Source organism: Caulobacter segnis (genome assembly GCF_003243465.1).
Classification (GTDB): Bacteria; Pseudomonadota; Alphaproteobacteria; order Caulobacterales; family Caulobacteraceae; genus Caulobacter; species Caulobacter segnis_A.
The window spans coordinates 57672-114436 of sequence record NZ_QFQZ01000003.1 but is presented as its reverse complement, the minus strand read 5'-3'; the positions used below and the strand labels follow the sequence as shown (position 1 = coordinate 114436).

General features: G+C 68.9%; 52 protein-coding genes (2 of these 52 cut by a window edge). 33 read left to right on the top strand and 19 right to left on the bottom strand.

The window, feature by feature from the left end; genetic code table 11:
• Positions 1-505, bottom strand: the 5' portion of a protein-coding gene (locus DI526_RS02140; RefSeq protein ID WP_304273566.1) for a class II aldolase/adducin family protein. The gene continues 269 nt to the left of window position 1, outside the view; 505 of the gene's 774 nt are visible here — the first part of the coding sequence; its start codon is at positions 503-505; its stop codon lies off the left edge, out of view.
• Between the two features lie 134 nt (positions 506-639).
• Here DI526_RS02140 and DI526_RS02135 point away from each other — a divergent pair, with 134 nt between their 5' ends.
• Positions 640-1635, top strand: coding sequence for a DUF2891 domain-containing protein (locus tag DI526_RS02135; protein ID WP_304273564.1), 996 nt, complete (start codon positions 640-642; stop codon positions 1633-1635).
• 385 nt (positions 1636-2020) lie between these two features.
• On the opposite strand, the gene smpB is transcribed toward DI526_RS02135, so the two are convergent.
• Positions 2021-2479, bottom strand: a complete 459-nt coding sequence (gene smpB, locus DI526_RS02130; RefSeq protein ID WP_304273562.1) for an SsrA-binding protein SmpB — start codon at positions 2477-2479, stop codon at positions 2021-2023.
• Between the two features lie 2 nt (positions 2480-2481).
• Positions 2482-3363, bottom strand: a complete 882-nt coding sequence (gene dapA, locus DI526_RS02125; protein ID WP_304273560.1) for a 4-hydroxy-tetrahydrodipicolinate synthase — start codon at positions 3361-3363, stop codon at positions 2482-2484.
• 285 nt (positions 3364-3648) lie between these two features.
• Between dapA and DI526_RS02120 the strand changes: the two genes are divergently transcribed.
• Positions 3649-5724, top strand: coding sequence for a lytic transglycosylase domain-containing protein (locus DI526_RS02120; RefSeq protein ID WP_304273558.1), 2076 nt, complete (start codon positions 3649-3651; stop codon positions 5722-5724).
• On the opposite strand, the gene DI526_RS02115 is transcribed toward DI526_RS02120, so the two are convergent.
• The 4 genes from DI526_RS02115 to DI526_RS02100 are packed head-to-tail and all read right to left on the bottom strand — an operon-like array spanning position 5721 to position 8902.
• The gene (locus DI526_RS02115) at positions 5721-6476 is read right to left on the bottom strand and encodes an ABC transporter ATP-binding protein (RefSeq protein ID WP_304273556.1); all 756 of its coding nucleotides are present in this window, start codon (positions 6474-6476) and stop codon (positions 5721-5723) included. The genes DI526_RS02120 and DI526_RS02115 overlap by 4 nt on opposite strands.
• On the bottom strand, positions 6473-7459 hold the full coding sequence (locus DI526_RS02110) for an iron ABC transporter permease (RefSeq protein ID WP_304273554.1): 987 nt from the start codon (positions 7457-7459) through the stop codon (positions 6473-6475). Before DI526_RS02110 ends, DI526_RS02115 begins: the two co-directional genes overlap by 4 nt.
• Positions 7456-8262: an ABC transporter substrate-binding protein gene (locus DI526_RS02105; RefSeq protein WP_304273552.1), complete on the bottom strand. Its 807-nt coding sequence runs from the start codon at positions 8260-8262 to the stop codon at positions 7456-7458. Before DI526_RS02105 ends, DI526_RS02110 begins: the two co-directional genes overlap by 4 nt.
• Before the next feature lie 4 nt (positions 8263-8266).
• The gene (locus DI526_RS02100) at positions 8267-8902 is read right to left on the bottom strand and encodes a TetR/AcrR family transcriptional regulator (protein WP_304273550.1); all 636 of its coding nucleotides are present in this window, start codon (positions 8900-8902) and stop codon (positions 8267-8269) included.
• A 210-nt stretch (positions 8903-9112) separates the two neighbouring features.
• Between DI526_RS02100 and DI526_RS02095 the strand changes: the two genes are divergently transcribed.
• Genes DI526_RS02095 through DI526_RS02085 form a run of 3 tightly spaced genes read left to right on the top strand, consistent with a single transcriptional unit; the run spans position 9113 to position 12297 of the window.
• Positions 9113-10573: a glycosyltransferase gene (locus tag DI526_RS02095; protein WP_304273548.1), complete on the top strand. Its 1461-nt coding sequence runs from the start codon at positions 9113-9115 to the stop codon at positions 10571-10573.
• A gap of 17 nt (positions 10574-10590) precedes the next feature.
• Positions 10591-11502 carry a class I SAM-dependent methyltransferase gene (locus tag DI526_RS02090; protein ID WP_304273546.1) on the top strand — a complete coding sequence of 304 codons (912 nt, stop codon included), beginning with the start codon at positions 10591-10593 and terminating at the stop codon, positions 11500-11502.
• Between the two features lie 3 nt (positions 11503-11505).
• Positions 11506-12297, top strand: coding sequence for an RNA methyltransferase (locus DI526_RS02085; RefSeq protein ID WP_304273544.1), 792 nt, complete (start codon positions 11506-11508; stop codon positions 12295-12297).
• A 140-nt stretch (positions 12298-12437) separates the two neighbouring features.
• Here DI526_RS02085 and hrpB read toward each other — a convergent pair whose 3' ends face one another.
• Complete coding sequence (gene hrpB, locus DI526_RS02080) at positions 12438-14879, bottom strand: ATP-dependent helicase HrpB (RefSeq protein WP_304273542.1); 2442 nt, start codon at positions 14877-14879, stop codon at positions 12438-12440.
• A gap of 179 nt (positions 14880-15058) precedes the next feature.
• On the opposite strand from hrpB, the gene DI526_RS02075 reads away from it, so the two are divergent.
• The 5 genes from DI526_RS02075 (at position 15059) to DI526_RS02055 (ending at position 20676) form a co-directional block, all read left to right on the top strand.
• Complete coding sequence (locus DI526_RS02075) at positions 15059-16675, top strand: amino acid permease (protein WP_304273541.1); 1617 nt, start codon at positions 15059-15061, stop codon at positions 16673-16675.
• A gap of 88 nt (positions 16676-16763) precedes the next feature.
• A complete protein-coding gene (locus DI526_RS02070; protein ID WP_304273539.1) occupies positions 16764-17480 on the top strand; it encodes an MBL fold metallo-hydrolase in 717 nt (238 codons plus the stop codon).
• 170 nt (positions 17481-17650) lie between these two features.
• The gene (locus DI526_RS02065) at positions 17651-18415 is read left to right on the top strand and encodes a response regulator (protein ID WP_304273537.1); all 765 of its coding nucleotides are present in this window, start codon (positions 17651-17653) and stop codon (positions 18413-18415) included.
• Positions 18412-19833: an ATP-binding protein gene (locus tag DI526_RS02060; RefSeq protein ID WP_304273535.1), complete on the top strand. Its 1422-nt coding sequence runs from the start codon at positions 18412-18414 to the stop codon at positions 19831-19833. Before DI526_RS02065 ends, DI526_RS02060 begins: the two co-directional genes overlap by 4 nt.
• A gap of 108 nt (positions 19834-19941) precedes the next feature.
• On the top strand, positions 19942-20676 hold the full coding sequence (locus tag DI526_RS02055) for a hypothetical protein (protein WP_304273534.1): 735 nt from the start codon (positions 19942-19944) through the stop codon (positions 20674-20676).
• A gap of 15 nt (positions 20677-20691) precedes the next feature.
• On the opposite strand, the gene DI526_RS02050 is transcribed toward DI526_RS02055, so the two are convergent.
• The gene (locus tag DI526_RS02050; RefSeq protein WP_304273532.1) at positions 20692-21360 is read right to left on the bottom strand and encodes a DUF1345 domain-containing protein; all 669 of its coding nucleotides are present in this window, start codon (positions 21358-21360) and stop codon (positions 20692-20694) included.
• A 120-nt stretch (positions 21361-21480) separates the two neighbouring features.
• Between DI526_RS02050 and DI526_RS02045 the strand changes: the two genes are divergently transcribed.
• Positions 21481-21648, top strand: a complete 168-nt coding sequence (locus tag DI526_RS02045) for a hypothetical protein (protein WP_304273530.1) — start codon at positions 21481-21483, stop codon at positions 21646-21648.
• A gap of 9 nt (positions 21649-21657) precedes the next feature.
• Positions 21658-21864 carry a general stress protein gene (locus DI526_RS02040; RefSeq protein ID WP_013079804.1) on the top strand — a complete coding sequence of 69 codons (207 nt, stop codon included), beginning with the start codon at positions 21658-21660 and terminating at the stop codon, positions 21862-21864.
• 83 nt (positions 21865-21947) lie between these two features.
• Here the strand turns inward: DI526_RS02040 and egtB are convergent, their stop codons facing one another.
• Together egtB and DI526_RS02030 are read right to left on the bottom strand one after the other, a co-directional pair.
• Complete coding sequence (gene egtB, locus DI526_RS02035; RefSeq protein ID WP_304273528.1) at positions 21948-24122, bottom strand: ergothioneine biosynthesis protein EgtB; 2175 nt, start codon at positions 24120-24122, stop codon at positions 21948-21950.
• Positions 24123-24428: 306 nt separating this feature from the next.
• Complete coding sequence (locus DI526_RS02030) at positions 24429-25052, bottom strand: TetR/AcrR family transcriptional regulator (protein WP_304273525.1); 624 nt, start codon at positions 25050-25052, stop codon at positions 24429-24431.
• 137 nt (positions 25053-25189) lie between these two features.
• On the opposite strand from DI526_RS02030, the gene DI526_RS02025 reads away from it, so the two are divergent.
• Positions 25190-26110 carry a haloalkane dehalogenase gene (locus tag DI526_RS02025; protein WP_304273523.1) on the top strand — a complete coding sequence of 307 codons (921 nt, stop codon included), beginning with the start codon at positions 25190-25192 and terminating at the stop codon, positions 26108-26110.
• Positions 26107-26523: a DUF1330 domain-containing protein gene (locus DI526_RS02020; RefSeq protein WP_304273521.1), complete on the top strand. Its 417-nt coding sequence runs from the start codon at positions 26107-26109 to the stop codon at positions 26521-26523. The genes DI526_RS02025 and DI526_RS02020 overlap by 4 nt, the downstream gene beginning before the upstream one ends.
• Here DI526_RS02020 and DI526_RS02015 read toward each other — a convergent pair.
• Together DI526_RS02015 and DI526_RS02010 are read right to left on the bottom strand one after the other, a co-directional pair.
• On the bottom strand, positions 26520-27539 hold the full coding sequence (locus DI526_RS02015) for a lipoprotein (RefSeq protein ID WP_304273519.1): 1020 nt from the start codon (positions 27537-27539) through the stop codon (positions 26520-26522). The two genes, DI526_RS02020 and DI526_RS02015, sit on opposite strands and share 4 nt — an antisense overlap.
• The gene (locus DI526_RS02010; protein ID WP_304273517.1) at positions 27536-29188 is read right to left on the bottom strand and encodes a sulfatase-like hydrolase/transferase; all 1653 of its coding nucleotides are present in this window, start codon (positions 29186-29188) and stop codon (positions 27536-27538) included. Before DI526_RS02010 ends, DI526_RS02015 begins: the two co-directional genes overlap by 4 nt.
• 165 nt (positions 29189-29353) lie before the next feature.
• Between DI526_RS02010 and lptC the strand changes: the two genes are divergently transcribed.
• The 7 genes from lptC (at position 29354) to spt (ending at position 36654) form a co-directional block, all read left to right on the top strand.
• On the top strand, positions 29354-29983 hold the full coding sequence (lptC, locus tag DI526_RS02005) for an LPS export ABC transporter periplasmic protein LptC (RefSeq protein WP_304273515.1): 630 nt from the start codon (positions 29354-29356) through the stop codon (positions 29981-29983).
• 1 nt (position 29984) lies between these two features.
• A complete protein-coding gene (locus DI526_RS02000) occupies positions 29985-31109 on the top strand; it encodes a glycerophosphotransferase (protein WP_304273513.1) in 1125 nt (374 codons plus the stop codon).
• The gene (locus DI526_RS01995; RefSeq protein ID WP_304273496.1) at positions 31106-32485 is read left to right on the top strand and encodes a lipopolysaccharide biosynthesis protein; all 1380 of its coding nucleotides are present in this window, start codon (positions 31106-31108) and stop codon (positions 32483-32485) included. The genes DI526_RS02000 and DI526_RS01995 overlap by 4 nt, the downstream gene beginning before the upstream one ends.
• Positions 32448-34166 (top strand): fatty acyl-AMP ligase, encoded by a 1719-nt coding sequence (locus tag DI526_RS01990; RefSeq protein ID WP_304273494.1) that lies wholly within the window; start codon positions 32448-32450, stop codon positions 34164-34166. The genes DI526_RS01995 and DI526_RS01990 overlap by 38 nt, the downstream gene beginning before the upstream one ends.
• Positions 34166-35092 (top strand): ceramide reductase, encoded by a 927-nt coding sequence (gene cerR, locus DI526_RS01985; protein ID WP_304273492.1) that lies wholly within the window; start codon positions 34166-34168, stop codon positions 35090-35092. Before DI526_RS01990 ends, cerR begins: the two co-directional genes overlap by 1 nt.
• A 92-nt stretch (positions 35093-35184) precedes the next feature.
• Positions 35185-35436 (top strand): acyl carrier protein, encoded by a 252-nt coding sequence (locus DI526_RS01980; protein ID WP_013079816.1) that lies wholly within the window; start codon positions 35185-35187, stop codon positions 35434-35436.
• Positions 35437-35439: 3 nt separating this feature from the next.
• A complete protein-coding gene (gene spt / locus DI526_RS01975) occupies positions 35440-36654 on the top strand; it encodes a serine palmitoyltransferase (protein ID WP_304273485.1) in 1215 nt (404 codons plus the stop codon).
• A gap of 63 nt (positions 36655-36717) precedes the next feature.
• Here spt and DI526_RS01970 read toward each other — a convergent pair whose 3' ends face one another.
• The 3 genes from DI526_RS01970 to DI526_RS01960 are packed head-to-tail and all read right to left on the bottom strand — an operon-like array spanning position 36718 to position 39649.
• The gene (locus tag DI526_RS01970) at positions 36718-37599 is read right to left on the bottom strand and encodes a hypothetical protein (protein WP_304273482.1); all 882 of its coding nucleotides are present in this window, start codon (positions 37597-37599) and stop codon (positions 36718-36720) included.
• Complete coding sequence (locus DI526_RS01965) at positions 37596-38591, bottom strand: diacylglycerol kinase family protein (RefSeq protein WP_304273479.1); 996 nt, start codon at positions 38589-38591, stop codon at positions 37596-37598. The genes DI526_RS01970 and DI526_RS01965 overlap by 4 nt, the downstream gene beginning before the upstream one ends.
• The gene (locus tag DI526_RS01960; protein ID WP_304273477.1) at positions 38510-39649 is read right to left on the bottom strand and encodes a CDP-alcohol phosphatidyltransferase family protein; all 1140 of its coding nucleotides are present in this window, start codon (positions 39647-39649) and stop codon (positions 38510-38512) included. Before DI526_RS01960 ends, DI526_RS01965 begins: the two co-directional genes overlap by 82 nt.
• Before the next feature lie 77 nt (positions 39650-39726).
• Between DI526_RS01960 and DI526_RS01955 the strand changes: the two genes are divergently transcribed.
• Entirely contained in the window at positions 39727-40638 is a 912-nt protein-coding gene (locus tag DI526_RS01955; RefSeq protein ID WP_304273475.1) for a metallophosphoesterase, read from the top strand.
• On the opposite strand, the gene DI526_RS01950 is transcribed toward DI526_RS01955, so the two are convergent.
• The gene (locus DI526_RS01950) at positions 40626-41117 is read right to left on the bottom strand and encodes a DUF2141 domain-containing protein (RefSeq protein WP_304273472.1); all 492 of its coding nucleotides are present in this window, start codon (positions 41115-41117) and stop codon (positions 40626-40628) included. The genes DI526_RS01955 and DI526_RS01950 overlap by 13 nt on opposite strands.
• Positions 41118-41180: 63 nt before the next feature.
• On the opposite strand from DI526_RS01950, the gene DI526_RS01945 reads away from it, so the two are divergent.
• The 5 genes from DI526_RS01945 to DI526_RS01925 are packed head-to-tail and all read left to right on the top strand — an operon-like array spanning position 41181 to position 45808.
• Complete coding sequence (locus tag DI526_RS01945) at positions 41181-41618, top strand: HIT family protein (protein ID WP_304273471.1); 438 nt, start codon at positions 41181-41183, stop codon at positions 41616-41618.
• Entirely contained in the window at positions 41615-42832 is a 1218-nt protein-coding gene (locus DI526_RS01940; protein WP_304273469.1) for an LptF/LptG family permease, read from the top strand. The genes DI526_RS01945 and DI526_RS01940 overlap by 4 nt, the downstream gene beginning before the upstream one ends.
• Positions 42829-43890 carry an LptF/LptG family permease gene (locus tag DI526_RS01935; protein WP_304273467.1) on the top strand — a complete coding sequence of 354 codons (1062 nt, stop codon included), beginning with the start codon at positions 42829-42831 and terminating at the stop codon, positions 43888-43890. The genes DI526_RS01940 and DI526_RS01935 overlap by 4 nt, the downstream gene beginning before the upstream one ends.
• Positions 43890-45044, top strand: a complete 1155-nt coding sequence (gene bcerS, locus DI526_RS01930) for a ceramide synthase (RefSeq protein ID WP_304273465.1) — start codon at positions 43890-43892, stop codon at positions 45042-45044. The genes DI526_RS01935 and bcerS overlap by 1 nt, the downstream gene beginning before the upstream one ends.
• Entirely contained in the window at positions 44948-45808 is an 861-nt protein-coding gene (locus DI526_RS01925; RefSeq protein ID WP_304273462.1) for a nucleotidyltransferase family protein, read from the top strand. The genes bcerS and DI526_RS01925 overlap by 97 nt, the downstream gene beginning before the upstream one ends.
• Here DI526_RS01925 and DI526_RS01920 read toward each other — a convergent pair whose 3' ends face one another.
• A complete protein-coding gene (locus tag DI526_RS01920) occupies positions 45809-46570 on the bottom strand; it encodes an NTP transferase domain-containing protein (RefSeq protein WP_304273460.1) in 762 nt (253 codons plus the stop codon).
• Between the two features lie 377 nt (positions 46571-46947).
• On the opposite strand from DI526_RS01920, the gene DI526_RS01915 reads away from it, so the two are divergent.
• The 6 genes from DI526_RS01915 to DI526_RS01890 all read left to right on the top strand — a co-directional run bounded on the left by DI526_RS01915 (position 46948) and on the right by DI526_RS01890 (position 53491).
• Positions 46948-48150, top strand: coding sequence for a glycosyltransferase family 1 protein (locus tag DI526_RS01915; protein ID WP_304273457.1), 1203 nt, complete (start codon positions 46948-46950; stop codon positions 48148-48150).
• Positions 48147-49148, top strand: a complete 1002-nt coding sequence (locus DI526_RS01910; protein WP_304273454.1) for a flippase-like domain-containing protein — start codon at positions 48147-48149, stop codon at positions 49146-49148. The genes DI526_RS01915 and DI526_RS01910 overlap by 4 nt, the downstream gene beginning before the upstream one ends.
• Positions 49149-49322: 174 nt before the next feature.
• Positions 49323-50468, top strand: a complete 1146-nt coding sequence (locus DI526_RS01905; RefSeq protein ID WP_304273451.1) for a rhamnogalacturonan acetylesterase — start codon at positions 49323-49325, stop codon at positions 50466-50468.
• Complete coding sequence (locus DI526_RS01900; protein WP_304273449.1) at positions 50458-51426, top strand: alpha/beta hydrolase; 969 nt, start codon at positions 50458-50460, stop codon at positions 51424-51426. The genes DI526_RS01905 and DI526_RS01900 overlap by 11 nt, the downstream gene beginning before the upstream one ends.
• Entirely contained in the window at positions 51423-52823 is a 1401-nt protein-coding gene (locus DI526_RS01895) for a glycoside hydrolase family 28 protein (protein WP_304273446.1), read from the top strand. The genes DI526_RS01900 and DI526_RS01895 overlap by 4 nt, the downstream gene beginning before the upstream one ends.
• Positions 52823-53491 carry a DUF6250 domain-containing protein gene (locus DI526_RS01890; protein WP_304273443.1) on the top strand — a complete coding sequence of 223 codons (669 nt, stop codon included), beginning with the start codon at positions 52823-52825 and terminating at the stop codon, positions 53489-53491. The genes DI526_RS01895 and DI526_RS01890 overlap by 1 nt, the downstream gene beginning before the upstream one ends.
• Before the next feature lie 112 nt (positions 53492-53603).
• Here DI526_RS01890 and DI526_RS01885 read toward each other — a convergent pair whose 3' ends face one another.
• Positions 53604-56765: the 3' portion of a TonB-dependent receptor gene (locus DI526_RS01885; RefSeq protein ID WP_304273441.1), read on the bottom strand. Its footprint extends 474 nt past the window's final position; 3162 of the gene's 3636 nt are visible here — the last part of the coding sequence; the start codon falls outside the window, past its right edge — the gene reads right to left on this strand; it ends in the stop codon at positions 53604-53606.

The window sequence follows — 56765 nt, the reverse complement described above, 5'->3', positions numbered from 1 at the left end:
TGTCGCCGAGGTCGGACACGATCCGCTCCCGCTCGCCCAAGTTGAGCGCAATACCTTCATAATCGTGATAGGCGAGTTGAGGCAAGACGATTAGCGCGTGCTGCGTCAGCGGAAGCAGGCCTTCGCGATGCGCGGAGACCGCGACGCCCTGGTCCGAATGCAGGTGCATCACGAAATGGGCGTCCTCGCGCGCGGCGTGCACCGCCGAGTGGATCGTGAAGCCCGCGGGATTGATGAAGTACGGCGTCTTGTCGACGACATTGCCGTCCAGATCGACCTTCACCAAGCACGAGGCGGTCATCTCGCCGAAGAACATGCCGTAGGGATTGATCAGGAAGTGGTGCTCGGGTCCCGGGATGCGGGCCGAGATGTGGGTGAAGATCATGTCGTCCCACCCGTGCAGGGCCACTAGGCGGTAAAGCGCCGCCAGGTCCACGCGCGCCTGCCACTCGGCGTCGCTGACCTTGCCCTTCAGGGATGTAATCGGCAGAGAGCCGTCGGCCATGGGAGCCTCCCGTAAGTTATCATTGTTGAGTTGAGCCTCGCGCCAGGGCGCCGACGCGTCAAGAGGCGGCCGGGACTTGCGCGCCGCCTCCGCCTGACGTTGATGAGCCCGATGATCGCCCTCGCCCGCCTGTCATGACTCTGGCTCGTTCGACCGCTTCACGATTTGCGAGGATCGCGCTGGGGCACCTGACCCGCGAGTATCCGAACCATCCCGACCACGTCGTCGCCGGCCCGGAACACCTGCGCTCGCCGCGGGACCTGCATCCGATCTTCTTCGGAAGCTTCGACTGGCACTCCTGCGTGCACGGCTACTGGCTGCTGGCGACCCTGCTGCGACTGCGCCCCGACATGCCGGAGGCGCCGGCCATCGCCGCGCTGTTCGACGACAGCTTCACGGCGCGGAAGGTCGCCGGCGAGACGGCCTATCTGGACCGCCCCGAGAGCCGCACCTTCGAACGCCCTTACGGCTGGGCGTGGAGCCTGATGCTACAGGCCGAGCTGCTGCGCCACGAGCGGCCGTGGGCGAGCATCCATGCGCCCCTGGCCGCCGCCTTCGCCCGGCGTCTCGAAGACTTCCTTCCGCAGGCGGACTATCCGATCCGCTCGGGGTCCCACGCCAACACCGCCTTCGCGCTGATCCTCGCCAGCGAATACGCGGACATGACCGCGGACCCGGCCCTGCGCGAGCTGCTGCTCAACCGCGCGCTCGTCTGGTACGGCCAGGACGCGGCCTGCCAGGCCTGGGAGCCGTCCGGCGACGATTTCCTGTCGCCCGCCCTTATCGAGGCCGAAGCCATGCGCCGGCTGCTGCCCCGGGAGAGCTTCGAGCTGTGGTTTCCGCGCTTCCTGCCCGACCTTGGCCGCAAGCAGCCGGCGACGCTGTTCACGCCCGCGCGGGTCAGCGACCGCACCGACGGCAAGATCGCCCATCTCGACGGCCTCAACCTGTCGCGCGCCTGGTGTTGGCGGACCCTGGCCGGCGCAATGTCTGAAGCCGACCCCGCGAAACCTCATGCGATCAACGCCGCGGTGAATCACCTGGCGGCGGCGATCCCGCATATATCCGGCGACTATATGGGCGAACATTGGCTTGCCACGTTCGCCCTGCTGGCCATGGAGAACGGATGACAGATAACCGCAGTATTTGTGACTTGGCGATCATTTGATCACCGCGGGTAAGTCAGTGTTCGCCAGCACCAGCCGGATCAAGGCTGCTGCGAAATCAGCCTTTGCGGCCCGCGAGCCGCGAACAATTGTCGCGGCCGCGGATTCGACGACCTTGTTCCGGCGCAATTAACGCTACGACTGAATCAGGGATTGATTCGTGACGTCCCAGATAGCGTGCGTGGAGCGAAACTTCAGATGGCTCAGACGAGAACCGACGTCCGTGGGGATGTCCGCCGGTATCTTTTCGCCAGCGTCGCTGGCTTTTGCCTGGGCTTGACCTTGGGGTTCCTGATGATGTTCGGGCTGGCCTGAGCAGAACAGCGCTTTCGGGCCCACGGGCGAGACCTTAGTCGCCGCGATCGCCCTTCATCAGGCGCGCCTTGTCGCGTTGCCAATCGCGATTGGCCTCGGTCTCGCGCTTGTCGTGCAGCTTCTTGCCCTTGGCCAGGCCCACCTCGAGCTTGGCCAGCCCCTTGTCGTTCCAATAGAGCTTGATCGGGATCAGCGTGCGGCCTTCGCGCTGCACCGCGCCAATCAGCTTGTCGATCTGCTTGCGATGCAGCAGCAGCTTCCGGTGGCGGCGCGGCTCGTGGTTGAAGCGGTTGGCGTGGCCGTAGGGCGGGATGTCGGCGTTGATCAGCACGATCTCGCGTCCTTCCACCGAAGCGTAGGACTCGGCGATGTTCGCCCGCCCGGTCCGCAGGCTCTTCACCTCGGTGCCGGTCAGCATGATGCCCGCCTCGAACGTCTTTTCGATGAAGTAGTCGTAGCGCGCGCGCCGATTTTCCGCGATCGGCTTGACCATGCTCAGAGACCAGCCTCGCGCATCGCGTCCAGGATCGCCGAACGCACAGCCTCGGCGCAGGCCGTGATCGGCAGACGGACGTCTTCCGTGCACAGACCCAGGTGCGACAGGGCGAACTTGGTCGGGGCCGGCGAGGAATCCAGGAACAGCGCCTTGTGCAGGCGCACCAGGCGGTCCTGCCAGTAGAGGCCCGTCTCCCACTGGCCCTGCATGCAGGCGTTCATGAAGGCCGCGCAGGCGTCCGGCGCGACATTGGCGGTGACCGAGATCACGCCGTGGCCGCCGTGCGCCATGTAGCCCAGCGCGGTCGGATCATCGCCCGACAGCATGACCCAGTCCTCGCCGCACATCAGGCGCTGGAAGCTGATCCGGGTCAGGTCGCCGGTGGCGTCCTTGATACCGACGATGTTCGGCAGCTTCGACAGGCGCTCCAGCGTCTCGTTGCTGATGTCGACGCCCGTGCGGCCCGGCACGTTGTAGACGAAGATCGGCAGCTGCACGGCGTTGTTGAGCGCCTCGTAGTGGCGATAGAGGCCTTCCTGGCTCGGACGATTGTAGTACGGGGTCACCACCAGGCAGGCGTCCGCCCCGATCGCCTTGGCGTGCTGGGCCAGTTCGATGGCTTCGTCGGTCGAATTGCTGCCGGCGCCGGCGATCACCGGCACCCGGCCGGCGGCGGTCTTCACGCACAGCTCGACGACGCGGCGGTGCTCCTTGTGCGACAGGGTCGAGGTCTCGCCCGTGGTGCCGACCGGCACCAGGCCGTGGACCCCGCCCGCGATCTGGCGCTCGACCAGGGCCACGAACGCTTTCTCATCGACCTCCCCGTCCTTGAACGGCGTGACGAGGGCCGGAATGACGCCCTTGAACGGGGAATGGACCATGACTTGCAAATTGCCGTGAGGATGGCGCCGCGTCGGTTGCGGCAGGACGAGGGTGGCGGACAATATGTCGCTGCCTCGCCGTCCCGCAACCGGGGCGTCAAGGCTGGAGCGGTTTGATAGGATGAGGCTCTCGGGTCAAGTCCCGCCAACCCTCGTTTAAACATAATCCGGCCTGATATGGTTTCAGACCCTGATTTACGATTCGAGGACGGCTCTTTCACTGGCGCTTAGCGGCCGGCGAAGGGCTCGAAGGCTCTGGATCAGGGCCTGGCTTAGGAGTGCGTTTTGGCTTCAGTTCTGCGCCGCATCATGCTCGGGGGAGCCTGCATCGTCGCCGTGTGCGGGGTGGCCGACGCCCAGACCGCCGCGCCCGACCTCGTCAGCTCGTCGATCAGCGCCGGCGCGGCCTCGGTGTCGGACACCGACGCATCGACGCTTCGCGCCGCGCTGGCCGCCGCCAAGCGCGGCGACGTCTCCGGCGCGCGCGCGGCCATGGCCGGCCTGAACGATCCCGTCGCCCGCAAGATCGCCCTGTGGGCGCTGGTCGACAGCAACGCCGAGGCGCTGGGCTTCTACGACCTCGACTCGGCCCGCCGCGAACTGGCCGGCTGGCCCCGCGGCGCGCGGCGCGACACCGCCACTGAAAAGGCGCTCGCCACCTCGGGCCTCGATCCAGCTCGCATCGTCGCCTGGTTCGGCGGCGCGCAGCCCATCACGGCCGAGGGCGCCATGACCCTGGCCTCCGCCCTCCAGGCCACCGGCCGCCAGCAGGAGGCGACGGACCTGATCCGCCGCACCTTCCGCGACAAGGTGTTCGAAGCCGACGCCCAGCGCGCGATGATCGCTCGCTTCGGCGCCATGCTGACGCCGGACGACTATGTCCGCCGCGCCGACATCCTTCTCTACGGCCAGCAAGGCCCCGCCGCGCGCGACATCGTCGCCATGCTCTCCGACACCCAACAGGCGGCGGCGCGCACGCGCATGGCCTATCGGCAGAACGCGGCCAACGCCAATGACCTTTACAACGGCCTGACGCCCGACCTGCAGGAGGCGCCCGGAGTCGTCTTCGAGCGCGCCGCCTATCTGCGCCGCAAGGGCATGGAGACCCTGGCCCTGCCGATGGTGGCCAACTTCCCGGCCCCGCCGACCGAGGAAGCCTCGACCACCATCTGGAAGGAGCGCAAGCAGCTGGTCGTGGCCGCGCTCCAGGCCGGCGACAACCTCGGCGCCTACGCCGCCGCCAGCAACACCCGCGCCCTGACGCCGACCGAGATCGCCGAGTCGGAGTTCTTCGCCGGCTGGATCGCCCTCTCGCGCCTGCGCAATCCCGACGCGGCGGCCGCCCACTTTGCCCAGATCGCCGCCGTCGGCGCCTCGCCGATCACGAAGGGCCGCGCCCTCTACTGGCAAGGCCGCGCCGCCGAGGCGCAAGGCGACCCGATCGCCGCCCAGGCCTTCTACTTCGAGGGCTCGCGCTACATCACCACCTTCTACGGCCAGCTGGCGGCCGAGAAGGCGGGCCTGCGGGAGCTGCGGCTCGAGGGCGATCCCACGATCACGGCCGCCGACCGCGCCCGCTTCTACAGCCGCGAGACGGTCCGGGCGGCGCGGATCCTGGCCGACATCGGCGCGCGCGACCAGTTCCGCAGCCTGATGCTCTATATCGACGACGTCCTGCCGAACGCCCAGGAGACGGCCCTGCTGGTCGACATGGCGCGCGGCTATGGCGACCAGGATCTGGCCATGCGCGCCGTCCGCGCCGCCGCCCAGCGCGGCATCATCCTGCCCGAGCGCGGCTATCCGCTGCTGGACCACCACTTCACGCCGGTGGCGGGCGCGGTCGAGACGGCGTTCGTCTATTCGATCTCGCGCCAGGAAAGTAACTTCGACCCCGAGGCCCGCTCCGGCGTCGGGGCGCGCGGCATGATGCAGCTGATGCCGGCCACGGCCTCGCTGGTGGCCCGCAAGCTGGGCGAGGACCACTCGGTCGATCGCCTGTCGGACGCGTCCTACAACATGCGCCTGGGCTCGGTGTACCTGGGCCAGATGGTCAACAACTTCAGCGGCTCGTACATCATGGCCGCGGCCGCCTACAACGCCGGCCCCGGCCGCCCCGCCCGCTGGGTCAGCCAGTGCGGCGACCCGCGCGGCGCGACCACCGACCCGCTCGACTTCATCGAGTGCATCCCGTTCTCCGAGACCCGCAACTACGTGATGCGCACCCTGGAGACGACCATGGTCTATCGTGCGCGGCTGAACGGCGGCGTCACGCCGCTGACGCTGTCCAGCGACCTGAAGCGCGGCGGCTATAGCTACAGCGCCTCGGTGGCGTCAGCCGACACGGTGGCGGCGCAGCCCTAGAACCGTCTCGCCGCCAGCATCAAGCCTGCAGGCGTATCGACCAGTTCGCCGGCGAGGCCGAACACGGTCGCCAGCACCTCCCGCGACAGCGCCTGACGCGGCGGTCCTTCGGCGACGATGCGCCCGCCCGAGATCACAACCACCCGATCGCAGGCCCGCGCCGCGAGGCCCAGGTCGTGCAGCGTCACCACCACCGCAGCCCCACCCGCCGCCTCGGCGCGCAGCAGATCCAGGGTCAAAAGCTGGGCGTCAGGATCCAGGCCGGCCACGGGCTCGTCGGCCACCAGCAGCGGCGCGCGGGTCGCCAGCAGGCGCGCCAGCAGCACCCGCGCCCGCTCGCCGCCGGACATGTCGAGCACGCCCCGGTCGGCCAGATCACCGGCGCCGACCCGGGTCAGGCAGGCCTGGGCCAAGGCGTCGGCCTCAGGCTCCGGCAGATCGCTCGCCCCAAGCGCCGCGATCATGCGAGCCGGCAGGTTCCAGGCCGCCCGGCGCTCCTGCGGCAGGTAGCCGACCAGCCGCGCCCGCTCGTCTGGCTTCAGCGCGGCCACCGCCCTGCCCGACAACTGCGCCTGGCCGCTCGCCAGGGGCAGCAGACCAAGACCCGCGCCCAGAAGACTGGTCTTGCCCGCGCCGTTCGGACCCACGACGCCGACCACCTCGCCCGCTGCGATGCTCAGGCTCGCGGCCTCCAGCACGGTCTTTCGTCCCTGACGCGCGGTGACGGCGTCCAGTGTCCAGACCGCGCTCATGACCGCCAGCTCCGGGTGGCGCGCCAGGCCAGCAGGGCGAAGGCCGGCGCGCCGAACAGGGCCGTGACGACACCCAGCTTCAGTTCCTGCTCGGTGGGGATCAGCCGGGCGGCGAGGTCCGCCAGGACCAGCAGCAAGGCCCCCGCCAACGCCGACGGCCAAAGGATCCTCTTGGGATCGTCGCGCACCAGAGCCCGCACCAGGTGCGGCGCCGCCAGGCCGACAAAGCCGATCACGCCCGCCGCCGCCACCGCCGCGCCGGTCAGCAGGGCCGCCCCGGCGACCGCGTAGATCCGCAGGCGCGCCATCGGCAGGGCCGACATCCGCGCAGCCTCCTCCCCCAGGGTCAGCATCCGCAAGCCGTCGCCGGCGCGCAGGCACAGCATCGCGCCGATCGCCATCGGGACCAGGGCGCGCAAAGCGTCCAGGGCGTCGCGGTTCTGCACCGAGCCCATCAGCCAGGCCAGGATCTCGGCCGTGGCCACCGGCGACGGCGACAGGTTGAAGACGAGCGCGGTCAGCGCCCCGCCGAAGGCCGAAAGCGCCACGCCGAACAGGATCAGCGCCTCGGGCTCGCGGAACCGCGCGGCGAGCGCCACGACGGCGGCACCGGCCGCCAACGCCCCGACCAGCGCCGACAGCTCGATGGCGCCAGGAACGACGGCGAGCCCCGCCGATATGGCGAGCGCCGCGCCCAGTCCGGAGACCGCCGACACGCCCAGCACGCCCGGATCGGCCAGCGGATTGCGCAATAGGCCCTGCATGGTCGCGCCGGCCAGGCCCAGGGCCGCGCCGACCAGGGCCGCGACGGCGACGCGCGGGGCCCGGATGGTCCACAGCACCTCGCCGGGCGGCGAGCCGGGCCTTGTCAGGGCCTGGGCGTACTGGCTCCAGCTCAGCGGCGTTTCGCCCAGTGCGACGGCGGCGATCGCGGCCAGCGCCAGGACCAGCAGCATCAAGAGACAGAGTCGGACCAGGCTCATCGCGCCGCCTCCGCCAGCATCCGGGCGCCGTCCGCCGCGAACCAGCCGGGGCAGCCGACGACCGAAGCCGGCAGGGATGCGGTCGTGCGTGTGGCGACCACGTGCTGGAGAGCCGCGTGGCGTCCGGGCCCCCAGCGGTCTGCGCCCGCCCGCGCCATGTCGAAAAGGCCGAGCACCACCGCCGCCGGCGGCGTCATAACCAGTCCCTCGAGCGACACGGGCGAGAAGTACGGCGCCTTGGAGGCGTTGGCGTAGCCGGCGGCCTTCAGCGTGGCGTCGACCAGCGTTCCCGAGCCGGCGGTGAAGCCTCCCGGCGTCAGATAGAGCGCCGGACGCCCCTTCCCCGCTCCCGCCGCCCTGGCGAGCTCCGCGTCCATCCGCGCGATGATCCCCTCGCCCTCGGCCCGGCGGTCCAACGCCGCGGCGACCTTGCGGACATTGGCGCGGACGCCGTCGAAGTCGGCCGCATCGTCGAGCGTTACGGTGGCGACGCCCTTTTTCTCCAGCGCCTTGGAGAGGCGCGCATCACCGCCCCACAGTCGCACCACCACGTCGGGACGCGCGGCGACCAGGCTCTCGAAGGTCGCTCGCCGCAGCGGCAGCCCGGCGGCGGCGTTGCGCATGTAGCTGTCCCTGGAGACGGCGCGATACGACAGGCCGACGATGCTCTCCCTCGGGGCCAGGGCCAGCACGTACTGGTCGGCGCAGGAGTCGAGCGACATCACGCGCGGCGCCGCGCAGGCCAAGCCGGGGGCGAGCGCCAGCGCCGCCACGAGGGCGCACAAGGCCTTGGCGGCGCGCATGAAATCAGTCCGTGACCAGGCCGTGCAGCAGCCCGTCCAGCATCACCTTCATCAGCCCCTCGGACGACGACCAGCCGCGCGAGGGCTTGGTGATCAGCAGCGACACCAGGCCATGGCAGCCGGCCCACAGCACCTCGGCCGCCTCGACCGCCGAGCCCGAGCGCAGCCGCCCTTGCGCGGCGATCTGGTGCACCGGTTCGCTGAACTTCTCGAAGCAGCGGTCGCCCAGCGACAGGAGGTCCGAGATCTTGTCCTGCGAGATGTGATCGCCGGTGCTGCAGAACACCAGCTGGTAGGTGTTGGGATTGTCGAGGGCGAACGTCATGTACGCCTCCAGCATCAGGCGCACCCGGGCCACCGGGTCGACCGGCTGGGCGGCGATCTGGGTGTTCAGAGCCAGCAGACGCTCGATCGCGTCGTTGCTGATCTCCATCAGGATCTGGTCCTTGTCGCGGAAGTGCATATAGAGCGCCGTCGACGACACGCCGACCGCGTCGGCGATCTTGCGGATCGTGGCGCCCGAATAGCCTTCGGCGATGAAGATCTTCTCGGCCGCCTCGAGGATCTCGCCCCGGCGCAAGTGCCCGTCGCCCTTGGGCTTTCGAGCGGACTTTTGAGGCTTCTTCAGAACGACCGTCACGGAACTGGCTTCCCCTGGATTTCCCCCGTCCGACACTAAACGGGAATCACCCACGCGTCGCAAGAACGTGCGCGACGAGCGCATTTTACGGCCAGCTCGCCTCGCGCGCGCAAGGACACCGCCTAGAACGTGCATTTTTTCATTTGACTAACCTTTAGTTGAGCTCGCGTTATCCACGGCGTTGAGGCGATCTGGCGTCTTGGGGCGAGCATGGCGCGTGAAGAAGGACGGTTGGACCCGGTGCTTGCGCCGGTGGGCGGACTTGCGCCTGGATTTCAGACTTTCACGAGCGAGGCGGGGCGCGATCAACCGATCCCCGCGCAAGAGCAGGCCTCGCCGTCCCCGCGCGACGGCGCGCACCTCACCCTGTCGCCAGGCCAGGCCGCCCTTATAGGCCTTGTGGGCCTGGCCGTCGCAATCGGCCTCGCCCTGTCGCCCAAGATCGGCCTGGCCGGCGTGCATCACCTGTTCTTCGCGGTCTTTCTGCTGGGCGCGATGACGCGGCTGGCCGCCGCCTGCACGCCCCTGGCGAAGAGCCCGCCGCCGCCCTTGGCCGACGAAGCCCTGCCCGCGTACACGATCATCGCGCCGCTCTATCGCGAGGCCGAGGTGATCGGCGAACTGCTGCAGAACCTGATCGCGATCGACTATCCGCGCGATCGGCTGCAGGCCCTGATCGTGCTGGAGGCCGACGACGCTCAGACCCTGGCGGCCGCCCGGACCCTGGACCTCCCGGCCTTCGTTCAGGTGCTGGTCGTCCCGCCCGGCGCGCCCAAGACCAAGCCGCGGGCCTGCAACCACGCCCTGGCGAGGGCGCGGGGCGAGCTCCTGGTGATCTACGACGCCGAGGACATGCCCGACCCAGGGCAACTGCGCGAGGCGGCCGCGCGCTTCGCGGCCTGCGATCCGCGCGTGGCCTGCCTGCAGGCGCCGCTGCGGATCGAGGACCCAGGTTTTTCGCTTTTCCTGCCGTCCCAGTTTCGCCTGGAGTACGCCGCCCACTTCGAAGTGCTGCTGCCGGCCCTGGCCAAATGGGGACTGACCTTCCCGCTGGGCGGGACCAGCAATCATTTCAAGGTCTCGGCCTTGCGGGAGATCGGCGCCTGGGACGCCTACAATGTCACCGAGGATGCGGACATCGGCTTCCGGCTGGCTGCGGCGGGCTATGCGTTGGACGTCCTCGGCAAGCCGACGTGGGAGACCGCGCCGACCACCTTGCGACAGTGGCTCCCGCAGCGCGCGCGGTGGATCAAGGGGCACATGCAGACGCTCGCGGTCCATTCGCGCGGTCAGGTGGTCCGGCAGGCGCGCCACGCGATGGCCCTGGCCTTGACCCTGGCCCAGTCGGTGGCGTCCTCGCACCTGCATGGGCCGGTCATGACCGTCGCGATCGCGGCGGCGGCGATCGACTACTGGCCGGACTCCCGGTTCGACATCCCCATCGCCGATCTTGCGCTTTACGTCCTTGGCTGGGGCTCGGCGGCCATAGCCGGCGCGCGCGGCGTGATGCGCGCGGGCGGCCGCCCCAAGACCCTGCACCTGCTTGGCATGCCCCTCTATTGGCTGCTGCAGAGCGTGGCGGCGGCCAAGGCGCTCGGTCAATTCGTCACCGCGCCCCACCGCTGGGACAAGACGCGACACGCCCCGCGCTCTGGACGGGTCCGGCTGTAAGAAGGTATGGGCGGGCGATGGCTCCGAAGATCGCTCCCGCCCCCATCGTCATGCGCACCACCGGCTGGGCGGACTACGCCCTGCTGGACAGCGGCCACGGCAAGAAGCTGGAGCGCTACGGCCGCTACACGGTCGTGCGACCCGAGCCGCAGTGCTTCTGGGCGCCGCGCCTGGACCCGAAGGTCTGGGACAACGCCGACGCCGTCTTCGACCCCACCGACGAGGACGAGGCCGGGCGCTGGCGCTTCAAGGGCAAGCCGATCGAGAAGTTCCCGCTGGCCTGGGGCGACGCCAAGTTCCACGGCCAGTTCACGCCCTTCCGCCACCTGGCCTTCTTCCCGGAGCAGGCGGCCAACTGGGCCTGGCAGGACGAGCGCGTCCGGGCCTTCGCAAAGACCTCAGGCCGCCAGCCCAAGATCCTGAATCTGTTCGGCTATACCGGCGTGGCCTCGCTGGTCTGCGCCGCCGCCGGCGCGGCCGTCACCCATGTCGACGCCTCCAAGAAATCGGTCGGTTTCGCGCGCGAAAACGCCGCCTTCGCCGGCCTCGCCGACAAGCCCATTCGCTGGATCGTCGAGGACGCCCGCAAGTTCGTGGCCCGCGAAGTCCGGCGCGGCAATGTCTATGACGGCATCATCCTGGACCCGCCGAAGTTCGGCCGCGGCGCCGACGGCGAGGTCTGGCGCCTGTTCGAGGACCTGGCGGGCCTGACCCGCGACGTCGCGGCCCTGCTCAGCGAGGACGCTTCGTTCCTGCTGATGAACGCCTACGCCGCCCGCGTCTCGGGCGCGGCGCTGTCGGGCCTGCTGGCCCAGGAGCTGCAAGGACGTGGCGGCGTCATCGACTGGGGCGAGCTTTCGCTGGTCGAGGACAAGGGCGACCGCCAGATCGGCCTGTCGTTCTTCGCCCGCTGGTCCTCGGAGGGCTAGTCCATGAGCACCAAGACCGTCACCTCCTTGACCAACAATACGGTGAAGGCCGTCCGCGCCCTGCACATGCGCAAGGAGCGCGAGGAGAGCGGCCTGTTCCTGGCCGAGGGCCTGAAGATCGTCATCGAGGCGATCGACTGCGGCCGCGCGCCCAAGATCGTCATGTACGGCCCCGACGCGGCCGACCACCCGATGCTGAAAAAGGCCGTCGCCGCGTGCCTGAAGGCCGGCGGCGAAGTCATTGAGGTCAATCGCGAAATCCTCGAGAAGGTCTCGCGCCGGGACAATCCCCAGGCCGTGGTGGCGGTGTTCAAGCAGGTGTTCACGCCGCTGGCGGCTATCATGCCGGAAAGCGCGCCCTGCTGGGTGGCCATGCAGGCCGTCCGCGATCCTGGCAACCTCGGCACCGTCATCCGCACCGCCGACGCGGCCGGCTGCGGCGGGGTGATCCTGGTCGGCGACTGCGTGGATCCCTATTCGGTCGAGGGCGTGCGCGCGACCATGGGCTCGATCTTCGCCGTGAAGATCGCCAAGGCCACCATCCCCGAGTTCCTGGCCTGGCGCGCCACCTGGCCCGGCAGCGTGGTCGGTACGCTGCTGACTGCCACCGTCGACCACAAGTCCGCCGACTATGTGAAGCCGTCACTGATCCTGATGGGAAACGAGCAACAGGGCCTCCCCCCCGAGCTGGCGGCGGCCTGCGACGTCAACGTCAAGATTCCGATGCGCGGCCGCGCCGACAGCCTGAACCTGTCGGTGGCGACGGGGATCATGATCTACACGGTGACGGGGTAGGCCTTCTCCAATCCTCCCGCTAGCGGGGGAGGCGGCGCGAAGCGCCGGTGGGGGAAGTCCTGCGCCCCTGCCTCTTCCCCCTCCGTCGTCTCTTCGAGCCGACACCTCCCCCGCGAGGGGGAGGATTTCTCATGCAGACCTCACGTCCCCCGGGGCTTCGCCCGCGTCACCGGCGCGGCGCTGGCCGGATCATCCGGCCAAACGTGCCTCGGATAGCGCCCTTTCATCTCGACCTTCACCTCGCGCCAGGAGCCTTTCCAGAAGCCCGGCAGGTCCTTGGTGATCTGGATCGGGCGGTGGGCGGGCGACAACAAGGCCAGGGTCAGCGGGACCTTGCCGCCGGCGACGCTGGGATGCTCGGCCAGGCCATAGAGCTCGCCGACCCGCACCTCGACGCGCGGCCCGCCTTCGGCGGCGTAGTCGATGGCGAAGGTGTTGCCGGTCGGCGCCTCGAAGCGGGCCGGCAGCATCGCGTCCATCTTGCGCTGCAGCTCCCATGGCACGAGCGTCTTCAGCGCGTCGTGCAGCGTCCCCTCGTCCAGGCTGGACAGCGAGGAGCGACCGGCCAGCAACGGCTCCAGCCACTCGTCGAGGCGCCCGATCAGGGCGGCTTCGGACAGGTCCGGCCAGTCCTCGCCGTCGACTTCTCGCAGGAAGGCCACGCGGTCCAGCAGCGCCCTGCCCCGCTCGCCCAGGCGCAGAGCCGACAGCCCCTCGGCGCGGACCTGGTCCAGCAGCGCGCCGGCGATCATCGCCGGGTCGGGGTTCTCGACCAGCCGCTCTTCAAGGACCAGCTTGCCCAGGCGCAGCAGCCGCTTGGCGCGCACCTTGCCGCCGGAAGTCTCCAGGCGATCCTCGGCGACCAGGCGATCGGCGAAGGTCTCGCGCAGATCCGCCTCCTCGACGGCGGCGGCCAGCAGGATGCGGTCGCGACTGTCGCCGCCGCCCAGTTCGCCCACGGCCAGCCAGGCCTCTCGGGCAAGCGGATCGGTCGGCTCCAGATAGACCCCGCGCCCGCCAGCCAGTTGGAACTCGCCGGGCTTGCCGCGCGCCTTGGTCACCCGTTCGGGATAGGCCTCGGCCAGCATCAGGCCGACCTCAAGCGCCTTCGCACCGGACCGCTTGCCCGCCGCACGCGACCAGCGCTCGACCAGGGCCATGGCGTCGCGCGCTCTCGGCGAGCGGTCGCGGTGCAGGTTTTCCAGCCGCCGGCGCAGATCGACATCCTTGCCGCCCAGGCCCTGTTCGGTCAGCACGGCGGCGACCTCGGCGGCCTCGCGCGCCTGGCCGGAGGCGGCGCCGCGCACGACCATGTGCGCCAGACGCGGCGGCAGCGGCATGTCCGCCAGGGCCTTGCCATGGGCGGTGAGATCGCCGTGGGCGTCGAGCGCCTGGATGCGGGTCAGCAGGCCTCGCGCCTCCGCGAACGCGGCGGCCGGCGGCGGATCGAGGAAGGTCAGGCCGCGCGCGTCCCTCGCGCCCCAGCGGGCCAGATCCAGCGCCAGGCGCGAAAGGTCGGCTTCCAAAATCTCCGGTCGCGCGAAGGCCGGCAGCGAGCGGGTCTCGGGCTCGTCCCACAGGCGGTAGCAGACGCCGGGCTCGGTCCGGCCGGCGCGGCCCCTGCGCTGGTCGGCGGCGGCGCGGCTGACGCGCACGGTCTCCAGCCGCGTGATGCCGGAGGCGGGATCATAGCGCGGCACGCGGGCGAGGCCGGCGTCGATGACCACGCGCACGCCCTCGATGGTCAGGCTGGTCTCGGCGATCGAGGTGGCCAGCACCACCTTGCGGCGGCCGGGCGGCGAAGGCGAAATGGCGCGGTCCTGGGCGGCCGGCTCCAACGCGCCATAGAGCGGCGCGACGTCCACGTCGGAACGGCGCAAACGCTCGTTCAGCCAGCTCTCGGCCCGGCGAATCTCGCCCTGCCCCGGCAGGAAGACCAGGACCGAGCCGCTTTCCTCGGCCAAGGCCCGTTCGACCGCGCGGCCGACGCGCTCCTCCAGGCGCTGGCGTTCGTCGCGGCCGAGATAGCGCGTGTCGACGGGGAACATCCGGCCCTGGCTCTCGACGACCGGCGCATCGCCCAGCAAGGCCGAGATCCGCGCGCCGTCCAGGGTGGCGGACATGACCAGCAGGCGAAGATCATCGCGCAACACGCTCTGGACGTCGCGCGCGAACGCCAGCCCCAGGTCGGCGTCCAGGCTGCGCTCGTGGAACTCGTCGAACAGCACCGCCGCGACCCCATCAAGGCCCGGGTCGTCGAGAATCATCCGCGTGAAGACGCCCTCGGTCACCACCTCGATCCGCGTCCGCGCCGAGACCTTCGACTGCAGACGCACGCGAAAGCCCACCGTCTCGCCGACGGATTCGCCGAGATTGGCGGCCATGCGCGAGGCGGCGGCGCGCGCGGCCAGCCGGCGCGGCTCCAGGACGATCAGCTTGCGGCCTTGGACCCACGACTCTTCCAGGAGCGCCAAGGGAACGGCCGTGGTCTTGCCCGCGCCGGGCGGGGCGACGAGAACGGCGGTCTCCCGCGCGGACAGGGCGCCTTTCAGCGCCGGAAGGGCCTCGAAAATGGGCAACATCGCGCCGGCTTTACCGGCCGGGCCGCTTCACGCCAAGCATCTCTAGACTAGTCAGGCGGGCGGAGAACATTTACGCGCTTTAACCGCCTGGCCTTGACCCCATGCTCATAAAAGGGTCACGGTCCGCAAAATTTTCCAAAGGCGACCCCCGGGGGAGTCTTGCCTATCCAGGAGGAACTATGTGGCGCGTAAAATCGCTTGATGCGATCCTAGCGACGGCCGAGAAAAAATCGCTGCACCGCTCGCTGGGTCCCGTGCAGCTGACGCTGCTGGGGGTTGGCGCGATCATCGGCACCGGCATCTTCGTTCTGACCGCCGCCGCGGCTCAGAAAGCCGGTCCCGGCATGATGTGGAGCTTCGTGATCGCCGGCGCCGTCTGCGCCTTCGCCGCGCTCTGCTATTCTGAACTGGCTTCGATGGTGCCCGTCTCGGGCTCGGCCTACACCTACTCCTACGCCGTCATGGGCGAACTGCTGGCCTGGATGGTCGGCTGGGCGCTAATCCTGGAATATGCGGTCGCCGCCAGCGCCGTGTCGGTCGGCTGGTCCGGCTACTTCCTAGGCCTGATCGAGCACGCGCTCGGATTCCACTGGCCCGACGCCATTCGGCATGGCCCGGCCTGGTCGATGAACGGCTGGATGCCGGTCGCCGACTTCAGCGCCGGCATCGTCAACGTCCCGGCCATCGTCGTGGCCCTGGCCGTCACCGCCCTGCTGGTCGTCGGCACCACCGAAAGCGCCACCGTCAACGCGTTCCTGGTGGCCATCAAGGTCACCGCCCTGAGCGTGTTCATCGTCCTGGCCCTGCCGGTTCTGAAGTCCGGCAACTTCTCGCCGTTCACCCCGAACGGCTGGTTTGGTCCCGCGGGCACCACCGGCATGGGCGTGGTCGGCGCCGCCGCCTCGATCTTCTTCGCCTATGTCGGCTTCGACGCGGTCTCGACCGCCGCCGAGGAAACCAAGAACCCGCAGCGCAACGTCCCGATCGGCCTGATCGGTTCGCTGGCGCTGTGCACCATCTTCTATCTGCTGGTCGCGGCGGGCGCGATCGGCGCGGTTGGCGCCCAGCCGGTCGTCGGCGCCGACGGCTCGGCCGTCCAGCCGGGTTCGGCCGCCTTCACCGCCGCCTGCAACCTGGCCGCCAACAAGGACGCCCTGGTCTGCTCGAACGAGGCCCTGGCCCACGTCCTGCGCCAGATCAACTTCCCGCTGGTCGGCAACCTGCTGGGCCTGGCGGCGAACCTGGCCCTGCCCTCGGTCATCCTGATGATGATCTACGGCCAGACCCGGATCTTCTTCGTGATGGCGCGCGACGGCCTGCTGCCGGAGAAGCTCGCAACCATCCACCCGAAGTTCAAGACGCCGCATATCGTGACCATCGTCACGGGCCTGTTCGTCGCCCTGGCCGGCGCGTTCTTCCCGGTCGGTCAGCTGGCCGACATCTCGAACTCGGGCACGCTGTTCGCCTTCTTCATGGTGTCGATCGCCGTGATGGTTCTGCGCGTGAAGGATCCGAACCGCCACCGCCCGTTCCGCACGCCGCTGGTTTGGGTGATCGCCCCGATCTCGCTGGTCGGCTGCGCGGTGCTGTATTTCAACCTGCCGCTCGAAGCCATGGCCGTGCTGCCCGTCTGGGGCGCGATCGGCCTGGTGATCTACTTCGCCTACGGCTACCGCAAGAGCCACGTCGGCCGCGGCCTCACCGAGGTCCCGGAACTGGCCGCCGACGCGCCGGCCGGCCCGGTTCCGCCGATGCCAGGCGCCCCCGCGCCGGGCTCGAAGGAAGAGCGCGACTGACAAGGTTGGCTTGATCTCTGGCCGATAGGCTTTAGGTCAGAAGGGCGGGCGCTTCGGCTCCCGCCCTTTTCCTTTGGAGCTCGCCTGGATGAGTGACGCCATGCCCATCGCGGCCGTGATCGCGCCGGTCACGCCGCTGCAGCAGAACTGCACGATCGTCTGGTGCACGAGGACGATGAAGGCCGCGATCATCGATCCCGGCGGCGAGGTCGACCGGTTGCTGAAGGCCTTGGCCGACAAGGGCCTGACGCTGGAGAAGATCTGGATCACCCACGGCCACATGGACCACGCCGGCGGCGCGGCCGAGCTGAAGGCGCGCACCGGCGTTCCGATCGAGGGCCCGCACGAGGCCGACCAGTTCTGGATCGACCGCATCCAGCAGAGCGGCGAGATGTATGGCATGCCCGAGGCCCGGATCTTCGTGACCGACCGCTGGCTGCACGACGGCGACAAGGTCACCCTGGGCGAGACCGAGTTCGAGGTCCTGCACTGCCCCGGCCACACGCCGGGCCACGTGGTGTTCTTCCACCGCGCCACCAAGTTCGCCCAGGTGGGCGACGTGCTGTTCCAGGGCTCGATCGGACGAACCGACTTCCCGATGGGCAATCACCAGGACCTGATCGACGCCATCACTCAGAAGCTGTGGCCGCTGGGCGACGACGTGCGGTTCGTGCCGGGCCACGGCCCGATGTCCAGCTTCGGCGCCGAGCGCCGCGGCAATCCGTTCGTCGGCGATCGCGCCGTGGCGGCGATGAAGGCCCAGGGCGCGCACTACGCCGCGCCGGAAAGCCACTCGCCGGGCTGAGGCAGGAACCCGACCCGCTAAACAGGGGGAAGCGGATCGGGTCCACGCGCCGGCCGACCGCAGGGTGGGGGGAGCGGCCGTCGACGCACCCTGGCGATGCCATGCCGGGGTTGCATGGCTGTTGCAGAGATGAAATCTGAGCGTGACAGGGCCGTGACAGGAAGATCCCCATGGAAAACGCCCCAAACACGCTCCAAGGCGATCCCGACGCGTCACGTGGCGCCGCGTCCCGCATCCTGATCGTCGATGACGACCCCGGCATCCGCGACGTGGTCTCCGACTTCCTCGCCCGCCACGGCTACGCCGTCGAGACCGCCCAGGACGCCCGCACCATGGAGCAGGTCCTGGCCAGGGGCCCGGTCGACCTGGTGGTCCTGGACGTGATGCTGCCCGGCGAGGACGGACTGGCGATCTGCCGTCGCCTGTCCGCCGCCGCCGATGGCCCGGCGATCATCATGCTGTCGGCGATGGGCGAAGAGACCGACCGGATCGTGGGCCTGGAGCTCGGCGCCGACGACTACCTGCCCAAGCCCTGCAATCCGCGCGAGCTTCTCGCCCGCGTCCGGGCCGTGCTGCGTCGTCGGCAGGAACCCCGCGTGGCCGACGACGTGATCGGCGCGGCGTGCGAGTTCGCCGGCTGGCGCCTGGATCTGGTGCGTCGCGAATTGCGCTCGCCGCAGTCGGTGGTGGTCAACCTCTCCAGCGGCGAATTCTCGCTGCTTCGCGCCTTCGTCGAGCGTCCGCAGCGCGTCCTGACGCGCGACCAACTGCTGGATCTGGCCCGGGGCCGCGACAGCGACGCCTATGACCGCGCGATCGACGTCCAGATCAGCCGTCTGCGGCGCAAGCTGGACGACGGCGGCGGCGGCGAGCTGATCCGCACGATCCGCAGCGAAGGCTACATGTTCACCGCCAAGGTCGTGCGCACCCCATGACGATGTTTCGGCGCGGCGCGCCGCTGTTCGTGCAGGCTCTCGGGCTGGTGATCGTCACGCTGGTGGCCGCCCAGTTGATCGCCATCGCGGTCATCTTCAACCTGCCGCCGCCGCCGCCCGAATTCTATCGCTCGGCCGAGATCGTCCGCGCGCTCAAGACCGGCCAGCCCGTCCAGCCGCGCGACGGCCGCCTCTTGGTCGTCAAGGAACGGAGCTCGCTGCGCTCCAACGGACAGGACAGCATCCGACGCGCCGACTTCAAGGCCGGCATCGCCCGCGCGATCGGCGTGCCGGTGAACCGGGTCGAGCTGCAGATCGACAATGGCCCGCGGTTCTTCGTGCGGCGCACGCCGGTCAACCCGCCGAAGACCTCAGACGACGGCCCCGCCCGACCCAACGCGCATCAGCCCCGCGAGCCTTTCGCCCGGGAGCCCGGATCCGGTGGCCCGCCCGGCTCGCGGAGCCAGGGCCGGGACGAGCCGCTGATCTTCGGCGACTTCAAGTTCGGCGTGCGCCAGAGCGACGGCCATTGGCTGGTCGTCGAGCCCAAGCCCACCTTCCGGCTGGACAGCTGGCAGCAGCGGATCCTGCTGATCCTGCTGCTGTCGGTCATCGCCGTGACGCCCCTGGCCTGGCTGTTCGCCCGCCGCCTCTCCCAGCCGATCACCGCCTTCGCCGACGCCGCAGAGCGGTTGGGCAAGGACCCGCGCACCCCGCCGCTCAATCTCTCGGGCTCGACCGAGGTCGTCGCCGCGGTGTCGGCCTTCAACATGATGCAGGAGCGGCTGCGCCGGTATGTCGAGGACCGCACGGCCATGGTCGGGGCGATCGCCCACGACCTGCGCACGCCCCTTACCCGCCTGAAGTTCCGGATCGAGGCCGCGCCCGACGACATCCGCCCCAAGCTGGCCGCCGACATCGACCAGATGGAGGCCATGATCGCCGCCACCCTGGGCTTCGTCCGAGACACCAACCGGCCCGCCGAGCGGACAAAGCTGGAGCTGGCCTCGCTGCTGGAAAGCGTGATGGACGAAGCCGCCGAGACCGGCGGCGACACCACGGTGGAGCGCGCCGAAAAGACGGTGATCGAGGGGGATCCCGTCGCGCTGAAGCGCCTCGTGCAGAACCTCGTCGAGAACGCCCTGAAATACGGCGGGGCGGCCCGGGGCCGGGTCTACGCCGAAGACGGCATGGCGATCATCGAGATCGACGACGACGGCCCCGGCGTGCCGCCCGCGGAGCTGGAGCGGGTGTTCGAACCCTTCTATCGCGGCGAGCCTTCGCGCAATCGCGAGACCGGCGGGATCGGCCTGGGGCTTGCGGTCGTCCGCTCGCTGGCCCGCACCCACGGCGGCGACGTCGTCCTGGTCAATCGCCCGGAGGGCGGCCTGCGCGCCTGCGTGCGCCTGCCCGCTTAAGGCCACAAAGCCTCGTCAATTGTTGCGCCGCCGTAAGCTCTGCCGCCGCGTCAGACATTGCGCGGCAATGCGAGCGGTCTTCAAAGCTTGGCTATGGAGACCCGGTCTATGACGCTTCGCGCCCTCGCCCTCACCGCCATCCTGGGCGCAACCCTGTCGGCCTGCGCCAGCAGCCCGCCCCAGACGCCCCCTGGCGGTCCAGGCCGTCCCGGCGGTGAGAGCGGCGGACCGGGGGCGATGGGCGGGCGGCAGTTGTTCATCAGTCCGGCCGGCGAGCCGTTCCGCGCTCCCGTCGGCCAGCCCTACCCCGTCGCCGCCTGGTTCGCGGGCGCCGACGCCAATCACGACGGCGCGCTGAGCCAGAGCGAGTTCGTCGCCGACTCGCTGCGGTTCTTCGCCGTGGTCGACGCCGACCATGACGGGGTGATCGACGGCTTCGAGGTGTCGGCCTACGAGACCCGCATCGCGCCGGAGATCGTCGGCGGCGCGGCGCCCGGCCTGCGCCGGGGGCCGATGGGCCAGGGCCCCGGCGGCGGACCGCCGGGGGAAGACGGCTCGCCGAGGAGCCGTCGCGGGGCCGGCTTGGCCTCGAACGTCCTGCAGGGCGCCACGCTCTACAGCCTGCTCGCCGAGCCGGAGCCGGTGATGAGCGCCGACGCCGACTTCAACCGCCGCATCACCCGCGACGAAGCCGCCAAGGCCGCCAAGGCCCGCTTCGCCCTCCTCGACCGCGACAAGGACGGCCTGCTCAAGCTGGACGAACTGCCGAAGACGCCGGCGCAGCGGATGGCCGAAGACGGCAAGGGCCTTGGCGGTCGTGGCGGGCCGCCGCGACGGCGCTAGCCACGCCGCACCGCCTCAACCGCCGATCAGGCTGGCGATGATGTTGATGCCAAGCGCCAGGACGGCGGTGTTGTAGAAATAGGCGGCCGCCGCGTGGGCGGTGACCAACCGGCGCAGCCTGGAGGTCAGGATACTGTTGTCCGAGACCTGGAAGGTCGCGCCGACGCTGAAGGCCAGATAGGCGAAGTCGAGATAGCTGCTGGGCTGCTCGCCGGGAAACTGGATACCGCCCTTGTCCTCGCCCGCCCCAAAATGGCGGTGGGCGTAGTGCAGGACAAACACCGTCTGCAGCACCAGCCACGAGAGCACGAGGGTGGCCACGGCGCTGCCGATGATGACCCCTTTCGCATCGCTGGACAGGTGCTTGGCCGCCAGCATCGCATCGACCACGGCCCCAAGGCTGGCGGCGGTCGCGACCAGCACGATCAGCATCAGCACCGGCACGCCCTCGTCATAGCGCGCCGCGCGCGAGCGCAACTCCCGTTCGTCGGAGCGAATGAACAACGTCCACATGGTGGCGAGATAGACTAGCGCCGCGACGTCCCACGCCAGCAAAAGACCGGCGCCGTCGGGGCCGCCGATGAATTTCGTCACCACCCATGTGATGAGGCCGGCCACGAAAGCCACGGCCAGACGCCAATGAGACAGAGCGCCAGACAGCGTTTTCTTGGGATTGCGCGTCATCTTGGTGCGGCTCCTCTGCAACCGATTGTTCTCGGCCCGGCGTAATTAGTGCGGCTTCTTGGTGAACCGAAAGCCTCCTCGCTGGTTACTTCACCGGAACGCGCAGGAAACGACACCAAAATGACCGACCCCGACGCCCCGCCCCCGCCCGAGCCCAAGCCGCCCGAGTACGAGCCCGGCGTCGTCCCCGTCGAGGAGCCCCCCACCTCGCCGCCGGTCGATCCTGGGGACGACCGTCCCTATGGCGTCGCGCCCTCGCTCGTACCGCCTGTGACCAGTCCCGACTAGGAGCCCCAGATGGACACCGATAGCGAACGTCCCCGCGGTCGTCGCGGTTTCGCCGCCATGGACCCGGAACGCCGTCGCGAGATCGCCAGGAAGGGCGGAGCGAGCGTGCCTAGCGAAAAGCGCAGCTTCGCCAAGGATCGAGACCTGGCCGCCAACGCCGGCCGCAAAGGCGGATCCTCCTCCCGAGGCGGCCGGCCCGGCGAGCGCGGGCTTTAAGCGACCGCCCCACGGTACGAAAGCGCCGGTTCCGAGCTGATCGGAACCGGCGCTTTTTCGCGTCCGCGTGGCTGCTCCACCGATCAGGCGGTCAGCAGATAGACCGCGAAGGCGGGATCGGCGCTGATCCAGCGACGGGCGACGCTCCAGCCGGCGCGCGTGGCGATGGTTTCGAAGGCCTGCGGTCGATACTTGTAGGAGTTCTCGGTGTGGATCGTCTCGCCCGCGGCGAAACGGAAGCCGTGATCGCCGACCATGACGATTTGCTCGCGCACGCTCTCCAGATGCATCTCGATCCGGCTTTCCCCGGCGTTCCAGACGGCTCGGTGAGCGAACGCGGCGGGGTCGAAGGTCCCGCCCAGCTCCCGATTGATATGGACCAGCACATTGCGGTTGAACGCCGCCGTGACGCCTTGGGCGTCGTCATAGGCTGGGATCAAAACCTGCGGGTCCTTGGCGACGTCGGCGCCGACCACGAACAAGGCCCCCTCGCCCAGCAGCGCGCGCGCCTGGCGCAGCAGCGCCTCGGCCTCCGGCGGCGCGAAGTTGCCGATCGTGGAGCCGGGGAAGAAGCCCACGACAGGATGTTCGCGCCACGCCTGCGGCGGTGACATCGCCCTGGTGAAGTCCTCGACCAGCGGCGCGATCGTCAGCGCCGGATAGTCCGCCCGCAGGCTGGCAGCGGCCGCCTCTAGCGCCGTCGGGCTGATGTCGATCGGCGCGTAAACCGAAACCTGCGGCGCCGCGTCCAACACGAGGCGGGTCTTGGTGCTGGCGCCGCTGCCGAACTCGACCAAGGCCGCGTCCTCCGGGATGTACGCCGCGATCTCCGGCGCGATCTCGCGCAGCAGGGCCGTCTCGGTCCGGGTCAGGTAGTATTCGGGTAGATCGCAGATCTGCTCGAACAGGCGAGAGCCCTCGGCGTCGTAGAAGTACTTCGCGGGCAGGGTCTTGGGCGTAGCGGAGAGCCCGTCGATCACCTCGGCCAGAAAGGTGTTCTCGGACGAGGCCTCTTCGGGGCCGCCGTCGTCGGCCAGCCGCACGCCGGCGAACATCCAGCGGCGATCCGGATGGAAGAAGTTTCGATAGGTCGCGCGCGAATGGCCCGGCGGCGTGGCCTCGCAGCCCCCGCGCAGGACCATCTGGTTGACCATGAATTTGCCGTTGTATTCGCCCAGCGCGCCGGCCCCAGGCTTGAAGCCCGGATAGGCGGCGTAGGCGCTGGAGGTCCACTGCCAGGCCGCGCCGTAGAGCTGCCGCAGGCCCGCGTGTCCGGCGCCGGCGGCGACTTCCCACTCGGCTTCGGTGGGCAGCCGCTTGCCCCGCCAGGCCGCATAGGCGGCGGCCTCGTGATAGCTGACATGGACGACCGGCGCGGACGGATCGACGGGCCAACGACCCCGCAGGGTCATGGTGGTCCAGGTTCTGTCGTCTTCCCGCCGCCAGTAGGCCGGCGCCTCCCAGCCCTCTTCCTGGGCCTTCGCCCAGCCCTCAGAGAGCCAGAGATCGACGCGCCGATAGCCGCCGGCCTCGATGAAATCGATCCATTCGCCGTTGGTGACCAGGCGGTCGGCCAGGCGGAACGGCGCGACATAGACGCGGTGCCGGGGACGCTCGTTATCGAACGCAAAGCCCGTGTCGCCCGCGCCGATCTCGACCAGGCCGCCGTCGAAGCGATGGAAGGCTTGCGGTCCCGGATCGGGACGCCCGACCGGCGCGCCGGCCTGGTAGGCCGGGCTGAGCGGCGACTGCGCGAACAGGTGCAGGATATCCATCAGGATCAGCTCCTGGTGCTGCTCCTCATGGGCGAGGCCCAGGTCCAGACGCTCGCGGATTTCGGAGGTCAGAGCGGCGTCCAGAAGCCGCTCCATGGCGGCGTCGACGTGCGCGCGGTAGGCCCCCACCGCCTGGGTCGAGGGCCGCGTCAGCAGCCCCCGTTGCGGCCGCGGCTGCCGAGGCCCCAAGGCCTCGTAATAGGAATTGAACAGGTAGCCGTAGTCGGGATCATAGACGGCGTAGCCGGGCAGAAACGGGACCAGCAGGAAGGTCTCGAAGAACCAGGTGGTATGGGCGCGATGCCACTTCGTCGGGCTCGCGTCAGCCATCGACTGGGCGGACTGGTCTTCCGGCGACAGCGGAGCGGCCAAGAGCTCGGTGCGCCCACGGACCTGGCGGTAGCGTTCGATCTCCGGGCTCGGCGCGACGCCGGCCAGCGTCATCGGGGCCAGATCGATGAGAGCCAGATCGTCGGGGGTCATGGGAGCTCCTCGGGACGTAGTGGCGCTTGCCCGCCCAGGCGACGACAACGTCCGCGAAACTTCGGCGTTCCAGCGCAAGCTGGCAAGCCGCGCGAACGGGCCTGCTGACACTCGGTGTCAGGACCCGCGTCCGGCCGCTAGAACGAACAGCTTCGAAAATCAGATCGCTCGAATGCGAACGATCGATGGAGGGTGGCGCGCCGTGGCGACGTCACTCTATCGCAGGGCAACGATCCGGTTCTCCCATCGCTTGTCCGCCGGCCGGGGAATTGAGCAGCCTCGGCCGGCTCCCACACCGGAAACGCCTCAGGCGCCGGTCGCACGATCAAGCAGCGCCGCGATCATCAGCTTCAAAACGTCCGTCGTCGCGGCCTGCGTAAGCGCCTGGTCGTGGCGAAGCCGTCGCCAGGCGTCGAAGCTCAGCAGCAAGTCGATGGCTTCGAAAAGGACTTGGTCGCCGGACACGGCGCTGGGCAGTTCGCGCCTGAGGATGTCGCGCGTCACCGCGACGAACTTGGCGTTGTCCTCGGCCAAGGCTTGCGACTGATGCCTGTGAACCTCCGAGGCGCGCTTGAAGGGCGCGATCCGCTCGTAAGCCCAACCCCGCCGCTCGACCAGTTCAAGCACCCGCTCGCGCCAGGCGTTGGACCGAAACGGGGTCTCGGCCAAGGCCATCAGCTCGGCCTCGATCACGCCGGACATTTCCCGATAGAGGCTCTCGAGATCCTTGAAGTGCCGGAACACCGTGCGCAGGCCGACCTCCGCGCGGTCCGCCACCAGTTCGGCGGAGGGCGAGACATGGCCCTCCCGGACCAGGTCCAGCATGGCCTGAACGATCCGGGCGCGGCTGTCCTGCCCGCGACGGCGACGTCCGTCCTCGGAAGGCTGATCGGCGAGCGAATGGGGCAGAAGATAATGCGCGCGGTCCAAATCCGAGACCCTCCCGGTTCCTGCTTAGCCTCCGACGAGCACAATCGCCAGCCACCGGGGCGCGAGGTTCCTTGACAGAGCGCAATGTATTGGCACTTTAAGTGTCAATAATGAAGACCTGCTCAGGGAGTGACGCCATGGACGTTCTGCGAACGCCAGATGATCGGTTCGAAGGCTTGGCCGACTGGCCCTACGCCCCCCGTTATACGGAGATCGCCGACGCGGACGGCACGCGTCTGCGCATCCACCACGTCGAGGAAGGTCCCAAGGACCAGCGCCCCGTCCTGCTGATGCACGGCGAGCCGTCCTGGGCCTACCTCTATCGCAAGGTGATCGCCGAGCTCGTCGCCAAGGGCCGGCGCGCGATCGCGCCCGACCTCGTCGGCTTTGGCCGCTCGGACAAGCCCGCCAAGCGCGCCGACTACACCTATGAGCGGCACGTGGCCTGGATGAGCGACTGGCTGCTTCGCAACGACCTGAAGGACATCGTCCTGTTCTGCCAGGACTGGGGCGGGCTGATCGGGCTGCGCCTGGTGGCGGCCTTCCCCGAGCGCTTCGCCGCCGTGGTGGTCTCCAACACCGGCCTGCCGATCGGCCAAGGCAAGACCGAAGGCTTCGAGGCCTGGCTGAACTTCAGCCAGAACGCCCCGGAGCTGCCGATCGGCTTCATCCTGAACGGAGGAACGGCGCGCGACCTGTCGGACGCCGAGCGCGCCGCCTACGACGCGCCCTTCCCGGACGAAAGCTACAAGGAAGGCGCGCGGCAGTTTCCAGCCCTGGTGCCGATCACCCCCGAGCACGCCTCGATCGCCGAGAACAAGGCCGCGTGGGAGGTGCTCGAGCGCTTCGACAAGCCGTTCCTGACGGCCTTCTCGGACGCCGATCCGATCACGCGCGGCGGCGAGGCCATCTTCCAGGCCCGCGTGCCGGCGGCCCGGAAATCCAAGTCCGTGACGCTGAAGGGCGGGCACTTCATCCAGGAGGACGCGCCGACGGACATCGCCGCCCTGCTGGACGAGGTCGTCGCATCCCTGCCCCAGCCGGAGGCGGTGGCATGAAGGTCGTCAACGCCGTCTTCCCCGAACCGCCGCAAATCGCCGAATTCTTCGGCGCGCCCGAGGACGGGCCATTCGTGATGGTCAACCTGCTGAAGTTCCACGACAAGGCGCAGTACCCGGACGGCTCCGACAGCGACCTTTCGGGCAAGGAGGCCTATGCCCGCTACGGCGAGGCGGTTCGCAAGCTGGTCGAGGGCCTGGGCGGACGCATACGCTACAGCGGAACCGTCACCGGGCTGCTGCTCGGCGAGATCGAGGAGCCCTGGGACGCCGTCGCCCTGGCCGAATATCCGTCCCTGGCCGCCTTCCAGGCCATGGCGATGTCGCCGGAGATGCACGCCATCGAGCACCACCGCAAGGCGGGGCTGGCCGGACAGCTGAATATCCGGACGCGGCCGGGGCCTGGCTTCTAGCGCTCCCTCAGCACCGTTCGGAAGCCGATGTGCGAGGCGCCGCTGTCGGGCGGCCCTGGCGTGCGCGCCGCGGGCCGATAGCGGAAGCAGTAGTCGTCCGTGCACAGGAATGAGCCGCCCTTGATCACGTGCTTGGCGACATTCGGCTCGTCAGGGTCGAGGGCGCGGATCTCGGGCGGCCCGCCGGTCTCGATCACGCTGGCCGGCTCCAGGCCCGGCTTGAACCAGTCCTTGGTCCACTCCCAGACATTGCCGGCCATGTCGACGAGGCCGTAACCGTTGGGCGGAAAGCAGCCGACCGGCGCGGCGCTGGCCTTGAAGCCGTCCTCGCCCAGGTCCTGGGCCGGAAAGACACCTTGCCAGGTGTTGGCGCGAGGATGACGGGCGTCCTGTGGCTGGTCGCCCCAGGCGTAGCGCTTGGCGACGAGGCCGCCCCGGGCGGCGTACTCCCACTCCGCCTCGGTCGGCAGGTCGCGGCCCAGCCAGCGGGCGTAGGCCATGGCGTCCTGCCAGGCGATATGCACGACGGGCCAGGCGTCCTTGCCGCGCAGGTTCGAGCTGGGGCCGTCGGGATGGCGCCAGTCCGCGCCCGGGATCACGCGCCACCATTGAGAGGGATCGTCGCTCCGCGCCGCCTTCGCGCCAACGAAGACCAGCGAGGCCGGCCGTCGCTGCTGGGCCGACAGATGCGGATAGTGGGCGGGGTCCAGGGGGCGCTCGGCCAGCGTCCGATAGCCCGTGGCGGCGACGAAGCGCGCGAAGGCGGCGTTGGTGACCTCGGTCCGGTCGATCCAGAAGGGGTTCACATGCACCGGGGCGGGAGGCCCTTCCTCCGGCCGAAGCGGCGCGCCGCCCATCAGAAAGTCACCGCCCGGCAGCCGGATCATGCCGGCCGCCGGATGGACCGGATCGGGCGTCGGCGGATCGATGAGGCAAGCCTTGGGCCCCTTCTGCCCGCAGGCGGCCAGCAGCAACGCGCCGACAATCCCGACGACCGGCGCCCAGGAAGGCCTCAATTGTCCCAATAGACGTACTCGTCGCTTGGCTTGGCCGGTTGGCCGCCCGGGTGGTCGACATAGATCGCGCCCGAAAGCAACGACGGCCAGGCGGGCTTGACCATCTGGCTATCAAGCTGAGCGAGGATCGCCTGAAGCTCCCGCACCTTGTCGGGACGCGCCTTGGCCAGATCCCGGCGCTCGGTCGGGTCATTGGCCATGTCGAACAGCCAGACCTTGTTCGGCTCCTGGGCCACCTGCAGCTTCCAGCCGCCGGCCATCACCACCTTGTAGCGTCCCGAGCGCCAGTACATCGCCTTGTGCGGGTCGCCGCTCGCCTGGCCCTTCACGAAGGGGACAAGGTCGACGCCATCGATCACCCGGTCCTTTGGAAGGCTGGCCCCAGCCGCGCCGGCTGCGGTGGCGAAGATGTCCACGTGGCCGACGGGACTGCGATACACCGCGCCGGCGGGGAGCTGGGCCGGCCAGCGCAGCAGGAATGGCGCCTTGATCCCGCCCTCGAAAAACGTCGCCTTCCACCCGCGATAAGGCCGGTTGATGTCCGGCAGGCCGATATAGTTGGCCCCGCCGTTGTCCGAGGTGAAGATCACCAGGGTGTTGTCGTCCAGCCCGCGATCCTTCAGCGCCTGCAGCACCCGCCCGACATTGCGATCGAGGTTGCGGACCATGGCGCCATAGACCCGCAGCCGATGATCCTTGATCCCCGACAGGGCGTCATAGTCGGCCTTGGGGGCCTGCAGCGGCGTGTGGACGGCGTTGTAGGCCAGGTAGAGGAAGAACGGACGGTTGCGGTTGGCGTCGATCGCCGCGACCGCCTGGTCGGTCAGGTAGTCGGTCATGTAGCGGTTCGGATGGAACAGCGGACCGCCATTGTACTGGACGGCATAGGGCAGCGCGCCCCACAGGAACTTGTCGATCGGATCGAAGTCCTGGCGCGACTCCTCGACCGAGGGATCGCCGACCGGCGCGAACAGCGAGGCGCCGGCCATGAAGCCCAGGCTCTCGTCGAAGCCCTGGTCCTCGGGCCGCGAGCCCTTCACCCCGCCCAGGTGCCACTTGCCCAGATGGACCGTGTGATAGCCGCGGGTCTTCAGCGCCTCGGCGATGGTGATCTCGGTCGCGGGCACGGCCTCGGTGCTATCGTCCTTGGGCGTGTTCTTGACCTCGGCGGCGTTGAAGCGCGACGGATGCAGAGGGTCGCCCGCATGGCCGCCGACCACGCGCGAGAAGGCGACCGGCGTCGGCGTGAACTCGAAGCCGAAGCGCGTGGCGTAGCGCCCGGTCATGATCGCCGCCCGCGACGGCGCGCAGGTGGCGTTGCCCGCATAGCCGTTAGCGAAGGTGACGCCCTGCCGGGCGATCGAATCAATGGCGGGCGTTGGAACCGCGCCGCCCGCGACCCCGCCGCCGTTCAGCGTGATGTCGTTGTAGCCAAGGTCGTCCGCGAGGATGAACACCACGTTGGGCGGGCGCTGCGCCGACGGCGAGACCTGCGGCCCCGGGGTCCAGGCGATGGCGCGATAGGGCTCGATCCTCGGCTGCTTGGCGCGCGCATAGAGGATGATCAGGTCGAAGCGGAAGAACCACACGGCGGCCGCGCTCAGTCCAAGAGCCAGGACCCCGCCGACTATGACCTTCGAGATCCTCATGCCCTTCACCCTCGCGGTTGCGGCGAGAACACTACCTATTGGCACAGTGAGTGTCGATACATTACGAAGCCCGAGCCTACGGTCAGCGCTTTCCGCAATGTACGGCCCCCTGGGAGAAACAAAGGTCTTGGGCGAACGGCGGCGGAGGACTATCCATGGCCGCAAATGCTCACCACGACCGAAGGCGCCCCCGCCATCCCCACTCCTAGCGCCGCAGAACGGGCCCGCAATCGACGCCGGGCGCCGGTCCGTCGGCTGCGCCTGGGCCTGGCGGTGTTCGCGCTCGTGGTCGGCGCAGCGGTCGTCGGCCAGGCCTCGTGGCGAAGCCTGGCGTCCAACAGGCTGCAGACCCAAGCGTCCTCGAGCCCGCTGCTGCTCGAAAAGCCCCGCTTCACCGGCGTGCTGAAGGACGGTCGTCCGTTCCTGATCACCGCCGATCGCGCCGAGCGCGACGCCAAGGACGAGGACCTCGTCCGCCTCAACGCCCCCACCCTGATCCGCGGCTATGGCCAGGCGGACGCCAGCCAGGCCACCGCCCAGAGCGGCGTCTATCGCGAAGCCGCCCACACCCTGCTTCTGACCCAGGACGTGAAGATCACCAATGGCGAGGGCTATGAGTTCGAGGCCCCCCGCGCTCTGATCGACATGCGCACGGGCGAGGTCAGCGGCGACGCGGGCGTGGCGGGCTCGGGCCCGAACGCCAGCACCCGCGCCAACGCCTACAGCGTCAAGGACAAGGGCGACCGCGTCATCCTGAACGGCCGCGTGCGCACGCGCCTGGAGCCCCGTCCCTGACGTGGCCGAAACGCGGGTCTGTTTTCTCTACATCGCGCAGCACCATCAGGTCTGGCACAGCCTGTCGGTGGCCGTCGCCATGGCGCGCGGCTGGCCGCGGCTGCGGGTCGAGATCGCCGCGACGACGCGCGAGCTGCTCGATTATGTCGCCAGCCTTCTGAAGGAGCTCGGCGACGCGCCGATCACCCTGGTTCTGCTGCCGCCCGCATGGATGCGTCGGTTCGGCGGCGGCGGCGCCCCGCCCAAGGCGCCGATGCTGGTCGCCAACGCCCTGCGGCTCGGTCGCTACGACGCCGTGATCACCCCAGAACGGACGACTGCGCTGCTGCGTCGCTTGGGCCTGCGCCATCCGATCCTGGTCTACACCCAGCACGGCGCCGGCGACCGCGAAGGCCCCTTCGAGCCTCGCCTGCGCGCCTTTGACCTGGTCATGGCGGCCGGCCCCAAGCAACGCGACCGAATGGTCGGCGAGGGCTGGGTCAAGCCCGAGAACTGCGCCATGGTCGGCTATCCGAAATTCGATCTGGTCGACGCCCTGCCTCAGCGCCCCGCGCCGCGCTTCGAAAAGCCCGGTCCGGTGGTGCTCTACAATCCGCATTTCCATCCCGAGCTCAGTTCCTGGCCCAGGTGGGGCTGGCGGGTGCTAGAGACCTTCGCGGCCAGCGATCGCCACAACCTGATCTTCTCGCCCCACATCCGCCTATTCGAGACGGCCTCGCCGGAGGAACGCGCGGTCTTCAAGCGCTTCGCCGAGCACCCGCGCATCCACGTCGACCTGGGCGGCCCGGCGGCGGCCGACATGACCTATACGCGCGCGGCGGATCTCTATCTCGGCGACGTCTCCAGCCAGGTCTACGAGTTCCTGCGCGCGCCCAAGCCCTGCCTGTTCCTCAACGCCAGCGGCGCCGACTGGCGGGGCGACCCCAGCTTCCATCACTGGCTGTACGGGCCCGTGCTGGAGAGCGTCGACACCTTGAGCCAAGACCTGGATCACGCCTTCCTGAGCCATGGCGACTACCGGGCGACGCAGGCCGAGGGGATCGTCGAGACCTTCGACATCACCGACGAGCCCTCGTCGCTGCGCGCCGCCCGAGCGATCGCCCGACGACTGGAGGCGGCCGCGTGACCACCGCCGACAATCAGGCGACGCCGCCGATCAAGCGCGTCCTGGCCAACGCCGGCCACCTGCTGAGCGGGCGCGTCGTCAATGCGGTGGTCGGCCTCGCCTACATCGCCCTGACCGCCCGCAGTCTCGGCAAGGAGACGATGGGCGTCCTGGTGATCATCAACGCCTTCGCCCAGTTCCTGGGCGAGGTGGCGCACTTCGAGTCCTGGCAGACGGTCCTGACCTACGGCACCGATCCGCTGCTGAAGAACGAGCGGACCAAGTTCCAGCAGGTGCTGCGCCTGTCGCTGATGCTGGACCTGATCAGCAGCATCATCGGCGTTGGTCTGGGCGTCGTCGGCGCCTGGCTGTTCTGGCAGGAGCTGCGCTGGCCCGAGGGGATGAGCGGCTATGGCGCGCTGTACGCCCTGTCGATCGGGGTGATGACCTCGGCGACCGGGGTCGGGCTGCTGCGCCTATTCGACCGCTTCCGCTTCCTGGCCGCCGAGCAGGCCGTCAGCTCGTTCGTGCGGATGATCGGCTGCGCCATCTGCGCCGTCACCCACGCGCCGATCCAGTATTTCCTGCTGGCCTGGGCGGCCGGCACCTTCGCCTCGTTCTTCTACATCGCCGGCATCGCCATCTGGGACCTGAAGAAGCGCGGGCTGCTGGATGGGTTCTCGCTGTTTGGCCCGACCAGCCAGGGCCTGCCCGGCGTCTGGCGCTTCGCCCTGTCGACCAACTTCTCCGGCACGCTCGAGGTCGGCTTCACCCACGTCCTGACCATGGCGGTCGGGGCCTTGCTCGGTCCAACCCAGGCGGCGTTCTGGCGGATCGGTAAACAGGTCGCCGACGGCATGGCCAAGCCCGCGCGGCTGATGGTGCCGGCGCTCTACCCAGAGCTGGCCAAGATGCGCGCCGCGGGCGGCCAGCAGGCCATGACCAAGCTGGCGATCCAGATCGCCCTGATCGGCGGCGCCGCCGCCGGGGTCTTGCTGGCGCTCAGCCTGCTGGCGGGCCGCTGGATCCTTGAGACGGTGATGGGTCAGGCCTATGGCGCGGCCGCCGGCGTTATGAACTGGCAGGTCGCCGCCGCCGCGATCGGGGTCATGACCCTGCCGCTGGAACCGATGCTGGTCTCGATGCGCGCCGCCGGCGCCGCCTTGATGGTTCGATTGGTGGTCGTGATCTGCTATTTCGCGGCGCTTGTTCCGCTGATCCAGCGTTTCGGCCTGACCGGCGCGGGCGCGGCCTTGGTCGCATCCGCCTTGGCGATGGCCATCGGTATGTATTTGATGGCGCGCCGCAGGCTCGCCCGACTCGCGGCGGAGGAAGACTCCGCGCGCCCGACGAAAGACGATGAAGGCCCCAAGTATGATCACGCCCACGGCGTCTGACCGCACCGTCCGGTTCGCCGACTTCCCGACCCTGACAGAGGCCCTCGATTTCGCCGCGACCGGCGAGACGGGGATCAACCTCTATTCGCTGCGCGGCGAGCTGGTCGAGGCCCTGCCCTACGCCAAGCTGCGCGAGGACGCCCTGGTCCTGGCCCGCCGCCTCCTGGCGACCGACGCCAAGGTCGGCGACAGCGTCGCGCTTCTGGCCGAGACCGACGGCGACTTCGTCCGCGCCTTCTTCGCTTGCCAGTACGCTGGCCTGCTGCCCGCGCCGATGGCCCTGCCGACCCCGCTGGGCGGTCGCGCGGCCTACATCGAGCAGATCACCAACCTGGCGCGCTCGGCCAAGGCCAAGATCCTGATCGGTCCGGTCGGCCTGAAGGACTTCGTGACCGAGATCGGCCAGCGCGCGGAGCTCGACTTCGCCGGCGTCCTGGCGGACCTGCCCGAGGACGGCGGCGCGGCCCTGCCGACCATCACCCCGGAAGATCCCTGCTACCTGCAGTTCTCGTCGGGCAGCACCCGCACCCCGACGGGCGTTCTGGTGCTGCACAAGGCGCTGATGGCCAACTGCGTGGCGATCACCCGCGACGGCCTGCAGGTGCGGCCAGAGGACCGCGCCATCTCGTGGCTGCCACTCTATCACGACATGGGCCTGATCGGCTTCCTGCTGAGCCCGCTGGCCTGCCAGATGTCGGTCGACCTGCTGCCCACCGGCGCGTTCGTTCGTCGGCCGCTGCTGTGGATCGACCTGATCTCTCGCAACAAGGCCACCACCGCTTATAGCCCCACCTTCGGCTACGAGCTGTGCGCCCGCCGCGTCCAGGGCCAGTCGCTGGAAGCCTACGACCTCAGCCACTGGCGCCAGGCGGGCCTGGGCGGCGACATGATCCGCATGCCGCCGCTGAAGGCCTTTGTCGAGGCCTTCGGCCCCGCCGGCTTCTCGGACAAGGCTTTCGTCGCCAGCTACGGCATGGCCGAAGCCACTCTGGCCCTCTCCATGGCTCCGCTGGGCAAGGGCCTGCGGGCCGAGACGCTCGATGTCGAACGCCTGGAGCGCGACGCCCTGGCCGTCGACGCCCCGGAAGGCTCCGAGCGCGCCCGCGACTTCGCCCGCTGCGGCCCCGCCCTGCCAGGCCACTTCCTGGAGGTGCGCGGCGAGGACGGCCAGGTGCTGCCCGAGCGCGGCGTCGGTCGCATCTTCGCCAAGGGCCCCTCGGTCATGAGCGGCTACTTCGCCAATCCGGAAGAGACCGCCCGCGTCCTGTCGGACGATGGCTGGCTCGACACCGGTGACCTCGGGTTCAAGATCGAGGGCGAGATCGTCATCACCGGCCGCGCCAAGGACCTGATCATCCTGAACGGCCGCAACATCTGGCCGCAAGACCTTGAATGGACGGCCGATCACGAGATCGAAGGCCTGCGCAGCGGCGACGTCTGCGCGTTTGCGATCCCCGCCGAGCCGGAAGACCAGATCGTGGTCCTGGTCCAGGCGCGCGGCGGCGACGCCGACAGCCGCGCGGCCCTCGTCGAACAGGTCGCAACCCTGCTGCGCACCCGCCATGGCGTGGACGCCAGGGTCAAGCTGGTCGGCGCCCACGCCCTGCCGCAGACCTCTTCGGGCAAGCTCAGCCGTTCGAAGGCGCGCGCGGCCTATCTGGCCGGGAGCTACGGCGACTGATGGGCGGCGTCGTCGCCGTCACCGGGGCCACGGGCTTCCTGGGCCGTCATCTGGTCCGCGCCCTGGCCGACGACGGCTGGACGCCCCGCGTGCTGGTCCGGCGCGATCCGATCCATCCGCTGTGGCGCGACGTCGAGGTCGAGGTCGTCGCCGGAGACCTGCGGACGCCGGGCGCCCTTGAGCGCCTGAGCCGCGGGGCCGAGGTGGTCGTTCACGTCGCCGGCCTGATCAAGGCTGCGTCGCTCGACGGCTTCAACGCGGTCAATAGCGACGGCGCCCTGGCGGCCGCCCGGGCCGCGCGGGAAGCCGGCGCCCGGTTCATCCTGGTGTCGAGCTACGCCGCCCGCGAACCGGCGCTGTCGAACTACGCCGCCAGCAAGCGTGCCGGCGAGGAGGCGGTGCTGGCCGACTCACCCCACGCCCTGATCGTTCGGCCGCCGGCGATCTATGGGCCGGGCGACACCGAGACCCTGGAGATCTTCAAACTGGCCGCGTCGAGCCCGGTTCTGCCTGTTTTGTCACCGACGGCGCGCGTGGCCATGATCCACGTCCACGACGCGGCGAAGAAGCTCGCGGCCTACTGCAAGGACCCGATTTCGGGCCTGGTGGAGCTGTCGGATGTGCGGCGCGACGGTTACACTTGGACGGAAATCATGAGCGCGGCGGCGGCCGCAATGGGCCGAAACCCAAGCCTGGCAAGGCTTCCCGGCGGGAGCATTCTAGCCGCCGGAGCCCTTGCGGATGCTTGGTCTTTCGCCACCCGGACGCCGAGTGTGTTCGGCTTAGGAAAGGCGCGGGAGTTGCTTCACGCCGATTGGACCCCATCTAGCGCTCCGGAGACGGAGAGAGTACCCAGCGTATTCGGCCTGGCCGATGGGTTCGCTGACACCGTCGACTGGTACCGAAAGCAGGGCTGGCTGCCCTAAAATTCTGTCGCCACACGCAAATGAGGCGGCTATCTGACAGACTCGCCGTTACAGTAGTGTCACGGGTGGGGCTCCCGGAGGTTTGATTTAGAATGGAAACGGTGACGGATCTCAGCTTGCGCGAGATCGGGGTGGCGGCAAGCAAGGTTCTGGGGCGGCCCGTCGAGGTCCGCGCCGAGTCGCACATCGGCCGTGATCTCGCCGTGGACTCCCTGGCCCTGATGAACATCATCATGGAGCTCGAGGACACCTTCGACATCTCCATCCCGCTCGATCGCCTGGCCTCCGTCGAGACCGCCGGCGACCTTTCCAAACTGATCAACGATCTCCGGACTAGGGCTTAACTAATGGGGCTATTTGATAAGCACCTGGCCTATCGCGATGCGTACAAGGCCATCCAGGACGCCGGCGCCGACCCCTTCAAGGTCCGTTTCGACGCGGTGCATTCGCCGACCGAGGGCGTTGTCGATGGGCGACCGACCATCCTGCTCGGCACCAACAACTATCTGGGCCTGACGTTTGACGAGGAAGCCATCGCCGCTTCGGTCAAGGCGGTCCAGGAGCGCGGCACCGGCACGACCGGTTCGCGCATCGCCAACGGCAGCTTCGAGGCCCACGTCGAGCTCGAGCAGGACCTGGCCAAGTTCTACGGCCGCAAGCACGCCATGGTCTTCACGACCGGCTACCAGGCCAATCTGGGCGTGCTGTCGACCCTGGTCGGCCGCGGCGACCACCTGATCCTGGACGCCGACAGCCACGCCTCGATCTACGACGCCTCGCGTCTGGGCCAGGCCGAAGTCATTCGCTTCCGCCACAACGATCCCGAAGACCTGGCCAAGCGCCTGCGTCGCCTGGGCGATGCGCCGGGCGAGCGCCTGATCGTGGTCGAGGGCGTCTATTCGATGATCGGCGACGTCGCGCCGCTGAAGGAAATCGCCGCCGTGAAGCGCGAGCTGGGCGGCTACCTGCTGGTCGACGAAGCCCACTCGATGGGCGTGCTCGGCGCGACCGGTCGGGGCCTGGCCGAAGCCGCGGGCGTGGAAGACGACGTCGACTTCATCGTCGGCACCTTCTCCAAGAGCCTGGGCGCCATTGGCGGCTTCTGCGTGTCGAACCTGGACGATTTCGACGTCATGCGCGTCGTCTGCCGGCCCTACATGTTCACCGCCTCGCTGCCGCCGGCCGTGGTCGCCTCGACCATCACGGCTCTGCGTCGCATGATCGAGCAGCCGCAGCTGCGCGACCGCCTGAACCACAACGCCAAGCGCCTGTATGACGGCCTGACCTCGCTGGGCTTCCACACCGGCCCGACGGCCAGCCCGGTGGTCGCCACGACCATGCCGGACCAGGAACGCGCCATCGCCATGTGGAACGCCCTGCTGCACGCCGGCGTCTACCTGAACCTGGCCCTGCCGCCCGCCACGCCGGACAGCCGTCCGCTGCTGCGCGCCAGCGTCAGCGCCGCTCACACCGACGAGCAGATCGACGCGGTCCTCAAGACCTTCGCCGAAATCGGCGCGGCCCTGGGCGTGATCGCGCCGCTTAAGCGCGCTCGCGCCTGATAGCGGTCTCATCGCTGAAAGCGACAACGCCCGGGTCCAGGCCCGGGCGTTTTTGTTTGGAGCTCAGGGCGCCTTCCGCCGCCCCTTCCAGACCTTCAGCAGGACTCCGGGCGCCGAGAGGATCGGATGGCGCTCGCGCCAGGGCGTGACCTCGATCTTCACGCCCGTGTGGCGCACGATCTTCCACGCGGCGTAGCGGGAAGCGCCCTGGAAGGTGAAGGCCGCCTTGATGAGCCGCGCCACGTTCAGCGGCTTACCCAGCCATTTGCGGGGCGTCCACGCCTTGCGGAGGCGGGTTCTCGCCCTCGCCTCCAGCGGCCCGCCCTGATCCTCCAGGACCGCCGTCATGACGTGATCATAGCGTTCGGGATCATAGGCGAGGATCGAGGCCTCTCGTCCCGCCTTCTCGACGCGCAGCTCGGCCTTGTAGGTCTCCTGGAACAGGGCGGTCCAGAGCGCCCGCGGCGCGCCGCCCTCCGGTCCCAGCGCCTGGGCGAAGCGGGCGGCGGTCTGGCAGGCCTCGGCGACCGCGTCGACAACCGGCTCCCGAACGCCTTCCGCCGCCCACGCCAGGGCGCACGGCTGGACGAAGCGAGCCCAGATGGTGGTGTCCGCCCCGGCTCCGCTGACCGCCCGCTGGAATTGCGCCAGGGTCATGGAAGCGACCTTGGCCCGCAGCGTTTCGCCGCCGTGCTCCAGCTCGTGATAGCTGACGTCCGGCCACAGCAGGCGGGTGAAGACGCCGCGCCAGCCAGCCGGCGGACGCTCCGTCAGGACGTAGTAGTCGAGCACGCCGGACAGGTCCCCCGTGCGCAGGATCGAGCCATAGAACAGCACCGCCCGCGCATCCGGAAACACCCCCGCCAGATACTGGGCGAAGGCGACGATCGGCTCGGGGATCGGCGTGGCGAGCTCGGCCGCGACCAGGTCGCGCAGGCGGCTCATCCGACCAGGAACCTCAGGGCCGGCCCCAGGGTGATGACCAGCTCGCCGCCCTCGAAGACTTCGCCGTCCAGCACGAACGGCGCGCAACCCGCCAGGGCGACGTTCTGGGCGTCACGGCGGCGATAGCCCATGCTTTCGAGCTTCGGCTCGGCCTTGCCGCTGAGCACCAACGGCAGGGCCTTGAGCAGCTTGCGGGGCGGCGCATCGACGTCCAGGATCTTCAGCCCCTCGCGCGGCGCCCCGAAGGGCTTCAGGCCGAATGGCAGGCGCTTGAGGGCGGTGGCGACGACCGCGAAGCGCTCCTCGCCGGGCTGCGCCTGCCCATCCAGCGTCAATCGGGCCGGGACGCCCTCGCGCCACTCGTCCCGCGCGCCGCCGAACAGGGCGCCGAAGGTGGCGGTGGCGATCGTCACGCCGACGGCCAGATTGTGGAAGAAGCCGACCTTGTGAACCTTCTGGGACAGGTTCGTCGCCTTCACCAGCGCCCCCACGCCAAAGAAGAAGCCCTGCAGGCACGGACGATGGCCATCGGTCCAGCTGATCCGCAGCGGCGGCCGCTCCTTGATCCGCGGCTCGGCCTGGCGGGCCGCGTTCAGCGCCTCCTCCAGCCGCCATTCGCGCTGGGCGCCCAGGTCGATCGCCAGGACGTTGGTCTTGCCCGACGGCAGCACCGCCAGCAGCGGCAGGTCCTCGCCGAAGGTGTGCGGCAGAAGGCTGATGACGTCGCGCACCGTGCCGTCGCCGCCGTCGATCACCAGCAGGTCCAGGCCCTCGCGGGCGAAGTCCTCGAGCACGGTCCGCAAGGCGTCACGCCCGAAAGGCTCGGCCAGCCGCACCCCCTCGGGCGTCGGCCCGGGCGGGTTCATCCGATTGCCGTGGCTCTTCGGATTGCGGATGACCGCGATGCGCGTCATTTCGACAGCCACGACTGGATCGAGCCCTTGGGGGCGGCCAGGCCTTGCAGGATCTGCACGGCATGCACCAGGAAGCATACGGCGGTCCAGATCGCCACCAGCGTGAAGCCGACATCCGGACGGCCGACGAGAGCGCAGCCCGTCATCAGGATCAGGTTCGGGTTCCGGCGGGCGGTGATCAGGCGGAAGAAGCTGTCGAACGGCCGCCAGGCGTGCATCTCCAGCTTGAACAGGGCCAGGAAGATCCCCTCCTCCACCCGCTGGGCGACATAGCCGCCGATGACGATGGCGAGACTGAGCGCCGGATAGGGAATGGATTGTCCGACCGCATAGACGCCGACGAACCAGGCCCACCACCAGAACGGCGGGTGCAGCAGGTCGATGCCATGGTCGAAGACATTGCCCCACTTGGACGAGGTCAGGGTCACGCGGGCCAACTTGCCGTCGACCGTGTCGAGGAAGGTCATGATCCAGGCGCAGACCAGGCCCCAGCCGAACTCGCCATGCCAGAACAGCCAGGTGGCGGCCAGCGTCAGCAGGAAGCCGATGAAGGTCACCTGGTTCGGCGTCATCTTGGCCAGCGCGCACCAGCGGGTCACCACGCGCGCCGGGGCGGGCCAGACGTACTTGGTGACGAGGTCGGTCACACCCTTGTACGAGCCCTGGAACAGCCGCTTTTCGACGGCGCGCACGGTCTCCGGCGTCAGGCGCTCCAGCACCGGCGGCTCGCGCTTGCGCAAGGCGCTGTTGTAGGCCGAGCCGAGCTCCAGCGCGGTCAGGCGGGTCAGGCGCGCGTCGAGACTCGACGGGTCCTGCCCGGCGGCCAGGGCCTCGGCGGTGGCGTAGGCCAGGTCAGCCGGCGCGTGGGCCGCGACGGCGCGGCCAGTCTCGTCGACCAGGACCGCGCCTTCGCGGCCCGCCAGGGCCTTGATCAGCGACTCGTCGAACACCCAGCCGGCGTCGACGGCGACCACCGCGTGCGACAGATCGACGGCCGGCGTCTCGACCAGGCCAAGACGCCGGTAGATCCGCGACAGCCGCTCGGCCGAGGTCATGCCCCAGATGCGGCCGCCGCCCTGGCCGACCGTCACGGCCCGAGGCCCCTGGCCGGCCGTGTTTTGAATTTCAGCGCTCAAGAACCGATATACCCCTTGAATCCCGCGCCGATTGATAAGCAGCTTCGGCTGCTTCGACCAGAACGCCCCGAAAGATCTTGTCCATTTACCGCATCGCCCACCTGTCCGACCCCCATCTGCCGCCGCCGCCAGGCGCGTTCGGCTGGAAGGACGTCTTCACCAAGCGCCTCCTCAGCCGCATCGCCTGGCGCAAGAAGCGCAAGGTTCACCGGCCAGAAGTGCTGGCGGCGCTGGTCGCCGACCTGAAGGCCGCCGCGCCCGATCATGTGGTGATTAGCGGCGATCTCACCAACTTCGCTTCGCGCACGGAGATTTCGGCGGCTCGCAAGTGGCTGGAATCGTTGGGCGAACCTGCCAACTTCACCGTCAGCCCCGGCAATCACGACGCCCTGGCCGGCGCCGGCGGTCAGGAGCGCTTCGCCATCTGGGCCCCCTGGCTGGGCGACACGGGCGAAAGTCAGTTCCCACAGGTGCGCGTCCGGGGCCCCGTGGCGATCTTCAATCTCTGCTCCGCCGTCCCGACCGCGCCGCACCTGGCCACGGGCCGCCTGGGCGAGGATCAGCTGCGGAAACTGGACGCAGCCCTGGCCGATCCCGCCTATGCGAACCTGTTCCGCCTCGTCGTCCTGCACCATCCGCCGCACGAGGGGGCCGTCTCCAAGCGCAAGGCGCTGGATGACCGCCACGCCCTGCACGCGGTGCTGGAGCGCCGCGGCGCGGATCTGGTCCTGCACGGCCATGCCCACGAGGCGCTGTTGGGCGCGCTCCGCGGTCCAAACGGCGCGACGATCCCCGTACTGGGCGTTCCCTCCGCCTCGGCCCGTCCCAACCGCCATGGCCCGGCGCGCTGGAACGCGATCGAGATCGAGCCCCGAGCCCATGGAGGCTTCGACGTCAGGATCGTGGCCAGGGGTGTCGAGGCCGGTCGCGAAGGCCTGGCCGAGCTGGGCCTTTTCAGCCTGACAGAGGCCGTCGATCAGCGCGGATAGCGGATCTTGATCCGGATGGTGTTGTCGCCCGGCTTCACCATGAACCGAGCCGCGTCGTAGGAGGGCCTGGCGTAGCGGGTCGGCGCGTCGTTGGAGAATCCGTAGCCTTCGGTGGGCATCCCCAGGGTGTTACGGTCGAGCTCGCGGCTGGCGTTGGCGTCGTGATAGACCTCCACCGCGTAGGCGTCGGCGACCGGCAGGTTGAAACATCCCTGGGTCATCGGCGCGGACGCCTTGACCCTCTGGCGCAGCAGCTTGCCATGCGGCGCGAGGAACCGCTCCGGATCGGCCGGATAGACCGTGATGGCCACCTCCCCGGCGTTGGAGCGCAGCGCGCCGACCTGCACGATCAGCCGCACGTCTCCCTTGCGACCGACGCAATCCTTGTCGGACGGCGGCGCGACCGGCGCCTGGGCGCCCGCCGCGCCCGCCGCAAAAGTCGCCAAGAACGCGCCGAGCAAAACGGATCGTGCTTTCATCTAAAACGCCGCGTCCCTATTGTTACGCCCAGGCGACACCAGCCTGAAGTTCCCGGCTTTACCATGACCAATCCCACCGCCCTGGCGTTCGGCTATCCCGGTTCCAAGATCGCCGAGACCGATCACTGGCTGATTCTGCTTCGTCCCAAGCAACCGACATTTGGGTCTTTGGTGCTGGTGTGCAAGGAAGCTGTGCAGGCGTTCTCCGAGGTGAGTCCCGCGGCGTTCGCCGATCTGCAGCTCGCCGTGGCCGGGATCGAGCGCCTGCTGAAGGGCCAGGTCGACTATGAGAAGATCAATTATCTGATGCTGATGATGGTCGACAAGGACGTCCACTTCCACGTCGTTCCGCGCTACGCGGGCGCTCGCGAGCACGAAGGCCTGACCTTCCCCGACTCTGGTTGGCCGGCCGCGCCGGCGCTAGGATCGGCCGTCGAGCTGCCGCCGGAAGCCGTCGAACGGCTGGCCGCGCGCTTCGCCCAGGCGTGGGTTCACGCGTGAGCGCCAAGACGATGTCCGCTGGTCCCTTGAGGCTGATCGATCGCTACCTGCTGCGCCTGCTGGTCTGGCCCTTGGTCGGGTGCCTGGGCGTCACGGTCGTCGCCCTGCTGCTGGAGCGAATCCTCCGCCTGCTGGACGCGCTGTCGCAGAGCAGCGCGCGGTTCGGCTATGTCGCCCAGCTGGCCGCCAACCTGGTGCCGCACTATCTGGGCCTGGCCCTGCCGGTCGCCTTCTTCGTGGCCCTGTTCATCGTCATCTCCAAGCTGTCGGACGGCTCGGAGGTCGACGCCCTGCTGGCCAGCGGGCAGTCGCTCGAGCGGATCGCCGCGCCGTTCCTGGCGGTCGGCCTGTTTCTCAGCGTCTTCAGCCTGATCGTGTTCGGCTACATGCAGCCCTATAGCCGCTACGCCTATCGGGCGGTCATGCACGCGGCGGTCAACGCCGGCTGGAACGGGCGGCTGGCGGGCGGCGCCTTCATCGACGACAAGGGCTCGCTGCTGACGGCCGACAGCGCCGACATCGCCGGCCAGAGCCTGACCCGCGTGTTCATCCGCCGCATGGACGCCAAGGGCCAGGAAGAGATCATCACCGCCGCCAAGGCCAATCTGAAGATGGACGCGGGCGGCAAGACCGTGACCATGGACCTGCGCGACGGCCGCCGGATCGGCCTGGACGCCAACGGCCAGTATCGCAACCTCGCCTTCACCAGCCTGACCACCCAGACCCCGCTGGCGGCGGCGGCCGTGCTGCTGCGCGACCGCGGCGGCGACGAGCGCGAACTGACCCTCGGCGAGCTCGCCAAACAAGCCGAGGCGCCCCACCCCGTCGTCTCGAAGGGTACGCTGCTTAGCGAACTTTACGGCCGCCTGGCCCGCGCCGCATTCCTGCCGTTCCTGCCGCTGCTGGCCTTCCCTCTGGGCCTGGCCTCCAAGCGCGGAAATCGCGCGCCCGGCCTGATCATGGCCGGCGTGCTCTTGCTGGCCTTCCAGCACGCCCTGCTGCTGGGCCAGAGCCTGGCCAAGGCCGACAAGGTCGCCGCCGGTCCGGCGATCTGGATTCCGTTCGCCCTCTTCTCAGGCTTCGCGGTCTGGCTGTTCCTGGGCAGCCGCACGCGCCCGGGCGACACGCCGGTCTCGCGCCTGGTCCGCCGCATCAACCACCTGGTCAAGCGCGTGGTTCACGCCCTGCCCCTGCCCAAGCGACAACCCGCATGAACCTGCAGCTCTATGTCCTGCGGACCGTCGCCACGCGCATTCTGGGCGCGGCGTTGATCCTGATGTCCATCCTGCAGATCCTCGACCTGCTGGACGTGACGACCGACATTCTCGACCGGGGCCTGGGCATGGCGGGGGTCGCCTATTACGCCGCCCTGCGCCTGCCGCGTCTGTTCGAACAGGTCGCGCCGATCGCCGTGCTGGCCGGCGGCCTCTTCGCCTTTTCGCAGCTAGCCCGCGAAAGCGCCGTGGTGGCCATGCGGGCCAGCGGCATTTCCGGCTATCGCATCGTCGGCATGGCCCTACCGGCCGTGATCGCCGTCATGCTGCTGGACGCCCTGTGCGGCCAGGTCCTGGCCCCGCGCGCCGATCCGACCCTCGCCGACTGGTGGCGGAACACGACGCCGGCGGCGGAACGCAAGGCGCCCTCGCCGCGCACCTTTCGGGCGGGAACCGACCTGGTGATCGGCACGGACGCCTCGGCAGACGGCCGCCAGATCACCGGCGTGACGATCTTCCGTCGTGACGCCAAGGGCATCCTGATGGAGAAGGTCGAAGCCGCGAAGGCGGTCTACAAGGACCACGCCTGGACGCTGGAGAACCCCAAGACCACCCGCTTCGCCGGCGACCTGGCCCAGACCTCCACCGCGGCCTCGACGAGCTGGCCCACGGCCCTGCGGCCGCAGGACGTGCAGGGCCTGTTCGGCGACGACACCGCCCCCACCGCCGCCTCGGCGCGCCGGGCGCTGGAGAACGGCGGCTCCGACCGGCCGGAGAGCTTCTACGCCACCCACTTCCAGGCCGCGTTCGCCAGCCCGTTCGTCTCGCTGGTCATGCTGCTGCTCAGCGCGCCCGTGGCGTTGGCCAACTTCCGCAGCGGTCAGGGCGCGGTCCTGCTGACCACCGGCTTGGGGGCGGGCCTCCTATTCCTGGTAGCCAACGGCATGCTGACCGCGCTGGGCGAGTCCGGCGCCCTGTCGCCGCTATTGGCCGTCTGGGCGGCTCCCGTCATCTTCGGCGCTCTGGCGGCGCGCACCTTCTTGGCCCTGGAGGGGTGATGCCTTTCGACTCCACGAACGCCGACCTGCAGGTCATTCCAGTCAAGACGCCGGGCGAACTGAAGCGCTTCATCGCCCTACCCGCGCGCCTGAACGCCAAGGATCCGAACTGGATCACGCCGCTCTTCATGGAGCGGACCGAGGCCCTGACGCCAAAGACCAATCCGTTCTTCGCCCACGCCGAGGTGCAGCTGTTCCTCGCCACGCGCGGCGGCCGAGACGTCGGCCGGATCAGCGCCCAGATCGACCACCTGACGCCCCAGCCGACGCCCGGCCGCCTCGATGGCCACTTCGGCATGATCGCCGCCGAGGATGACGCGGCCGTGTTTCAGGTCCTGTTCCGCGAGGCCGAGGACTGGCTGCGCGCCCGGGGGCGGACCCACATCGTCGGTCCGTTCAACCTGTCGATCAACGAAGAGGTCGGCCTGCTGGTCGAGGGCTTCGACAGCCCGCCGATGATCCTGATGGGCCACGACCCCGCCTATGCCGGCAAGCGGGTCGAGGAGCAGGGCTACGCCAAGGCCAGGGACGTCTTCGCCTATATCGCCGACGAGACCGGGGACATTCCCGAGATCGCCCAGCGTCGCGTCAAGCGAGGCCTCCCCTCCGGGGTGGTTCTGCGCCAGCTCGACATGTCCCGCTATGACGAGGAGGTCCAGACGCTGACGGACATCCTCAACGACGCCTGGAAGGATAACTGGGGCTTCACCCCCACGACCGAGGCCGAGACCCGCCAATTGGCCAAAGCGCTGAAGGCGGTGATCGACAAGCGCCTGACCTGGTTTGCGGAAATCGACGGCGAGCCTGCCGGCTTCCTGGTGTTCCTGCCCAACGTCAACGAGGCGATCGCCGACCTCAATGGCAAGCTCCTGCCGTTCGGCTGGGCCAAGCTGCTTTGGCGCCTGAAGGTCAAGCGCGTGAAGTCGGCCCGCATTCCGCTGATGGGCGTGAAACGCAAGTTCTCGGCCACCCAGCGCGGCCGCATGTTGCCGTTCTGGATGATGAAGGCGGGCCGCGATACGGCGATCGGCCTTGGCTACAACCGCTTCGAGATCTCGTGGGTGCTCGAGGACAACACGGCCATGTGCCACATCGCCGAGAACGTCGGCGGCACGCACTACAAGACCTATCGGATCTACGAGAAGGCTCTGTGAGCACCTTCAAGGCCCTGATCCTGGCCGGGTCGCGCGGCGGCGAGGTCGATCCGGCCGCCGCCTATGCCGGCGTCGCCCACAAGGGCCTGATCGTCCTGCAGGGGCGAACGCTGTTGGACCGGGTGCTTGGCGCTGTTCAGGATGCTGGGGCCAACCCTATTGGCGTCTCCGCCAACGATGCGCAGATCGGCGCAGTGTTGGCGGGCGCCGAGGCCAAAATCCTGCCGCCGTCCGCTGGCCCCAGCCAGAGCGTGGCCGACGGCGCCGCCGCCCTAGGCTTTCCGCTGATCGTCACGACGGTGGACCACGCCCTGCTCAAGCCGGATTGGATCACCCAGTTCATCGCCGATACCCCCGCCGACGCCGACGTGGCCGTGCTGCTGGCGTCGGAAGAGCGGGTGCAGGCCGCTGCGCCGCAGACCAAGCGCACCTACCTGAAGTTCCGCGACGGTCGCTATTCCGGCTGCAATCTCTTCCTGCTGCGCAACGAAAACGCGCTGAAGGTGATCGCCGTCTGGCGCAAGGTCGAAGCCCTGCGCAAGCAGCCCTGGAAGATCGCCGCCATGCTGGGGCCAAGCTTCCTGATCCGCTACGCGCTGGGCCTGCTGACGCTGGACGAGGCCGTCGCGCGGCTGGGCAGGCTGGCGGATGTAAAGGCCGCCGCCGTGCGGGCAAGCGACGGCCTGGCGGCCGTCGACGTCGACAAGCCGTCGGACCTGGATCTGGTTCGGGAATTGGTGGGCGAGGCTACCTCGCCCGCCTGATCAGACCGCCTCGGCCTCCTTGGCCGCCCACTGGGCGGTCAGGGCGCGATTGCGGACCAGATCTTCCGGGAAGTCCATCTCGGCCCAGTCCAGGCCTTCGATCGAGCGAACGCGCACGACGTCGTGGTTCTGGGCGATCTCGTTGATCACGCTGAGATACCAGCGCTTCAGCCCCTCGGGCGTGCGCATGATCGACTCCAGCGTGCTCACGAACAGGGCCGAGCCTTCGGCGTTGAAGCGCAGGAAACCGATCGACTCGGCGTCGTACTCGGTGATCGTCTTGCCGATGGCGCGCAGGGCGTCGCCGTCGGTCAGCACCTTCATGTCGTCGGCGTCATAGCCCCCCGCCTTGCGGTCGACCGTCACCGTGATCGGCGCGTCGGGCGCGCTGATCAGGCGCTCGGCGATCGCCGGCTCGAACAGGGTGTCGCCGTTGAGGATCATGAACGGCCCGCCGCGCATCTCCTCGCGCGCCAGCCAGCAGGTCGCGAGGTTGTCGGTCACGCTGTAGAACGGATTGTAGAGCGTGCGGACCGTCATGCCGGGCAGCGAAAGACGCGCGATCTCGGCCTCGACCAGATCACTGCGGAAGCCGGTTACCACCACCGCCTCGGGCACGCCGGCCTGATGCAGGTGGCGAAGCTGCCATTCCAGCACCGTCTTGCCAGCCAGTTCCACCAGGCACTTGGGCCGATCGTCGGTCAGCGGTGAGAGCCGCTTTCCCTGACCAGCGGCGAGGATGAGGGTCTTGACCGGCTGCATGACGTTCTAAAAATCTCGCTGGATCGGGGCTGGCTCAGCCCCTCAAGGAATCGTTGGACCGCGAACAGGCGATCGCGAGCGCATAACTGAGCACGAACAGGCCCCGGGGCAAGTCCGCGCGCCCCCTCAAAGCCGTACGCCTTCCGCAGCGCAAGCCTCATCGGACTGTTTTTTGTCCAGAACGATCAATCGGTCACGGTCGACTCCCGTTAATCGCACGCCAAAGCCGCCACATCCCATGGTTCAGCTTCGGTTCAGCTTGACCTGAAGATTGTGTGGAGGACTAACGGCCTTCCCCTTCCGGAACCTGAACCATTCCACCATATGGCCATTGTCATATTCGGGTGGGGGCCTCGGAGATAAGACCAGGAGGCGTCGTGCAGCGCGCGGAAAGATCGATTCTACAGCCCGCTGAGGAAAAGCCCGCCCAGGGTCTTCGCCTCGCCCTGTTCTCGGGGAACTACAACTATACCCGAGACGGCTCGAACCAGGCGCTCAACCGCCTGGCGGCCTATCTGATCGAGGCCGGTGCGACGGTTCGCGTCTATTCGCCGACCACGGACACACCGGCTTTCGAGCCCGCCGGCGAACTCGTCTCCGCCCCATCCGTGCCGATCCCGGGCCGCGGTGAGTATCGCCTGGCGCTGGGCCTGACCCCTGGCCTGAGGGCGGATCTGGCGGCTTTCCAGCCCACCATGGTCCATCTCTCCGCGCCCGACCTGTTGGGTTCCCAGGCCGGACGCTGGGGCCGCGCCGCCGGCCTGCCCGTGGTCGCCAGCCTGCACACACGCTTCGAAACCTATCTCTCCTACTACGGCCTCGACTGGCTGCGACCCCGCGTGGAGCGCTATCTCGACCGGTTCTATCGCGGGTGCGACCGGGTGCTGGCGCCGAACGCGCCGATCGCCGACCTCCTGCGAGAGCAGGGGCTGGGCGAGCGGGTCCGGGTGTGGGGACGCGGCGTCGATCGCGCGCGCTTCTCGCCCGACCGCAAGGACATGGCCTGGCGTCGGTCGCTGGGGATCGCCGATAACGAAGTGGTGGTCGCCTTTCTCGGCCGCCTGGTGATGGAAAAGGGCCTCGACGTCCTGGCGGAGACCCTTTCCCTGCTCGCCGATCAACCGATCCGTCCCCTGATCATCGGCGACGGTCCCGCGCGCAGCTTCCTCGAAGGGCGCGCGCCTGGCGCGATCTTTACGGGCCATCTGGATGGCGAGGCCCTGGGCCGCGCCGTCTCCAGCGCCGACATCCTGTTCAATCCCAGCCTGACCGAGGCGTTCGGCAACGCCACCCTCGAAGGTATGGCGGCGGGCCTCGCCGTGCTTTGCCCGCGCGCGCCCAGCACCAGCGCCCTGATCACGGACGGCCATGACGGGGTGCTCGCGCCCTCGGCCGACGCGGGGAGCTATGCGACAGCGGTCCGCAGCCTGGTCGCCGAGCCCCTCCGGCGTCTTCGCATCGGCCGGACGGCCCGCGCCACCAGCGCGGCCTATGACTGGCGGGCGATCTGCGCGGACGTGCTCGACGTCTATAGGGAGTTGGGCGCGGTTCCCGCCCAGCGCGCGCGCTCGGCCGCATGACCGACAGGCAGGGCAAACGCGGCGGCGCGGCCAAGGGCTGGCTGCTGACGATCGGCGTCGCGCTGCTGGCGGTGCTTCTCGCGACGCACGGCGCGGGCGCCCTCCGCGCGATCGTGGCCGAGGTCGGATGGCAGGCCCTGCTGGTCGTCGCCGCGCATCTGCCGGTGACCTTCTTCGCGACCGTCGGCTGGCAAGTGCTGCTGCCGCCGGACCGCCGGCCGTCCCTGCCCTTTCTCTTTCGCCTGCGGCTGATCAAGGAGGCGGTCAACGCCCTTTTGCCGGTGGCCCAGGTCGGCGGCGAGGTGGTCCGCGCCAAGCTCGCCGTCCGCAAGGGTCTGACCCTGGCCGAGAGCACGGCAAGCTGCGTCGTCGACGTGCTGGCCGGCACGGTGGGCCTGGTGCTTTTCGTCCTGGCCAGCTTGGCCGTGGCGCTGGTCACGCTGCGCGATCCACGGCTTGCGCAGGCCGGCCTGACCCTTGTGGGCGTCGTGGCGCTGATCGCCGGCGCGCTCTTCATCGCGCACAAGGCTGGACTGGGTCGGCGCGTCGGCCAGCTCTCGCAGCGCTGGACCGCCATCGCCGGCCGGGTCGGCGCGCTGGGCGAGGCCTTTCGCGACATCGGCGCCCGCCGCGCCGAGATCGGCGCCTCCTGGGCCTGGCACATGGCGGCTTGGCTGGCGGGCGCGTTCGAGACCTACGTGTCGATGTGGGCGCTTGGCCTGCAGCCGACGCTGCTCCAGGCGCTGATCGTCGAAGGCCTGGCCCAGACGGCCAAGGTGGTCGGCTTCGCCATTCCGGGCGCCCTGGGCGTGCAGGAAGGCGGCTACCTGCTGCTGGGCGGCGCGCTGGGTCTCACGCCGGACCAGGCGCTGGCGCTCTCGCTGCTGCGTCGCCTGCGCGAGATCACGCTAGGCGCCATTGGGCTGGTCCTGTGGCGCACGACGCGGCAGGAAGCGCCGGCGCCGGCGCGAGACACCCTCGCGACCGGGACCGCCTAACTCCCACATAGCAGGATAATATCCTGTATTTTGACATTGAATCCACCGCCACGCGCCGCTACCAAGGGGACGGACTCTGCGCGCGAGGGAGGCGGCATGATCCTGGATCGGCGTACTCTGCTGACGGGCCTCGCGCTCGCGCCTAGCCTCGCGCTGGCCAGGGAGGCTTCCCCCGTGTGGACCTTTGATTTCGAGACGACGCCGCCAAAGCCGTACGACCCGGCCGCGGGCCAGGGATGGGAGCCCGGCGCCGGCCGCCTGTTCTCGGTGCGTGCGCCTGAAGGCGACTATCGGGTCACGCTCGAACTCGGCAGCGCCAAGGCGTCGGAGACCACGGTCAAGGCCGAGGCGCGCCGGCTGATGCTGGAGACCGTCAGCGTGGCGCCGGGCAAGACCGAGACGCGGACGATCATCGTCAATGTGCGCCGCCCGGACCTCGCGCCGCCGCCGCCCAACGCGCCCGGCGGAACGCGCGTGCTGCTCAATCCACGCGAGGAAGGCGGCTACGACTGGGACGACAAGCTCACCCTGGAGTTCTGCGGTCCGAGCGCCGCCGTGCGCCGAGTGCGGATCGACCCCGTCACGGTCCCGACCGTTTTCCTGGCGGGCGATTCCACCGTCACCGACCAGCGGTTCGAGCCGGCGGCCGGCTGGGGCCAGATGCTGCCTCGCTTCTTCAAGCCCGAGATCGCGGTCGCCAACCACGCTGAATCCGGCGAGACGCTGAAGTCTTTCCTGATCGAGCGCCGCCTCGACAAGATCCTGAGCCGGATCAAGCCTGGCGACTGGCTGCTGATCCAGTTCGGGCACAACGACCAGAAAACCCAGTGGCCCCAGACCTACGCCGACGCCGCCACAACCTACCGCGACTACCTGCGGGTCTATGCGGGCGAGGCGCGGCGACGCGGCGCGGCGCCGGTGTTCGTCACCTCGATGCATCGCCACCGCTTCGACGCGGCCGGCAAGGTGGTCGACACCCTGGGCGACTATCCCAAGGCCATGCGTGAGACGGCGCGCGAGCTGGGCGTTCCGCTGATCGACCTGCACGCCATGAGCGCGACCCTCTACGAAGCGCTGGGGCCGAAGTCGGCCTGGAAGGCCTTCAATGACGGCGGCAAGGACCTGACTCACCACAACAATTACGGCGCCTATCAACTGGCGCGCTGCGTGGTCGAGGGCGTCCGCGCCCATGTTCCAGCCCTGGCCGCCCACCTGGCTACCGATCTGCCGCCGTTCGATCCGGCGCGCCCGCCGTCGCCCGACACCTTCACCTTGCCGCCCAGCGCGGCCGCCAGCCAGGAAGCTCCCCGTGGCAACTGACACTGACCGCCGCGCCCTGCTGGGACTGACCGCCAGCCTGGCGGCGCTCCCCGCCCTCGCCCGCGCCCAGAACGCCCTTCCGGCCGTCGAGACGGTCGACCTGTGGCCCGGGGGCGCGCCGGGTGGAGAGAAGGTCACTGTCACCGAGCAGGTGATCCTGCGCACCCCCGGCGGTGATCCGAATGACACGGCGTTCCTGAACGTGACCAAGCCCTGGCTGACGATGCGCCGCCCCGCCAAGCCGAATGGCGCGGCCGTGCTGATGATCCCGGGCGGCGGCTATGTGCGGGTGGCGGTCGGTAAGAACGGGGGCCCGATCGACGCCTGGCTGGCAAGCGTGGGGATCACGGCCTTCGTCATGGACTATCGCCTGCCCGCCGACGGCTGGGCGGCCGGCCCCGACGTGGCCCTTCAGGACGCGCAGCGCGCCATCCGCCTGATCCGCGCCCGCGCGCCGTCGATGGGCGTCGATCCCGCCAAGGTCGCGGTGATCGGCTTCTCGGCCGGCGGCCACGTCGCCGCGCGGCTGGCGACGCAGCATGGCCGCGAGACCTATGCGCCGGTCGACCAAGCCGACACGCTGCCCACCCGGCCCTTCGCGGCGGGCCTGTTCTATCCCGTGATCACCGGCATGGCGCCCTACGCCCACGGCCAGTCGCTGAAGCAGCTCGTGGGCGCCAACCCGACCGATGCTCAGCGGCAGGCCGTGTCGGCCGAGCAGCACGTGCCCGCCGACGCGCCGCCGACCTTCATCGCCGCCGCGGCCGACGACAAGGTCGTGCCCGTCGAAAACAGCGTCCTGATGTGGCAAGCCCTCCGCGCCAGGAAGATCCCCGTCGAGATGCATCTGCAGGAGGTGGGCGGCCACGGCTTTGGCCTGAAAGGAGCCGACGGCCAGATCTCGCCATCGATGCTGGCCCTGGACGCCTTCTTCCGTCGCCACGGGCTTTACGCGTGACGCCGGGCGGCCGCGGGCTCGCGACGGACGCGATCAACGCGGCGATCGCCCACGCCCACGCGCGGGGCGGCGGCGAGGTCGTCTTGCCAACCGGCCGCCATCTGTCCTTCTCCATCCGCCTGCTCAGCGGCGTCACCTTGCGACTTGAAGAAGGCTGCGTGCTGGAAGCGGCGGACCCGAGCGTCCACGGCGGCGCCTATGACCCGGCCGAGCCCAATCCGCACGACCTCTGGCAGGACTTCGGCCACAGCCACTGGCGCAACAGCCTGATCTGGGGCGAGGATGTCGAGGACGTGGCGATCCTGGGCCCTGGCCGCATCGACGGCGCGGGCCTGACGCGCGAAGGCCCCGGCTCCCGCTGGTCGCGGCAGGCCGGGGAGTTCCCGCTCAGCATGGCCGGCCTGTCGGCGGAGGTGATGGCCGAGCTGTCCCCGGCGGTCGAGGCGATGGCCGGCCTGGGCAACAAGGCCATCGCCTTGAAGCGAGCCAGGCGGGCGCGGATCGAGGCACTGACGATCTTCCGAGGTGGCCACTTCGCGGTCCTGGCGACCGGCTGCGAGGACCTGGTGCTGCGCGACCTCGTCGTCGACACCAACCGCGATGGCCTCGACATCGACGCCTGTCGCGACGTGCTGGTTTCCGGCTGTCGCATGAACACGCCCAATGACGACGCCATCGTGCTGAAGAGTTCGCTGGCGCTGGGTCAGGCCATCGCCACCGAGCGGGTGACGATCCAGGACTGCGAGGTCAGCGGCTTTGACCTTGGGACGATGCTGGACGGAACCTTCGGCCGCACTCAGCAGCGCGCGCCCGACCAGGACCGCGTCACCGGCCGGATCAAGCTGGGCACGGAGTCGAATGGCGACTTCCGGGACATCGTCATCCGGGACTGTCGCTTCACGCGATCGCGCGGCCTGGCCCTGGAGGTGGTCGATGGCGGGACGATGGAGAACGTCCTCGCCGAGCGCCTGGTCATGCAAGAGGTCACGACGGCGCCGATCTTTCTGCGCGTCGGCGACCGCAGGCGAGGTCCGGAGGGCACGCCCCTGGGCGCCATGCGCCGCATCGTGCTGCGCGACATCCAGGCCGCCGGCATCCTGCCCGACTACGCCGCCACCATCGCCGGCCTGCCGGAGTCGCCGATCACCGACGTGACGCTGTCGAACATCCGCCTGTCCTATCGCGGCGGCGGCGCGGCCGCCTGGGCCGAGCGGCGTCCCGACGACCTGCCGCAGGCCTATCCCGAGCCCAGCATGTTCGGCCCCTCCCCGGCCCATGGCCTGTGGGCGCGGCATGTCGATGGCCTGAAGATCGAGGGCCTCAGCATAGAGACCGTCGCGCCTGATCCACGACCGCAACGCTTGCTCGAGAACGTCCGCGAGACGGAGGCCAGTTAATGATCGACCGACGCAGCCTGATGGCCGGCCTCGCGGCGACTCCATTCGCGGGAAAGCGGCGCCTGTTCGGCGACGACTTCCGCAAGGGCCTTGGTCAATGGGCGATCGAGGCGGAAAAGCCGGCCTCCGTCGCCGCGCGCGACGCGGCGCTGGACATCGTCGCGCCCGCCGGCCTCACGGCCTGGTTCAAGCCTGAACTGGTCGGCAGGATCGCCATCACCTACCAGGCCATGGCGGTCTCGGAGGGCGGCCCCTTTGACCGGGTCAGCGACCTGAACGCTTTCTGGATGGCGCGCGAGGTCGGCGGCGGCTCTCCGCTGGAGCGCCCCCGCAGCGGCGCGTTCGCCGACTACGACACGTTGGAGACCTACTATGTGGGCCAGGGCGGCAACGGCAATTCGACGACCCGCTTCCGACGCTATGTCGGGCGGGCCGGCGAGCGCCCCCTGTTGCCCCGGCACGACCACGCCGCGCCCGACGAGATGCTGACGCCCAACCGCTGGGCCTCGGTCCAACTCATCGCCGACGGGGAGCGCATCGAATACTGGAGCGACGGGCGGCGGCTGTTCGACCTCGACGATCCAGCGCCGTACCGCCGCGGCTGGTTTGGCCTGCGCACCACCCAAAGCCATCTGCGCGTGCGGAACTTCGCGGTCTTCAGGCTCTAAGGCCTGAGAAATCCGACAAGAAGAAGCCGGCGCGAGGCGAGAGGCCTCGGCCGGCATCTTTGTCGTGGCCTTCCGGGCGCGCCGGACCAAGGTCCGACACGCCCCCTGGCCCCTAGTTCTTGTAGACGAAGCCCACCGCAAGACGGGCGCCGCCGAACTGGGCGGACCACGGGTTCTTGCGGCCGTCGAAGCCCGCGCGGTCGGAACCCACGCTCAGGCGCGCCGCGTTCAGCAGGTTACGCCCTTCGAAATAGACCTCGAGGTTCGGGTTGATCTTCCGCGAAACCTTGGCGTCCAGATACTCGTACTTCTCCGAATAGACCGGCTCGCCGGGGTTATACGGGAAGCGGACGAAGTTCCCCACGTTGGTGTTGGGCGAATTGCCCACCGGCGAGGACGCCGTGTTGTTACACGGCGAGATGCAGGTCAGCGTCCGGTCGCGGGTCTGATAGGCGATCCGCACCTTGGTCACGCTGTCGTCGTACCAGAACACGAGGTTGGCGAAGTACTTCGACTGGCCGGCGGGATCCAAGGAATCCGCCGTCAGCGGGTCGATATAGGCCGCCGCGCCGCCCGACTTGGTCGTCGAGATGTTGAAGTCCATACCGGTCTTCTTGAATATCCAGGGCAAGCGCGTGAAGGCCGTCTTGGCGACGAACTCCCATCCGCTCTGCACGTAGCCCGGACCGTTGAGATAGGTGTTCAGGCCGAACTCGTAGTCGGAGAACTTCTTGCCCGTGCCCGGAATGACTTCGTCCGTACCGGCGAACAGGGACAGGTTCTTGACCGGCACTTCGACCGGCGCGCCGATCCGAACCTTCTGGCGGTAGTAGGCGATGCTGAACGAGGTGTCGCGGTTGGGATACCACTCGATGCTCGTGTTGTTCTTGGTCGCCGTATAGGGCTTCAGGTCCGGATTGCCGACGCGCGTGCAGGTCATGTCCTGTTCGGAACCGTCGGAGTCCGTCACGCCATCGCGACGTTCGTCGTAGGTGCAGACACCGGCGGGGAACAGGCGGTTCAGCGGCGGCGGAGCGATCGTCTTCGCCCACGAGTAGCGCAGCGCCACCTTGTCCGGGATCACCCACAAGGCCGCATTGTACGCCGGCATCCAGGCCGTGTACTCGCGGTTCAGCGTCACCGGCTTGGTGATGGTGGTGGTCGTGATCCCGGCCGCGTTGGTGGGATCATTGGGGTTGAACTGCGGCGTCTTCAGCGTCGCCGAAAGGCCGACATAGCCAGAGCCCGAGACCTCGGTCTTCTGCATACGCATGCCGAAGTTGCCGTTCAGCTCCATGTTGAAGGGCAGCTGCTGTTCGAACTCGGCCATCCAGTACCAGGAATAGTACTTCTCGAGCGCCTTGTTGACCGGCTGGTCATAGACGTTGCCGTCGCTGGCCTTGCAGGACTTCACGCAGTCGAAATTATAGTTCTGAGCGGCGGCCAGCTGGCTGAAGGCGACGGGCACATTGATGCTGTCCCAGACCGTCAGGCCCTTAGTGCCCTCGAAGCCCTTCATGAAAGGACCTGAGTTGTCCTGCAGGCTGCTCTGGAAGATCGAGATCAGCTTGTCGCGCGGCAGGGTCTCGACGCCGTAAAGGAAATTGCTGCCGGTGGTCGGGTTGGGCGCATAGCCATAGACGCACGCGTTGGTGGCCGTCGTGGTCGCGACGTTCTCGCAAGCGCGAACGTCGCTACGCAGGGCCATCGTCGGCACGAACACCCCCGCCTTGGGCGAGTAGCCGCCGGCGCCCCACGAGTCCGTCGCCGCGTCGCGATAGAAGCCGCCCACCTTGAAGCGGGTGAAGAAGGGCAGCTTGCCGTCGACGAGGTAGCTGACGTCAAGCTTGTACTGGTTTTCGGTGCTCTCGACGATCCGAGGGTTCCACTGGAGACGATAGGCGGCGCTGTAGCTGGGCAGGCCGGCCGCCGTGGGCGCCAGCAACTGCACGAAATTGGCCATGTTGGTCTCGTCGTACGAGGCCGGCGTGTCGATGGTCCAGATGCCGTTGTCCAGCACGCGCATCGTCGCGTTGCCGTAGGTATAGGCGCGCGTCAGGCGACGGTCGTACCGCGAGTAGTCCGACTCCGTGCGGCCGCCGCGGAATTCCACCTTCAGCGGGCCATTGTCGTAGTCCGCGCCATAGGTGAAGTAGTTCGTCTTCCAGTCTTGCGTGTTCTCGATGTGGTCGATGTTCACCGCGGCGTTGGTGATGTCGAACGACGTCAGATGGTGGGCGTCGTCGAGCTTGACCGAGCCTGGAATGATGTTCGCCGCGACGCCGTAGATCGGGAACGAATTGTTCGTGACAACCGAACCGGGCGTCGTATCGATCACCGCGACGCCCGTCGGGAAGGCGGAGCTGTAGATGTAGTAGCCGGAATTGGCCACCGGCGAGAGCGGATTGGCCGTGCCCGCCGGGTAGAAGGTGTTGGTGACCAGCGGCGACGTCACCGAGCCGACCGTCGCGGCGCCGAGCGAGGTGATGCCCCCGCGGGTCCGCTGGCGGTTCTGTTCGTTCTGGGTGCGGTTGGTGACCTGATACTTGGCGAAGACCGTCAGGTTTTCCGTCACGCGATAGTCAAGCCGCAGGTCCCAGGCCAGGCGGTCCTCATACTGGGACCAGTTCTGATCCCGGACTAGGTTGGGCGTATAATCGTTCCACTGGTTGAGGCAGCTGATCTGCGAGTTGATCAACGCCGCCTGAGCAGCCTGGCGGTTCGCGCCGTTGCTGCCGCCGGCGATGGTGCTCAGCTGCGCGTCGGTCAGCAGCGGGAAGGCCGCAAGGCAATCGGCCTTGCTTTTGGCGTTGGCCGACTTGGTCACGACTTCCAGAGGCGTCGGAGCGTTGAAGGTTCCGCCGCCGCTGGCCAGGGCCCACGAACCGATCGGCGTATTGGCGTCCACGCCGTTGGTCGCCGCGGGGTTATAGCTCCAGGTCTTGTTGGGCGAGTTGTCGAAGTCCGCGAAGCGCGTATAGCCCTGCAGATTGTTCGAGCCGCCGTTGTTCAGCGCGTGGCTGTCGTTGTAGCGCTTGGTCGAGTTGACGTTGACCATCACGCCCAGGCGGTCGTCGAGGAACTTGCGCGTCGCGACGAGACCGATTTCGGGCCCAGCCTTCTTCGACAGCGTATTCTCGGCCGCCGCGCCTCGCAGCGACAGATAGGGCTTCTTGAAGTCGAGGCCGGTCCGGGTCTGGATCTGGACCGTCGCGCCGAGCCCGCCGGGCGTCATGTCGGCCGTCTGACCCTTGATCACGTCTAGGCTCTTGAT

Bases quoted from the DNA above. Each gene is read 5' to 3' on its own strand.
- DI526_RS02045 (WP_304273530.1), top strand. From the start codon at position 21,481: ATGACCGACCCCGACGCCCCGCCCCCGCCCGAGCCCAAGCCGCCCGAG.
- DI526_RS02060 (WP_304273535.1), top strand. From the start codon at position 18,412: ATGACGATGTTTCGGCGCGGCGCGCCGCTGTTCGTGCAGGCTCTCGGG.
- DI526_RS02020 (WP_304273521.1), top strand. From the start codon at position 26,107: ATGAAGGTCGTCAACGCCGTCTTCCCCGAACCGCCGCAAATCGCCGAA.
- DI526_RS01990 (WP_304273494.1), top strand. From the start codon at position 32,448: ATGAAGGCCCCAAGTATGATCACGCCCACGGCGTCTGACCGCACCGTC.
- cerR (WP_304273492.1), top strand. From the start codon at position 34,166: ATGGGCGGCGTCGTCGCCGTCACCGGGGCCACGGGCTTCCTGGGCCGT.
- DI526_RS02110 (WP_304273554.1), bottom strand. From the start codon at position 7,459: ATGAGCCTGGTCCGACTCTGTCTCTTGATGCTGCTGGTCCTGGCGCTG.
- smpB (WP_304273562.1), bottom strand. From the start codon at position 2,479: ATGGTCAAGCCGATCGCGGAAAATCGGCGCGCGCGCTACGACTACTTC.
- DI526_RS02115 (WP_304273556.1), bottom strand. From the start codon at position 6,476: ATGAGCGCGGTCTGGACACTGGACGCCGTCACCGCGCGTCAGGGACGA.
- DI526_RS02065 (WP_304273537.1), top strand. From the start codon at position 17,651: ATGGAAAACGCCCCAAACACGCTCCAAGGCGATCCCGACGCGTCACGT.
- DI526_RS01980 (WP_013079816.1), top strand. From the start codon at position 35,185: ATGGAAACGGTGACGGATCTCAGCTTGCGCGAGATCGGGGTGGCGGCA.
- DI526_RS02010 (WP_304273517.1), bottom strand. From the start codon at position 29,188: ATGAGGATCTCGAAGGTCATAGTCGGCGGGGTCCTGGCTCTTGGACTG.
- egtB (WP_304273528.1), bottom strand. From the start codon at position 24,122: ATGACCCCCGACGATCTGGCTCTCATCGATCTGGCCCCGATGACGCTG.
- DI526_RS02105 (WP_304273552.1), bottom strand. From the start codon at position 8,262: ATGCGCGCCGCCAAGGCCTTGTGCGCCCTCGTGGCGGCGCTGGCGCTC.
- DI526_RS01950 (WP_304273472.1), bottom strand. From the start codon at position 41,117: ATGAAAGCACGATCCGTTTTGCTCGGCGCGTTCTTGGCGACTTTTGCG.
- dapA (WP_304273560.1), bottom strand. From the start codon at position 3,363: ATGGTCCATTCCCCGTTCAAGGGCGTCATTCCGGCCCTCGTCACGCCG.
- bcerS (WP_304273465.1), top strand. From the start codon at position 43,890: ATGCCTTTCGACTCCACGAACGCCGACCTGCAGGTCATTCCAGTCAAG.
- DI526_RS02070 (WP_304273539.1), top strand. From the start codon at position 16,764: ATGAGTGACGCCATGCCCATCGCGGCCGTGATCGCGCCGGTCACGCCG.
- DI526_RS01910 (WP_304273454.1), top strand. From the start codon at position 48,147: ATGACCGACAGGCAGGGCAAACGCGGCGGCGCGGCCAAGGGCTGGCTG.
- DI526_RS02090 (WP_304273546.1), top strand. From the start codon at position 10,591: ATGGCTCCGAAGATCGCTCCCGCCCCCATCGTCATGCGCACCACCGGC.
- DI526_RS02050 (WP_304273532.1), bottom strand. From the start codon at position 21,360: ATGACGCGCAATCCCAAGAAAACGCTGTCTGGCGCTCTGTCTCATTGG.
- DI526_RS02075 (WP_304273541.1), top strand. From the start codon at position 15,059: ATGTGGCGCGTAAAATCGCTTGATGCGATCCTAGCGACGGCCGAGAAA.
- DI526_RS02025 (WP_304273523.1), top strand. From the start codon at position 25,190: ATGGACGTTCTGCGAACGCCAGATGATCGGTTCGAAGGCTTGGCCGAC.
- DI526_RS02055 (WP_304273534.1), top strand. From the start codon at position 19,942: ATGACGCTTCGCGCCCTCGCCCTCACCGCCATCCTGGGCGCAACCCTG.
- DI526_RS01935 (WP_304273467.1), top strand. From the start codon at position 42,829: ATGAACCTGCAGCTCTATGTCCTGCGGACCGTCGCCACGCGCATTCTG.
- DI526_RS02085 (WP_304273544.1), top strand. From the start codon at position 11,506: ATGAGCACCAAGACCGTCACCTCCTTGACCAACAATACGGTGAAGGCC.
- DI526_RS01920 (WP_304273460.1), bottom strand. From the start codon at position 46,570: ATGCAGCCGGTCAAGACCCTCATCCTCGCCGCTGGTCAGGGAAAGCGG.
- DI526_RS02040 (WP_013079804.1), top strand. From the start codon at position 21,658: ATGGACACCGATAGCGAACGTCCCCGCGGTCGTCGCGGTTTCGCCGCC.
- lptC (WP_304273515.1), top strand. From the start codon at position 29,354: ATGCTCACCACGACCGAAGGCGCCCCCGCCATCCCCACTCCTAGCGCC.
- spt (WP_304273485.1), top strand. From the start codon at position 35,440: ATGGGGCTATTTGATAAGCACCTGGCCTATCGCGATGCGTACAAGGCC.
- DI526_RS01945 (WP_304273471.1), top strand. From the start codon at position 41,181: ATGACCAATCCCACCGCCCTGGCGTTCGGCTATCCCGGTTCCAAGATC.
- DI526_RS02095 (WP_304273548.1), top strand. From the start codon at position 9,113: ATGGCGCGTGAAGAAGGACGGTTGGACCCGGTGCTTGCGCCGGTGGGC.
- DI526_RS01970 (WP_304273482.1), bottom strand. From the start codon at position 37,599: ATGAGCCGCCTGCGCGACCTGGTCGCGGCCGAGCTCGCCACGCCGATC.
- DI526_RS01890 (WP_304273443.1), top strand. From the start codon at position 52,823: ATGATCGACCGACGCAGCCTGATGGCCGGCCTCGCGGCGACTCCATTC.
- hrpB (WP_304273542.1), bottom strand. From the start codon at position 14,879: ATGTTGCCCATTTTCGAGGCCCTTCCGGCGCTGAAAGGCGCCCTGTCC.
- DI526_RS01965 (WP_304273479.1), bottom strand. From the start codon at position 38,591: ATGCTTCCTGGTGCATGCCGTGCAGATCCTGCAAGGCCTGGCCGCCCC.
- DI526_RS02135 (WP_304273564.1), top strand. From the start codon at position 640: ATGACTCTGGCTCGTTCGACCGCTTCACGATTTGCGAGGATCGCGCTG.